Source organism: Ramlibacter henchirensis, assembly GCF_004682015.1.
Lineage (GTDB): Bacteria > Pseudomonadota > Gammaproteobacteria > Burkholderiales > Burkholderiaceae_C > Ramlibacter > Ramlibacter henchirensis.
This window is the reverse complement of sequence record NZ_SMLM01000001.1, coordinates 1109802-1161247: the sequence shown is the minus strand read 5'-3', so window position 1 is coordinate 1161247 and position 51446 is coordinate 1109802. Positions and strand designations below refer to the sequence as shown.

The window sequence follows — 51446 nt, the reverse complement described above, 5'->3', positions numbered from 1 at the left end:
GCCTCGGTGAGGACCCGTGGCGTGATCTGCCAGGACAGGCCCCACTTGTCCTTGCACCAGCCGCATGCGCTCTCCTGGCCGCCGTTCCCGACGATCGCGTTCCACAAGCGATCCGTCTCGGCCTGGTCGTCGGTCGCCACCTGGAACGAGAAGGCCTCGTTGTGCTTGAACGCGGGGCCGCCGTTCAGGCCGAGGCAAGGGATGCCCATCACGGTGAACTCGACGGTCAGGACGTCGCCTTGCTTGCCGGAGGGAAAGTCAGAGGGCGCGCGATGGACGGCTCCCACGGTGCTGTCCGGGAACGTCTTCGCATAGAACTGCGCGGCATCCAGGGCAGTGCCGTCGTACCAGAGACAGACCGTGTTCTTGCTGATCACATTCGTTCTCCCACAGTGAGGACTGCGCCATCGACGCGCTAGCGCGGCGCCGGCGTCCAGTCTTCCACCAGCGTGTTCACCAGGCGACCGACACCTTCGACTTCGCAGACCACTTCGTCGCCGGGCCGCACGTCGACCGATCCCTTGGGCGTGCCGGTCAGGATCACGTCGCCGGGGCTCAGGGTCATGATGCCGCTGAGGTACTCGATGAGCGAGGCCACGTCGTGGATCATGTCCGCCGTCGTGCCCTCCTGCACCCGCTTGCCGTTGACATGCGTCGTCAGCCGCAGCTTCTGCGGGTCGGGCACTTCGGAGGCGGGCACCAGCCAGGGGCCGAGCGCCGTGGCGCCGTCGCGGTTCTTCACGCGCAGGTTCGGGCGGTAGTACGGCTCCAGGAAATTGCGGATCGCGTAGTCGTTGCCGACCGTGTAGCCGCGTACGTACTGCAGCGCGTCGGCGCGCGGCACGTTGCGAGCCTCGCGGCCGATCACCACGACCAGCTCGCACTCGTAATGCATGAACTCGGCGTCGCGCGGCCGCCGCGTGAGTCCCCGGTGGCCGATGACCGCGTTCGCGGCCTTGAGGAAAACCACCGGCTCGCTGCGCTGGGCCTGCAGGAAGGTGGCCTGTTCCTTGGACGACTTGGCGGCGAGTTCGCTCGCATGGTCGGCATAGTTCAGCGCCAGCGTGAAGATGGTGCGCGGCTCCAACGGCGCGAGCCACTGCACGTCCTGCTCCGCCACGATGCGGCCGTCGGCCAGCCGCACGCCTGACTGGGCGGCCGGCGTGCAGCCATGCACGGCGCCGCCGTAGACGACTCGACCCTGTCTCATGCCGGACTCCCTTCGGCGCGGATCGGGTTCTCGACCCGGCCCACGCCTTCGATCTCCACCGCCACGCGATCGCCCGCCCTGGCCAGCGGAACGTTTTCCGGCACGCCGACCAGCAGGATGTCGCCCGCCTCCAGCGTCATGAACTCCGTCACCTCCGCCAACAGCCTCGGCACGGAGCGGATCAGGTTGCGCGTGGAGTTGGTGGCCTTCAACTCGCCGTTGACCCAGGCGCGGATCTCCAGCGCGCCGGGGTCGGCCACGCGGGATGCCGCCGCCTGCGGGCCGATCGGGCAAAAGGTGTCGCGGCACTTCTGCTTGATCGGAGGGCGCAGCACGGCGGTGTGCGGCACGGTCACGTCATTGACCGGCACATAGCCGGCCACGAAGCCCATGGCCTCGGCTTCGGACAGGCGCGACGCCGGCGCGCCGATGACGACGCCCACGGTCGCGCCGACCTGCACCTGCTCCACGCCCGCCGGCAGCACGATCGCATCGCCGTCGCGGTTGAAGGTGTTGGGCGGCTTGAGGTACAGCACCGGATGCTGCGGCGGCTTGAAGTGCGGCTCCTTGTGCATGGCCGGCTCCATCGCCTGCCACTCGCCGCGGAAGTTCAGCAAGGCGCCGACCACCGTTCGCGTTCTCATGCTTCACCTCCGTAACCGAACAAGGCCGACGGGTTGTCGACCAGGATGCGGCGCAGTTCGTCGTCGCTGCGCACGTAGCGATAGAGCAGCTCCAGCAGGTCCGCGTCGTTCGGCGGCTGCTTCTTCGAGACCGGGTGCGGCCAGTCCGAGCCCCAGACGCAGCGGTGCGGCGCCGCGTCGATCAGCGCTCGGGCGATGGGCACGACGTCCTCGTACGGGGCTCCCTGCGTGGACACCTTCTCGCCCAGCGACAGCATCACCCAGAAATTCCCGCGCCCCAGCAGCTCGGACAGCGTGCGGACGTTGGGGTCCCGCTCGGGACCGAGATCCGCGTTGGCGCGGCCCATGTGGTCGATCAGCACCGGGATGTCGGTGATCTGCTCGATCCAGGGCAGGCTCTCGAGGATGCCGCTCTGCTCGGGCTGGATCTTCATGTACCAGCCAAGTTCGCGGATGCGAGCGACGGCGCGCTCGAACGCGGGCTTGCTCAGCACGGCGCCCAGCGCCTGCCGGAACGAGAAGCGCGCGCCGCGCACGCCCGCGTCGTGGAGCTTGTGCAGGTAGGCGTCGTCGCGAGCCTCGAACACCAGCGCGTTGGCGCAACCCTTGTAGCCGGGCCCCAGCTCGGCCAGCGCATCGAGCACCACCGTGTGGTCCTCGCCATAGGTCGTGGTCTGCACGACGATGCCGCGCCGGAAGCCGAGTGCCGCGTGCACGCGCTTGAGCGCAGCCGGCGTGGCGGTGGGCATCTCGTAGGCGGCGCCCGGACGCACCGGATATTTCTCGCGCGGGCCAAGGATGTGGAACTGCGCGTCGATGGCGCCGGGGGGCGCGGGCCGTGAGGGCGTGCGCGGATTCGGGTCGAAGGGGAAGTAGTCGGCCATGGTGATTCGGCTATTCGATCCAGGCGGTGATCTCGCACTGCACGAGGATGCCCTCGGTCAGCTCCGTGGCTTGCAGCGACAGCCGCGCGGGACGGTCCTGCGCATCCGGGAACATCGCGAGCCACTGTTCGTTGAGCGGGCCGCGCTGCGAGCGGTCCTTCAGCCACACCGTCATGCGCACGATGTGGTCGGGCGTGCCGCCGGCGCCGGCGAGCACGTTGCGCACCTGCTGGAACATGAAGGCGCACTGCGCCTCCAGCCCCTCGGCGAGCTTCCCCGTGGCGGGGTCCATCCCATTGATCAGGCCGCTCATCAGCAGCGGACCGATCCGGGCCGCGGCCGGAATCGGGTTCTTGTGGCTGAAGCCCGCCACGTGCAGGCTCTGGCGCTTGGGCATGCTCACTCCGCGGTGATCCGGGCCGTCTTGATGATCGGGATCCAGATGTCCTCTTCCTTCTGCAGGTAGGCCGTGAACTGCTGCGGCGACAGCCACGCGACCTCGGCGCCCGCCTGGTAGAAGCGGTCCTGCACCGCCTTGGAGTCCAGGACGGTCTTGAGCGCGGCGCTGAGCTTCTCGATCACCGCCGGCGGCGTGCCGGCCGGCGCGAGCAGGCCGGTGAACGTCTGCCCTTCGACGCCCTTGATGCCCTGCTCTTCCAGCGTCGGCACGTCGGGCAGCCAGGGCACTCGCCTGGGCGCGATCACCGCCAGCGCCCGGGTGCGGCCGTCCTTGATGTACGGCTGCGCCACCGACACCTGGTCGAAGTTGAACTGCACCTGGCCGCCCAGCAGGTCGTTGGTGGCCGGCGCGTTGCCCTTGTAGTGCACCGTGGTCCATTGCACGCCGGTGGCCTTCTGCATCAGTTCGCTGAGCAGGTGGTTGGTGGTGCCGGCGCCGGGCGACGCCATCGTCACGGCGTTCGGCTTGGCCTTGATCAGCGCCAGCAGCTCCGGCACCGTCCGGGCCGGCACCGAAGGATGCACCTGGACCAGCAGCGGCGTCAGCGACACCCTGGAGATCGGGACGAAGTTCTTCTTCCAGTGGTACAGCTGCCGGTTGTAGATGGTGGGCGAGAACAGCAGCGGCCCGTTGGCGGCGAGGAACAGCGTGTGCCCGTCCGGGTCCGCCTTGGCGACCAGGTCGCCGGCGATCATGCCGCCCGCGCCGGCCTTGTTCTCCACCACGATCGGCTGCCCCAGGCTCTTCTGCAGGTCGGAGGCGATGATGCGCGCGGCGCCGTCGACGTTTCCACCTGGCGGGTACGGCACCACGATCCGCACCGGTTTGCTGGGCCAGGCCTGCTGGGCCAGGCCGGGGCCGGCGGACAGCAGCGCGGCGGCGCCGAGCGCGAGAAAGGCAAGCAGGTTGCGCATGGTCGATGTCTCCGTTTGATCTGCGGCGACTCTAGGCAACGCACGATACCCCCGCAATCGCGATCTGCCCGAAACTTCCACATGCCGGAAACATTCTCGAGCGGGCGTGGGGCCGTTTTCACTGATGTGTCCTAGCATGGGCGGACCGGCTCGCCGCGGCCCCTTTTCCGCATTCTGGACACCGCCCATGCGCATCCTCGCCTCCGACATGGACCCGCAGCAGACCTACAAGCTGCTGACGGGCATCATCGTTCCGCGCCCCATCGCCTGGGTGTGCACCCGGTCCGAAGCCGGCGTGCTGAACATCGCGCCGTTCAGCGCCTTCACCTTCGTCTCCAACAAGCCGCCGATGATCGGCGTCAACATCGGCCGCAAGGCGGGTGTCATGAAGGACACGGGCAACAACATCCTGTCCCGGCGCGAGTACGTGGTGCACATCGCCGACGAGGCCCTCCTGCACCCGCTGCACGAGAGCGCGGAGGAGCACCCGCCCGAGGTCAGCGAGGTCGAACTCCTCGGCCTCGACACCATCGCCAGCGACTTCATCGACGTGCCCCGGCTGGCGGCGCCGCCGGTGGCGATGGAATGCCGGCTGCACCAGTCCATCGCCTTCGGCGCGACCGGGTCCGAATTCATGGTGGGCGAGGTGCTCGCTTTCCACATCCGCGAAGGCCTGGCGCGCGACTTCAAGATCGACACCCTGGCCCTCAATCCCGTCTGCCGCCTCGGCGGGCCCAACTACGCGACGCTGGGCCGCATCGTGACGCTCCGCGCGGTGTCGCAGACGGGCAAGACGATCATCGAGGGCTGAGCCCGGATGCCCCGCGCTCCGGCGTCCCTGGACTCCGCGGACGGCGCGCAGAGCGTTCGCCGCGCCATGGCCATCCTGCGGCTCGTCGCGGCGGGGCAGGACCGCGGCGTGCGGCTCACCGACGTGGCGGCCATGTCCGGCCTCACCGCGCCCACGGTTCACCGGTTCCTGAAGGTGCTGATGGACGAGACGGCGGTCGAGCAGGACCCCACCACGCGGCGCTACCGCATCGGGCACGAGATCACCCTGCTCGGACTGGCGCGGCCGGGCGGCGTATCCATCCGCGCGATCGCAGAGCCGTATCTCGCGGCGCTGGCCGCAAACGTGGGCGACACCGTGTTCCTGAGCGTGCGTCATGGGGCGGACTCGGTGAGCATCGCGCGCCACCTCGGCTCGCATCCGATCCAGGTGCTCTCGATCGACGTCGGCGCGCGGCGGCCGCTGGGCGCGAGCGTCTCCGGCATCGTGCTGCTGGCCGGCATGCCGCCCGACGAGGCCAGGGCCCTGACCCAGCGCAACGAGAAGCGGCTCAAGGGCGCCGGACGCTCCGTCAAGGATGTCCTGGCCGCCGTCGATGCGTGCCGCGCGCAGGGCTACACGTATGCCCAGGCGGGCGTGATGCCCGGCACCAGTGCCATGGCGGTGCCCATCCTCGATCCCGCCGGCACCCTGGTCGCGGCGATCAGCATCGCGACGCTGGCCGAACGGCTGCCGCGAGACCGCGTCCGTGGCGTGCTGGCGAAGATGCAGGAACAGGTCCGGCTGGTGACCGTGCGGCTGGGCGAGATCGAAAGGGCCCGGCCCGCGCGCCGGTGATGCCTCGATCGGCCTGGCGGACGAGCCGGAACGCGTCGGCCTCGCGGCACTCCGCGTTGGCCCGCTTTGCTTTTGTGTCACGCAGTGATATGAATCTTGCGCGGGGAAAAGAGGCCAGGCAGTGTTGCCGCGGGGGCGAGACATGGATGAATTGCTCAGCGCCGTTGAACGGGCGCTTGCAGGGGTGGAGACGGCGCGCCGGAACCTGGAAGAGGCGCAGCGCGCGCTCGAGCGGGCCGAGGCGACTGAAAAGCGCCTGCGCAAGCTCATGCAGAAAAACGGGCGCAAGAAGGATGGAACTGGCCGCGGCCGCCCGGCGATGAAAAATCCGCCGGAGTACGATCGGCCGAGCTGAGGAGATGCCCCTGCGGGGGAAGGCCACTCCCGGCCGCCACGATGCTGACCTGCCGCCTCCTGCTCCCGGCGCTCGCGATCGGCCTTGCAGCGTGTTGCAGCGCGGCGGATGCGGCCGAGCGCATCACCGTAGGTTCCAAGCGCTTCACCGAGAGCTACATCCTCGGCGAGATCGTCGCGCGCACGGCGCGGCAAGCCGGAGCGCAGGCCGAGCACCGCCCCGGCCTCGGCAGCACCGCTGTCGTGCTGGAGGCCCTGAAACTGGGCTCGATCGACGTCTATCCCGAATACCTGGGCACCATCGAGAAGGAGATCCTCAAGCTGCCGAGCGGCAGCAGCCCGCAGACGCTGCAGCAGGAGTTGCGCAAGGCAGGGCTGGCGTTCGCAGTTCCCCTGGGTTTCTCAAATGGCTACGCGCTGGCGACGACGGCACGCCTCGCGCGTGAGCGCGGGCTGCGCAACATCGGCGATCTGCGCAGGCACCCCGACCTGCGCATCGCCGTCTCCCAGGAATTCCTGGGACGCGCGGACGGCTGGCCGGGGCTCGCCGGCCGCTATGGCCTGCCCCATCGGCCTGCCGGAATCGACCATGGCATCGCCTACGAGGCGCTGGCCGGGGGCCGCATCGACGTCACCGACATCTACACGACCGATGCCAAGATCGCCGAGCTTGGCCTGACGGTCCTGGAGGACGACGCCGGCTACTTTCCGCGATACGACGCCGTGCTGCTCTACCGGGTCGACCTGCCCGATCGTGCACCGCTGGCGTGGAAGGCGATCAGCGGGCTGGCAGGCAGCATCGATGCGAACCTCATGATCCGCATGAACGGCGACGCGGAACTGCGCGGCCGCACTTTTGCGGCCATCGCTGCGGATTTCGTGGAGAGCGGGTCGACGCGCCCCGTTGCGGGCGGAGAGAGCACGCGCGCCGGCGTCTGGGAGCGGCTGTTCAGCGACGACCTGGGCCGGCTCACGCGCGAACACGTGGGACTGGTCGCAGCGTCGGTTGCGATCGGCGTGTTGCTAGGCCTGCCACTCGGCGCCGCCGCCGCCGCACGCAAGCAGCTGAGCCAGCCCATCCTCGCCGCCGTGGGCATGCTGCAGACGATTCCGTCGCTGGCCTTGCTGGCCGCGCTGATCCCCCTGCTCGGGCGCATCGGCACGGCCCCGGCGATCGTCGCGCTGTCGCTCTACGCGCTGCTGCCGATCGTCCGCAACACGGCGCTCGGCCTGGATGAAGTGCCGGCGGGACTGAAACAGGCAGGCTTGGCCTTGGGGATGACCGCGTCCCAGCGGTGGCGGTACGTGGACCTCCCGCTGGCGTTCCCCGCCATCCTGGCCGGGATCAAGACCGCCGCCATCCTGACGGTCGGCACGGCGACCATCGCCGCCTTCATCGGCGCGGGCGGCTATGGTGAACGGATCGCGCAGGGACTGGCGCTCAACGACGGCGCGACGCTCCTGGCCGGAGCGATCCCCGCCGCGGCGCTGGCGTTGCTGACGCAGCTGGTGTTCGAGGTCCTGGAGCGCTGGATGGTGCGGCGCGGATGAAGACTATTCGGACCGCACGCCTGTGAGCTCGAGGACTTCGTCGACCACGAAAGCCGTGTGCCCGAGGCCGCCCCGGGTGCGCGCTTCGAATCGCACCACGCGGCCGAGCTCGGGCGAATACCACGCCACCGCGGAATAGCTGCCGGGCGGGTTGGTCCGTGCGCCCCCGCCGCGTGTCGTGAAGCCCTTGAACTGCACTTTCATCGCACGCAGCGCGCGGCCGGCAACCTGGACCATCTCCTCGCCCTGCCACGCCGAGCGCAGCTCCATCCCGAAAGGCCGGCCGTCCCCGACCGCCATATAGGTGCCGGACCAGTTCTGGTCCGGGGCCTTACCGCCCAGCACCCAGCCGCCCGGCGGCATGGCTTCCTCGAATTCGCCGGCGATGGCTGCGGTGAGCGTCACGACCCGGCCCTCGACGTCTTCCACGCGGGTGCCGCCGTTGATCACCACCAGGCCGGCCTCGCGCCGGTCCACGCGGTACACGACGCGGCGAACCAGGCCGGTGAGCCGGTCGCGCAGCTGGTACTCGAATACGGCGGGCGCCGCCTTCGACTCCGGATGTTGCGGATGTGGGGGCCTGATCGATGCGATCCGTGCCGGATCCTCGGGCGACTGCGGCGCGGGCGATGGCCCCGGGTCCGGTGTGATGGTGCCGGGCGCCATGCCGGCGCGGCGGGGCAGTTCCGCGATCCAGGTGGCTGGAAGTGCAAAGCCGATGTTCTGCGCGTCGGGGAACCCGCCGGTGGTGATGCCGACCAGTCGTCCGTAGGTGTCGAACAGGCCGCCACCGCTGGAGCCCGGCGAGATGGGCACGGAGATCTGCAACGCTTCGAGCGCACCACGCGAGTCGCGCCGGATGCCCGAGAGCAGCCCGTCGGAAAGGGTGAGCTCAAGGCCCCTCGGATTGCCGATCGCGTAGAGCTTGGCGCCGATGCGCAGGCGGCTCCAGTCTCCGATGTTGACCGCCGGTGCCACGACGCCGGGGGCGCGGAGTTCGCACAGGTCCCGCGTCGGATCCCGGTGGCGCACGGTGGCCGCGTGGACCTGCGAGCCATGGCTCACGACGATCTGTGTGGTCTTCGCCACGACGTGGCAGTTGGTGATGAGCGTGCCGGGCGCGGTGACGACCGCACTGCCCATGGCGGCCGAATCCGTCCGGCGGACCTCCACCATCCAGACGCTCGGCGAGATGCGTTCGTACAGCTCCTCGGCGCTGAGCGGCTGCTCTTGCGCGCGAGCGGTCGAGACGCACAGCAGCGCCGCGACGAGCGCGCTCCCAAGTCCAGGATTCCGGTCCGTTTTCACTGCAGCCGCCGCCTCCGGTTCGCTGCATGACTCTACCATTGGCACCGGCGACTGCTGGGCGTGAACGCTGCTTCGCTGCTTACCCTTATCGCCCTGGCGGCGTCCGAACCTTACATTCCTGCCACGCGCAAACCTCAGGAGATCCCATGGCGAAAGGCGACCAACGCAGCAACAAGATGGCGAAGAAACCGAAGAAGGACCACTCGCCTCCCAAGGAAGGCAGCGGCACTTCCGACCGTCCGACGCCCCCGACCACCACCGTCATGCCCAAGGGCAAGCTGAAGAACAAGCAGTGACCGGGGCAAGCAGAGGCTTACCGGCGAGGCCTCTTGCGCGCGACCGGTTTCTTCGGTTTGCCGGTCCAGAAGTCGAGGATTTGCCGCGCCGTCTCTGCCTGGGCGGCGGCTACCTGCCTCCTCGCGGCGCTGGTCGCGTGCCCGCGCGCGCTGCCCGCGGCAGCGTTGGCGGCGGTGAGCCACATGCTCATGAACGGGTTCTTCCGTGCCCAGGGATTGCTCATGTCGGTTCCGATTCCGGGCGAAGGGCCCGACACCAGCATGAGGCCGCGGCAAGCGCGATTGCCTAGGCGTGCGCGCCTGTTTGCGGGTGGCCGTCCTCCTACGTCGACGCTGATCCGGCATGCGCCTGACGAGCCGCTCGTGGCCGGCCGACAGGCGGCTGCCAGCATCAGCCTACAGACGGCTTGAACCGGCAGCGCTAGGTTGGCGGAGGGTGGCATCGCGCCGTGCATGCACGCCCGCGTCCCAGCACAGGAGATCCACCATGGCCCAAGACGCCATTGCCTTGCTCGAAGCCGACCACCAGCGCGTGGAGGGCCTTTTCCGGGAGTTCAAGTCGGCCGGCGGCGACCCTGCGGCCAAGCTGCACCTGGCGCAGATCATCTGCATGGAACTGACCTTGCACGCGATGGTCGAGGAGGAGATCTTCTACCCCGCGTTCGCCACCGCCGTCGGCGATGAGCAGCTCGTCGAACACGCGCGCAAGGAGCATCAGCGGGTCAAGGAGCTGATCGCCCGCGTGCCGCAAGCCGAAAACCTCGACGGCGCGATCGAAGCCATCTGGCGCAACGCGCTGGAGCACATCGAAGAGGAGCGCCGCGACATCTTCACGAAGGCGAAGGCCAGCGGCATGGAGCTGGCCACGCTGGGCGGCAGGATCCAGAGCCGCCGTGCCGAGGTGGCCACGACCGTTCAGGAAGCCTGAACTCGCGACGGCGCGCTGAACGATCGCTCAGGCGCCACTCGGGTTTCGAGGTCCCACCGGACCGGGCGGCAGCTCGTCGAACTGTGGAAGTTCGTCAGTGATCTCGTGCCACGGAGCCTTCGAAGCGACGTAGACATGGCAGATCGGGCGGTTCAGCGGGTCATCGTCGAGCACGCCGAGCGCAAGGCCGAGCACCCTGGGATTCTGGTCGAACCTGCTCACGAGGTTGGAGCCGCAAACCGAGCAGAAGCCCCTGTGGGTGCCCGGCGAGGATTCGAAGTAGCGGACCAGCTCTTCGCCCCGGGTCCAGCGGAACTCCGACGCCCTGACCTTGCCGCGCGCCCGAAAGGCCGAGCCGTGCGCCTTGCGGCACATGGCGCAGTGGCAGTACAGCAGGTCGATGACCTTGCCATCGATCTCGAACGCCACGCCCTGGCAGAGGCAACTCCCGCGAAGCACGGCTTTCTCCTTCAGACGCCTGGCGTAATGTAGATCGCAGGAATGCGATGCGCAGCCTGCGGCCGCGCTGGCTCGGGATGCAGCAGCACACCGGGTGCGAAGGAATAAATCAGCCGCCCCAAGCGTTCATACCCAAGGCCTGTTGCAACGTGCCAGGCGCGCGACTGGCTGCACAGATGAGCGATGCCAACGAAAGCACAGCAGAACTGGACAAGTGGCTGGCCGCCTTGAAAAAGCGCGACGAACTGCAGGACTTGCTTCAGGGACTTGAATCGCTCGTGCAGGACGGCAGCATCAAGCGCAGTTCCGTCGAGGAGGTCAGGCAGCTGCTTGTGGCTGCAGAAAAGGAAGTGGACCAGCTGCAGGCCTGCATCATGGCGCTCTAGAAAGCGGCCGGCCCGCGGGGCGCCTCCTCCGGCGCCGTCCCCCGCAGGACCCCGTTGATCTCGGCGCCGAAGATCAGTGTCGTTGCGCTGATGTACAGGAACACCAGCGTGGCGACCACGCCCGCGAAGCTGCCGTACAGCAACGCCAGCTTTCCAGCGGTGCGCAGCGTGTACGACAGCGTCGCGGCAGCCGCGACCCACAGCGCGGCCCCGACCAGCGCGCCCGGCATCACGGTGTAGAGCCGCTGGCGAATGTCGGGCAGCCAGCCGTACATGAATGCGTACAGCACGATCAGCACCAGGAACGCCGAGCCGTAGCGCACGCTGTTGTGGAGCCAGAGCGTGTCCTGCCCCACGCCTGCGTTCTCCTCCAGCAGCCGCCACACGTACGGCATGATGACCACCGAGCTGAATGCAGCCAGCACACCCGCGCCGGCGATGACCGTGAACAGCGTGACCTTGATGCGCGCTTTCCAGAAGGGAAGGCCCCGCTCGATGCCGTAGGCGCGGTTCAGCGCGGAGCGTATGGCCTGCATCCCCGACGAGGCCGTCCACAGCGTCGCCAGCACGCCGATGGCCAGGAGCGCCTGGCTGCGCCGGGCCAGCACCTGCTCGATCGCCGGCTGCATCGCGTCCCGCACCACCTGCGGTGCATAGCCCATGACGCGCTCGACCAGGGCCGCAGCTTCGCCGGGCTGCCCCACGAAACCGGCGGAAGCCGACACCAGGATCAACAGCGGAAACATGGCCAGCACCCAAGAGAACGCCAGGCTGCCGGCCTGGTTGGCGCTCTGGTGCATGACGTAGTTGCGGATGGCCAGCAGCATCACGCGCAGGCCTGGTGTGGACAGCGCGCAGGACCGGACGCGGCGCCAGGCTTCGCCAAGCCGGCTCATGGGCGCAATTTCCCTGTCGATGAGCGCGTCGACCGGTCAACCATCTGTCAGCGCCGCATCGATCCGCTCAGCGTCAGCACGTGCCGCGTGGTGATCGACTGCCCTCGGCCGCCGGGTCCTGCGCCCCGGCCGACATCTGCCAGCCCCGCGGTGGCGGCACAGCCCAACGCGGGCGTGAGTGCCCGCCGCTCGAGACAGGGACGTTGTTCTTTCACCTTGAGGCCTCCTTGAGAACGGCGCGGACGCGGACCGCACAGGATCCTCGTGGACGTTACAGCCGCGCCTTCATCATCTTGCCCCAGGTATTGCCGCCGGCCAGGTTGAATTGCGCGTTCCAGCAGAACATGCCGCGGATGCCCGGGTGCCGGCCCCTGACAGTTTCCCACTCCCGGATGCAGTCCTGCAGCGAGGGGCCATTGGCGTAGTTCGCGGCCAGTCCCAGCACCACCTTGTCCGCGCCCAGGTCGCGCACCCAGTCGTCGGTGCGGTTGCTGATGAAGCCGGCGGCGTTGAAGCCCGGCCAGCCATAGAACTGCGGAGCGGCCCAGCTCAGCACGCCGGCGTCGGCCATCGCCTTGAGCATGGCGCGGTCCTCGGGCGAGTTCGGCTCCGGCGGCGCCGTGATGGCGAACTGCGGCCCGTACAGCGCCTTCAGCTGCTGCGCGATCCAGATCATCTCGGCCGGCGAGGACCCGACCTTCGCCTCGAAGTTGTTGAAGTCGCAGCCGTCCAGGCCGCGGAACGCGTCGTACATGGCGCGGAAGGACTCGACGAAGTTGCGGCTCTTGTGCCGGTTGTCGAAGTTGAAGCCCGCCCGTTCGCCGCCGACGGTGAGGATCACCTTCTGCCCGCGGGCCCGGCAACGCTGGACCTGCGAGGCAGTGACTTCAGCATGATGGTCGAACCTGAACGAGCCGTCGCCCACGTTGATCCAGCTCCTGTCCACCGGCGGGCCGTTCGGCTTCGCGTGGAACAGGTAGGTCACGTTGAAGTCCATCGGGACGTCGCTGATCCCGTACGTCCGGGTGTCCCAGGCCGCGTAGTAGCAGGCCAGCACCTTGGCAGGAAGCGGCGATTGCGGATGGACCACTCGTGAAGGCACGGGGACCACGCATCCCAGAAGGGCTGACGGCAGGGTGGCCAGCAGCAGAGCCCGCCGCCCGAGAGCCGGCGATTCGAAGACTTCCATGCGCGGAATCTAACGGCTCCGCGCCGGAGAGGTCGGCGCGCTACTGCGCCTCGATCTTCGCGGCCTTCATCATCGCCTCGGTGTTCGCGATCTCGGCCTGCAGGTTCTGGGCGTACTCCTGCGCGGTGCTGGGCGCGACGATGGACCCGTTGGCTTCCAGCTTCGCGCGCACCTGCGGGTCGGCCAGGGCCTTGTTCAGCGCATCGCTGATGCGCTTGACGATCGGGGCCGGCGTGCCGGCCGGCACCGACAAGCCCCCAAAGGAGACCAGGTTGATCCCCGTCAAGCCGGCTTCAGCCGCCGTCGGCACGTTGGGCAGGCGCGGGTTGCGCCTGGGTCCCATCACCGCCAGCGCGTTCATCTTGCCGGCCTGGATGTGCGGCAGCGACACGGAGAAGATGGTCAGCGCGAAGTCGACCTGCTTGCCCATCACCGCGTTGGCCGATTCCGAGGCGCCCTTGTAGGGCACGTGCAGCGCTTCCATGCCGCTCGCATTGAGCATCAGCTCGGCGCCCATGTGGGCCGGCGAGCCGACGCCGCCGGACGCGAAGGCCAGCTTGCCGGGGTTCTTGCGGCCGCGCTCGACAAGTTCCCTCACCGAGGTGATGCCCGACTCCGAATTCACCACCAGCAGCACGTCGGACTGCGCGATGCGGCCCACGTGGACGAAGTCCTTCATCACGTCGAAGCCCGGCTTGCGGTACATCCGCATGCTCGTCGACATCGGGGCCGCCGAATACACCCAGGTGTAGCCGTCCGGCTGCGCCTTGGCGGCGATCTGCGCGCCCAGGTTGCCCGCCGCCCCGCCCTTGTTCTCGACCACCACCGGCTGCTTGAGGATGTCGTCCATCGCGTCGGCGACGATGCGCACCGTGGTATCGGGCGCGGTGCCGGCCAGGTAGGGAACGATCCACTTGATCGGGCGGTTCGGATAGTCCTGGGCCTGCGCGCCGGTGGAAAGGCCGAGGGCGGCGCCGGCCAGCAGGGCGGCGAATAAACGTCGTTGCATGTTTGTCTCCATTGTTCGTTGGGGTCAGCGCACCGCGGCGCCGAGCAGTTCGCGCGCGATGGTGTTGCGCTGGATCTCGCTGGTGCCGGTGAGCACCCGGTACATGCGCAGCAGCCGGAACAGGAATTCCACCCGGCTGCCCTGCACGATGCCTTCGCCGCCGTGGACCTGCACGGCGCGGTCGGCGATGCGGAATGCGGTCTCGGAACAGAACAGCTTGGCCATCGAAGCCTCGGCGCGGGCTTCGCCGCCGCCGTCCAGCGTGCGCGCCACGCTCAGCATGAGCGCGCGCGCCGCCGCGAGTTCCGTCGCCATGTCGGCGAGCATGTGCTGCACCGCCTGGAACGCGCCGATCGGCTGGCCGAACTGGCGCCGCCGCGCCGCATGCCCGAGCGAATCCTCCAGCGCCAGCCGCGCCAGGCCCAGCATCGCCGGGCAATGCAGTACGCGGTTGACCGTGATGCGGCCCAGCGCCAACGCCAGCCCGCGTCCGCGTTCGCCGATCTGGTTGGCCGCGGGGATGCGGCAGGCCTCCAGCACGATGTTGCCGGTGTGGGACTGGCCCGCCATGGTCTTGTAGCCCGCCTCGACGCGGAAGCCCGGCCGGTCGCGCTCGACGAAGAAAGCCGTGGTCTCGCGGGCCGCCGGGTCCTCGCTGGTCGAGGCGATCACGACCGCGAAATCGCAGAACGGCGAACCGGAGATGAATCGCTTGGTGCCGTCCAGCACCCACTCGGCGCCATCGCGGCGGGCGCGCGTCTGCAGGGCGCCCGCATCCGAGCCCGCTTCCGGTTCCGTGATCGCGAAACAGACGGCCTTCTCGGCCCGCGCCACCGGCAGGATGAAGCGCTCCATCTGGTCGGGCGTGGCCTGCCTGGCCAGCGCGCCGACGCGGGGCGGCCCAGTGAGCTCGCCCAGCACGTGAGCGGCAAAGGGCGATCCGCTCGCGTAGATCGCTTCCTTGATCAGCACGTGGTCCACGAGGTTGAAGCCGGCGCCGCCCAGCGGCTGGGGCAAGGTCACGCCGTAGAAGCCGAGTTCGCGCGAGCGCATCCAGACCTGCTGCAGCAGCGCCTTCGGGGCGCCGCTCTCGTGGGTGATGCCGTGCCCGACGGCGAGCGGGTGCAGTTCGCCGCGGATGAAGTCCTGCACCTTCGCGATGAACGCGGCGGCGGCTTCGGAGCCTTCGAAGCGGGCGGGCGGCGCGGTCGGGGTGATCGTCGCATCCATGGCGCGCCCCTCAGTTGACGCGGCGCTCGCGACCACGCCAGTAGTGCTCGCGCACGTCCTTGCGCGACAGCTTGCCGTTGCCGTTCTTGGGCAGGTGCGGCACGAAGTCCACCGAGCGCGGCCGCTTGAAGTCGGCCAGCCGGCCGCGGCAGAAGTCCATGATCTCGCCGCCGTCCGCGCGGGCGCCGTCGCGCAGCACGACCACCGCCTTCACGCTCTCGCCCCAACGCTCGTCGGGGACGCCGACGACGCAGACCTCGTACACCGCAGGGTGCTGCGCCAGCACGGACTCGACTTCGCTCGGGTACACGTTGAATCCGCCGGAGACCAGCATCTCCTTCTTGCGGTCGACGATGAAGATGTAGCCCTCGTCGTCCACGCGGGCCAGGTCGCCGGTGCGCAACCAGCCGTCCTCGCCCAGCACTTCGCGCGTCTGCGGCTCGGCCCGCCAGTAGCCTGCGAAAACATCGGGGCCGCGCACGCAGATCTCGCCGATGGCGTCCCCCGACACCGGCCGGCCCTGCTCGTCGAGCACCTGCACGTCGGACTCGCTCACCGGCCGGCCGCAGGCCGACAGCAGTTCGGGACGGCCCCCCTCGATGGCGCGGGCATGGTCGTCGATGGTGAGGGCGATCACGCCGCCGGTGGTCTCCCCGGCGCCGTAGCCTTGCGACAGCACGGGGCCGAAGGCGGCCCAGGCCTCCCGGATCCGCGCGGGCGACATCGGCGCGGCGCCGTAGCTCACCAGGCGCAGGCTGCTGAGATCGCGGGTGCGGATGCTCGGCTCGGCCAGGAGCGCGTAGATCATGGCCGGCACGAAGAAGGCCATGGTGACGCGGTGCCGCTCGATGGACTCCAGCACCTCGGCCGGCTTGAAGCCGTCCAGCAGCAGCAGGGTCGCGCCCTGGTAAAGCATCGGCTGCATGAACATGCCGCTGGCGTGCGTGATCGGCCCGCACAGCATCAGCACGTCGCCGGGGCCCGCGTGCATGCGGCCCATGGTCACCTTTCGAAGCGAGGCCATCCGGTTGCCGACGGTCTGCATGGCCGCCTTGAGCTTGCCGGTCGAGCCCGAGGTGTAGTGCAGCACCGCGAGTTCGTCGGGCCGCATGTCGACGTGGAAATGGTCGTCGCTGGCCTGCGCGAGCAGCGCTTCGTAGTCGAGCCAGCCCGGCGCCACTTCGTAAGCGATCCGATCGCGCAGCCCGGGCACCCGGGCGGCGGCCTCCTCGGCCATGGCGCGGTGCTCGGGGCCCGCCAGGATCGCGGCAGGCTCGGCATTGGCCAGCGCGTCGGCCAGTTCGGCCGGGGCCAGGCGCGAGTTGAGCGCCACCTTCACCAGGCCGGCCTTGTAGAGCGCGCACTCCAGTTCGATGATCTCGGGCCGGTTGGGCGACACCACGGCGACACGGTCGCCGCGGCTCAGCCCCAGGCCAAGCAGCGCGTGGGCGAGCCGGTTGGATCGCAGTTCGAGTTCGCGGTAGGTGACGGCGCGATCGCGAAAGAGGATGGCCGGGCGATCCGGCCAGAAGCGTGCGCTGCGGGCGATGTACATCCCGATGTTCATGGATTTGTCTCCTGGGGTCTGGGCTGAAGTCTATGAACGCAGGCCGCGCGAACCGATAATCCGGCCGCCGCCGCCGATAACCGCCGGTTATCGTGCGTGGCCCAACAGGACGCTTTGGGAATCCGAGGAGCCGGAATGGCCTTGCGGCTGGACGACATCGATTACTTCCTGGCGGTGGCGCAGCACGGGCAGCTGCGCCGGGCGGCCGACGCCCTGGGCCTGTCGCAGCCGGCGCTGACCAAGGCGTTGCAGCGGCTGGAAAAGGAGCTGGGATTCCCCCTCTTCGTGCGCAGCGCACGCGGGATGGCCCTCACGCCGGTCGCGCAGCAGTTCCGGGAGCGCACCCAGGCGCTTCGAAACAGCCTGGCCGAGGCGATCAAGGAAGCCGCCGACTTGCACCTGGGCGCGATGGGCGTCCTGCGCGTGGGCGTCTCCCCGCTCTACGCGGAACGGCTGTTCGTGCCGGCGGCGCTGCAGCTGCACCAGCAGCGGCCCGCGGCGCGCATGCGGGTGATGGTCAACCTGAACGACGCGCTGCTGGCCGCCCTGCGCCTGGGCGATCTGGACCTCACGCTCAGCGCGCTGCCGCGCGTGCCGCCCGACGACCTGGAGGCCACGCCCCTGATGCGCGACGACCTGTGCATGGTGGTGCGGGAGCACCACCCTTTGCTGGAGCGCAGGCGCCTGCGCCTGCAGGACCTGGAGCAGGCGCAATGGATGCTCCCCGGCGCCAGCGTGGCGGGACGCCGCAGCGTGGAAGGACGGCTGGCGCAAGCCGGACTGCCGCCGCCGCGGGTCGCCGTCGAGGTCAGCAACACGGCGGGTTCACTGACCCGCCTGCTGGCCCACAGCGACCTCGTCTCCATCATGAGCGAGACGACGCTGGCCAGCCCCATGGGGTCGGGCCTGGTGGCCCTGCCGATGGCGGATGCGCGCTTCACCCGTGCGATCGGCGCGCTCACCCGGCGCGACGCCGCCTTGCCGCCGCTGGCGCAGCGCTTCCTGCAGCTCCTGCGCGACAACGTGATCTCAGGGGCTTGAGTTCCGGCTCCTGTGCGAATCCAGCCACTGTCGAGCGACACGAAGCCCACGCCGCGCACCGGCCGCCATCGCCGCCGTGGTCGCCAGCATCGCCGTCAGGTGGACGCCCACGGCCGCAAGCGCCAGCGACAGCGATCCGGACGCGGTGATCTCCCGTCCCGGCATGCCGCCCGCACACAGCGGAACCAGCGCCGGCACGAGCAGCCACCCGGCGCCGTGGACCGTGCCGACGATGAACGACCAGAGTGCGAGCCCGGCCTGGCCCACGCGTGGGCGCGCGCTGCGGTGTCCGCCCGCTCGAAGGTGCCGCGCCAGTAGCGCCAGCAGCAGCGCCGCGGCCAGGCCCTGCAGCAGCAGCGGATCGAACTCGACTTCGGTCTGCACGGCGGCGGGCACTGCGGCCGCGACGACGGCCACGGCAGCGATGTGGCCCACGCCGATCGGCACGAGAGCGAACAGCGTCTGCATCGCGCCCTCGGCACGCCAGGCCGCAAGGGCCCAGCCCGTTGCGGGGTTCAGGCCATGAAGCGCGCCCGCCGCCGCCACGGCCCACCAGGCCCAGAGCGAATCCATGTCGGTCCCGTCGCAGCTCTGACGCTCAGGCTTCGCAGTGCGGGCAAGCCGCCGCCGGCATGGCCGCCTTCTCCGGCGCGGGCTCGAAGCGATGCTCGGGCTCGTACCGGTCGTGGTGCCGCACCCACTCCATCTTGTAGAAGGTGTCGCGCTCGTTGCGGCCCATCGGTGTCAGGTCCATCAGGACGTAGGTGCCCATCATGGCTTCCGCGCCGCGGCCGAAGGTGGAATAGGTGTGGAACACCTCGCCCGCGTCGTCCTTGAAGAACACGCTGATGCCGGGCGCTTCCTCCGCGGGGAAGTACCCCTTGCGGTAGTTGTATTCGACCTCGCCGCTGGCCAGCTCCTCCTGCGTGAAGCTGACGTCGAAGTCGAAGTTGAAGTCGCTGCCGTGCGAGGACACCCAGTCGAACTTCCAGCCCATGCGCTCGCGGAAGCGCAGGATGTCCGCGAGCGGCGCGCGCGACACGGCGACGAAGCTGATGTCGCGGTGCGCCAGGTGGATCGTCATGCCGTCGGTGTGGTCGGCCATGAACGAGCAGCTTGGGCAGCCCTGCTCCCAGCCCGGGCCGAACATGAAGTGCTGCACCAGCAGCTGGCGGCGGCCGCCGAACAGTTCGGCCAGCGTGCGCTTTCCGTCGGACGTGTCGAACACATAGTCCTTCGTGATCCGCCGCCACGGCAGCGCGCGGCGCTCGGTCGCGACCTGGTCGTGCAGGCGCGTCAGCTCCTTCTCGCGCGCCAGCAGCTTCTTGCGCTCCACGGTCCAGCGCGCGTCGGGGACGACGGGATGGGAGGCCGTGCCGGTCGGCAGGGTGAGTGTGGTCATGGTGTGCTCCTTCGTTGGCTCGCCGAGCCTGTTGAGAAACTTCGATCCATGCGGCGGCCCGACCCGGGTCGGGACCCGCGGGGGAATGAGGGATGCCTAGGCGCGCTGCGCCCGCGGGCGCCGGACGGCACGCACCTTGCCACTGGCGCCGCCTCCGCAGTACAGGAGGTCGGCGCCGTCCGATTCGAGGCCGCTCACGCCGGTACCGGGCGGCATCTCCAGTCGCGTGAGCACTTCGCCGCTTTCCGGATGGATGCGGCGCAGTTCGCTCTCGTCGGCCTCCCAGGTGCCGTGCCAGAGCTCACCGTCCACCCAGGTCACGCCGGTGACGAAGCGGTTGGTCTCGACGGTGCGCTGGACCGCGCCCGTGGCGGGGTCGATCCGGTGGATGCTGCGGCCGCGGTAGTCGCCCACCCACAGGCTGCCTTCCGCCCAGGTCAGCCCGGAGTTGCTGCCGCCGGCGGGCGCCGGGATCGACGCCATCACTTCGCCCGTGACGGGATCGATCTTGTCGATACGCGAACCGGCGATCTGCCACAGGTGCTTGCCGTCGAACGCGGTGCCGGCGTCGCAGGTGCACTCCAGCGTGCGCGTGACCTCGCCGCTGGAAGGATCGATGGCCAGGAGCCGCTCGCCCGTGGCGGCCCACACGCGCGTGCCGTCGTAGCTGACGCCGTGCACCGGCGTGGACGCGGCAAACGGGCCGAACTCGCGCACGATCTCGGCAGCGTGCGCCTCGGCCTGCGACGGCCGGCTGTGGGTGGTGGTGCTCATGGTGCTTTCCTTTCCTTCGGCGCCGGGGTCGACGCGATGAGAGGACTCTACGCACCGGGCAGCGAAGCGGGGAGTAACAAGACTGTCGTGAAACCGGCCAAGGGCGCAGCCACCCAGCGCCGCGCCCGCGCCTGGCCGACGCCGCGCACCTGGCCGGCGGCTTCCAGCTCGGCCACGGCGCGCTGCACCGTGCGCTGGCTGTCGCCCAGGGCCAGCGCCAGGGCGGATGTCGACCACGCGGTGCCGTCCGAGAGCAGCGCCACCAGCGAGGCCTGCTCGCCATCGATGGGTGGCGCCAGCACGACGACCTGCGAGGCGCCCCGGGGTTGCAGGACGAAGCCGCGCGGCGTCGCCTCGATGCCGGCCAGGTGCTTGACCAGCGCGCGCAGGCGGCCGATCTCCACGCGCAGCCGCGCGCGATGCGTCTCGTCGGGGCGGCGGGTGCGGAACGCGGTGGCGATCAGCGCGTCGCGCTCCACGTCCTGCGGCCATGCCTCGGCCAGCGAACGCGCGAGCGAAAAGAGGATGGGCCGGCGCGCCAACGGTTGCCACGCACCGGCGCCGGCGAGGCCGCGCCGGCAGGCATCCAGCACCAGTGCGCCCGAGGCGAGCAAGGCCTCGACCTCGTCCAGTCGCAGCGGCTGCTCGGCGCCGGACGCGATGCGCCGCGCAGCGGGCCGGTCCAGCGCCGCCCTCGCCTCGGCCACTTCGGCGATCAGCGACGGGATCCCCGATCGATACGCGGCCTGGTGCGCGCGCGCCAGGGCCGCCCTGGCGGGCGCGGAGCGCAGCGAGCGCAGCGCGAGCTCGGCGGAGGTGAGCTCGGCCACGGCGGCCAGTGCCGGCGGCAGGCCGCGCGGGTCGACGGTCTCCAGGGCCGCCAACGCATCCGCGAGCCGGCCGAGCAGCAGGAAGCGTCTGGCCGTGAGCAGCCGCGCGTGCAGTGCATTGGAGCGATCGCCGTGCTTCTCGAGCGTCACCGCTGCGGCGGCCAGCAGCCGGGGCGGGTCGCCGAGTTCGCGCATGGCGAGCGCGACTTCGGCCTCCGCCAGCACGCAGCGTGCGCGCGCAAGTTCCTCGCGCGGGCCGAACGCGCGTGCCGCGCGGCGCAGCAGATCGCGTGCGCGGGCAAGCTCGCCCAGCTGCGCCATCGCGATACCGCGCAGCGCGAGCGCCGGCGGATCCTCGCGCAGCGCCACGCCCTTCAGGGCACCGAGCGCGTCGCCGGCGGAGAGAGCGCGGGCGGAGGCTGCGATCAGGGCATCCATGCCCGCGAGACTACCGCGTCCGCGCAGGACGCCGTCCCTCGAGACGACCGTCAGGGTTTCGGGGCTGTCCCGCGCACGGCCCACGCTCGCGCGCGCAGCGCAATGGTTCCGTCGCTGGCCGCGGGCACCCGGGCCCGGAGCGCTTCACGCAGGCGCATCCGGCGCTCCTCGGGGAGCGAGGCGACGTAAGCCGGCGCAGGTCCCTGCGCGCCGAGGAAAGGCTGCCAGTAATCGTCGAAACTGGAGAACGGCGTGTCGATGTCCAGCGGCGCGATAAGCACATGGTCGAAACCAGCCTGCTCGAAGGCCGATTGGAGCGCGCCGCGCCGGCACAGGCCGAAGCGTGTTCCCTCATGGAGCTTTTCGGCACCGGGATCCAGTTGCACTGCGGCATCCCAGAAATGGCGAAGCATCTCCATGCCTTCGGCGTAGTCCCACACGTAGGCCGCCACGCTGCCGCCGGGCGACGCAACACGCGCCATCTCGGCAAGGGCACGAGGCAGGTCCGGCACGAAGTTCAGTACCAGGCCGGAAACCACCGCGTCCACCTCCGCGTCCTGCAGCGGAATTGACTCCGCATTGCCGGCCAGCAGGCGAACCGACCGTGGCAGGTGCTGCCTGGCCAACGAGAGGAAACCTTCGGAAGGTTCGACGCCGGTCAGCGTCGACGGATTCGCGTGCCGCAGGATCGCGGCGCACAGCGCCCCAGTGCCGCAGCCGACATCCAGCCAGCGTCTCCCTGACGGGATCGCCAGCCATGACAGGAACAGCGGCGCGATCCGGAAGCTCCACCGGCCGATGTAGCGGTCGTACGCGCCACCCTCCTGCCACGTGTCGGTGATCCTCGGTCCATCCGGTGCCTGGTTCATTCGGCCGCCCCTTCAAAGCGGCTCATGGTGCGGCCATGCCGGACCTGCCGAACGGGGTCATTCCCTAGAAGAGCAGCGGCGCGGGGAGCCTGAAGGCGCCGCGCCGCCCTCACCGGTACTCGGCCCGGGCCCAGTACTGCGGCGTCCACTCGGGCGGGCTGTTCTCGTTCCAGACCCGCGCCGAAACCCGCCTGGCGACCCACAGCTCGCCATGGCGCCGGACCACCTGGCCCGGCATGTAGCGCACGTGGGGGTCCCAGCGCGGCGCGCCGCGCATGGAGCGACCGCCATGGCCGCGGTAGTGGCCGTGCGGTTCGTCGTACACCTCGTAGGCCGGCGCATAAACGGCGGGGCGCGCGGGGACGTACACCGGCTGCGGGGGAACGTGCACCACGGGAGCCGGCGGCGCCGCCACGCCGACGGTGATGTGGACACCGGTGCCGGCATTCGCCGCGCCCGCCGCACCGAGCGTGCCGATCGCCAGAAGGATCGCCGCCAGCCTGGGTTTCATCGATCGATTCATGTTGGTCCTTTCCTCGATGGAACGCAGTCTCGATGCCCATCCTGAAGCGGCCATGAAGCCAAAGTGAAGGTACGTGAAGCAAGGGAAAAAAACGGTTGAGCGCCGGCGGGCTTCAACCCGAACAGAGGCCGCAGCGCCCGGCTGCGCCGGATGACAGCCGTCAGCGACCAGCAGCCCGCGACGGTCAGCGCCAGGATCGCGATCGGCTCCAGCACCGGCCCCAGCCGCAGGGGAGCGAGCCAGACGGCGGCCGCGATGATCAGCGTCTGGTGGAGCACGTACCACGGGTAGACCTGTTCGCTGGCCCAGGCCAGCCATGGCCAGGGGCGATTCAGCGCGTGGTGCGCCCAGCCCAGCACCGCCACGATCGTGGTCCAGAGGTACAGGTCGGCAGCCAGGCGCACGGCGATGCGGGGCGCGCCGAACGAGCGCGAGGCGAGGTACACCGCCAGCAGCGCCAGGGCGGCGGCCGCGAAACGCCAGCGCAGCCGGCGCAGTTCCGCCCACAGGCCGGCGTCGAGCCCGATCCACCAGCCGTAGAGGAACAGGGTGAAGTAGACGGCGTGCAGCCAGCCGTCGCCGACGAGGTCATGCGTCGGCGGGAAGTGCGGCCACAGAAGCAGCGACCACGCCATCAGCGGCAGCGCGGGCCACAGCAGACGCGCGCCGCGCAGGTGGACGAAGGCCGAGCGAACGCGCCGTCCCATGCGGCCGTCCAGCACGGGCAGCGCGAGTACCAGCACCGCCGTGTACAGCCAGAGGTAGGGCAGGAACCAGAGGTGGTTCCAGGTGACGCCCACGTGCGCGCCGTCGAACGCGCCGGCCGGCCACGGTCCGCCGCTCAGGTAGCGCAGCAGGAAAGCGCCGAAGCCGGGCTCGATGAGTCCGTTCGCCACGCCCTGCGCATAGGCCTGGTAGGGAACGATCACCGCCATCCCGAAGGCCAGCGGCAGCAGCAGCCGCCAGCTCCTGCGGCGCAGCAGCGCCCAGCGGCCGGCGCCGCGCCAGAGCACCGCGACGGCAACGCCGGAGACCAGGAACACCAGGTCCATCCGCCAGAGGTTGACGGCCCGCATCGGCACCTGCAGCCACTCGGCCGCATGAGGACTCTTCAGGTGCCAGGCCCAGCCGTCCACGTAGTACATGCCCACGTGGTAGAGCATCACCAGCGCAAAGGCCAGCGCGCGCAGCGCATCGATGTCGTGTCGTCTTTCCATGTCGGCTCCTCGCAAGCAGGCCGCGCATGTTCGGCGACGGTCCCGCCCCCGGCCAGCGCTTTGGGACCGCGCCTGCGCCTCCCGGGACGAACGGCGGCGGGAAGGGACGAACTTCGGAAGCCCTAGACTCCGCGGCCATGGCGGATGCGCTTCCAGGCTGGCTCACGTACTACCGGCGGCACGAACGCGCCGCCGACGTGGGCTTCTGGGTGGCGGTGCTCGCCATCCAGGTGGTGTTCAACAGCGTGGTCAGCTGGATGGACCTGCGCCGGTTCGCGCCAACGCATGCCTACTGGCACCCGCTGCTCTGGGAATTGACGAGCGTGGTCGTGGTGGGCGCGCTGGTCCCGGCCGTGGCCTGGTGGGAGCGCCGGCATACCGTGCGGCTGGACACGTTGCCCGCGTGCCTCGGCTGGCACTTGGCCGGCAGCGTCGCGTTCACCCTGCTGCACGTCGTCGGGATGATGGGCCTGCGATGGGCGGCGTATGCCGCCCTCGGGCTGCAGTACCGGATGGGCTCCTGGACGGACGTCCTGCTCTACGAGTTCCTGAAGGACGTGCGCAGCTATGCCGCGATCCTGGGGACCATCGTGGGCTGGCGCTTCCTGCTCTTGCGCACGCAGGGCGAGGCGCGCGTGCTCGACGCGCCCGAGCCGCCCGCGCATTCACCCGCTGCCAGCCCCACGCCGCCGGCGCGACCCGAACGATTCCTGGTGCGCAAGCTGCGCAAGGAGTTCCTGGTGGCCGCGGCCGACATCGACTGGCTGCAGGCCCAGGGCAACTACCTTGGGCTGCGCGTCAACGGGCACGACTACCTGCTGCGCTCCACCCTCGCCGACTTCCTCGCCCAACTGGACCCGGCGCGCTTCGCCCGCGTGCACCGCAGCTGGGCCGTCAACCTGGACCGGGTCGCCGAGATCGAGCCGCTGGAAGCGGGCGACGCGCGCCTGAAGATGAAGGACGGCAGCAGCGTGCCTTGCAGCCGCCGCTACCGGGAGGTGCTTGGCCGCTGACGGGGTTTCCCGTGCCGGGCTGCGTGCGGTGGGAAGATGATCGCACCCAACGAAGGAGCTCAACCGTGCAGTGCCCTGTTTGCAAAACCGTGAACCTCACGATGGCCGAACGAAGCGGGATCGAGATCGACTACTGCCCGCAGTGCCGCGGCGTCTGGCTTGACCGCGGCGAGCTGGACAAGATCATCGAACGAGCCTCGCCGCAGGCCATGGCCGCGCCGGCGCAGCACCAGCCTGCGCCGGCCTACCCGCCCGCACAGGCTCCCTACGGCGGTGGCGGGCACTACCGGAAGAAGAAGCGCGAAGGCTTCCTGGGCGAGCTGTTCGACTTCGACTGAGGCGCCCCGCGTCCCCGGCTTCGGGCTGGCAAGGACAATCGGCCGATGTCGAATGCACCCTTGCTGTCATGGCTGCTGACGGTCGTCGAGGCCGGCGCCACCCTCGCCTTCGCCCTCTCCGGCCTCCTGGAGGCCGCCCGCAAGCGCCTGGATGCGGTCGGCGTCTGCCTGGTCGCCGGACTCGCCGCGTTCGGCGGCGGCACGCTGCGCGACGTGCTGCTCGACCGGCGGCCTTTCTTCTGGGTGGCGCATTCCGAGTGGCTGTGGGCGTTGCTGGTGCTGTGCGCGGGCGCGATGGCCTTCCTGAGGGCGCGTCACTTCGCGCCCACCGAGCGGGCGATGCAGTGGCCGGATGCACTGGGCCTGGGCCTGTTCAGCGCCAGCGGCACCCAGCTCGCGCTGGCGCAGGACCTGCCCGGGATCGTCGCGGTCCTGATGGGAGTGATCACGGCGACCTTCGGCGGCGTGCTGCGGGACATCGTCTGCAACGAGATCCCCACGGCGCTGCGCGACCATCGCCCCTACGCCATCTGCGCGTTCGCGGGCGGCTGGCTGCTGGTCGTCCTGCAGCATGCCGGCGTGCCGGAAGGCCTGGGGCTGGTGCTCGGCGCCGCCTGTGCCGGCGGCCTGCGCGTCCTGGCGCTCGTGACCGGGTACACGCTTCCGCGATGGTCACCGGGTGGCGATGCGGCTTGAACGCACGCGGCACAAACCCTTACCGAAGTAGCAGGCGCCGCGATGGCCCGGCGCGCACCATGCGTACGAAGGTTTCGCATGAAAGCACCAACGCCACGCCATCGACCGATACTTCCTCCGCAGTCCCAAAGGGCCAGGTGCCTCGAGGCGGCGGCGTGGTGAGCGATACCGAACTGCGCACCGTGAGCAGGCTCAGGGCGGCCGACGTCCTGCAGATCAACAACGATGTGCGCCTGTTCCGCGTGCTTTCGGTGGAGAAGCTGACGGGCCAGTTCGCCGGGCGCTGCAAGGTCCTGCTTCGATCGCTGGACGACAGCGGCGACGTGACATTGATGCGGGCGCCCGGTGACCTGATCCTGGTGGTCCCGCGGCTTCTCGGGCCCGTGCTGCTGAGGCCGGCGCCATGACCACTCTTGCACCTGTGAACGCCATGACGGACGACGCTTCCCTGGAGATGCTTTGCGGCGAGGTGGCGACCGTCCGCGCCGAGGAAGGGGTGGCGCTTCGGCGCGCGATGAGCCTTCGCGCGGTGGGCTCCGCCGGCGATGTCCGGGATGCGATGAGGCATGTGGACACACTGCACAGCCGGCTGGCGAGCCTGGAACTGCAGCTGCGCAAGCTGCGGCAAGCCTGAATCGCACCCTGGCGCGTGCCGGCCCAGGGTGGGTTCACATCAAGCCAGCGCCGCGGAATCGGTCGACAGCGCCTCGGCGCACTTGAAGGGCAGCCGGACCTGGCCGTCGCCGCCGGCCGTGGGCTGCACGGTCAACCAGCGCGTGAGGGGCGTCACGTCGCCGAAGATGGTCGCGTAGGCGCAGTCGGAGGCGTCGCGGCCGGACGCCAGGCGCACCAGCCCCATCGGGACGGCCGTCCCGGACGGATCGAAGATGTACCAGCGCGTGCCGAGGTACACCTCGACGTAGGCGTGGAAATCGGTGGGGCCGAGTTCAGGGTCGGCGCCGTAATCCAGGCCCGTGGCAAACCGCGCGGGCACGTTCAGCGCCCGGCACAGGGCGCTCATCAGGTGGGCGAAATCCCGGCACACGCCCTCGCCGCCGGCCAGCGTTTCGGCCGCGGTGGTCGTGCCGCCCGAGCTCCCGGAAACGAACCTGATGTTGCGCTGGACCCATTCGCAGATCATCTGGACGCGCGTGTAGCCCTGGCGCACGCTGCCGAACTGCTCGCGCGCGAACGCGTTGAGCGTGTCGGACTCGCAGTAGCGGCTCGGGTACAGGTAAGGCAACACGGCGCCGGGCAGGTTGCAGATCCAGTTTTCCGGCACCCCCGAGGGATCGGCCCTCACGTGATCGAGATCCACGGCGCAGTGGTAGCGAACGACCAGCTTGCCCGTGTCCGCGCGCAGGCGCAGCAGCCGTGACGAGCTGGCCGGGTCGACGTATTCCTGCCAGGCCATCGGCGGGGAGATCTCGAGGTGCTCGGACACCACGCGCTGCGAGGCGGTGCGCGCGGCATGCACGTTGAGCACGAAGTCCGCACCGGGCTGGTTCACCTGGTAGGCGAGCTCGACCGAATACGACATGCGGATCGGCGGGGAGACGTTCATTGGACTTTCGCTCGCACTTGCCCGCGCAGCTCTCGCCACCGCGCCATCAGGGGCGGGTCCGCCGGATGGCTTGCGCCAGGTCGCGAAGCAGTCCGGCGGCGGCTTCGTCGCCGGCGCCGACCGGCCAGGTTTCGACGAGTCGCGCGCAACGGTCGGTGACCTCCCGCTCGATCTCCGCGGCGATCAGGTTCACCTGCTCGTTGCCGTAGGGCGGCGGACCTTCGACGGGTTGATGGGTGCCGCCGGCGCTCTCCTGCTGGGCCGCCCGGGCACGCGCCTCGTCGTCGCTGTGCCGTTGCCACTGCTCGTTGGCGTGGTCAGCCTTACGTCGATTGCGATTCATCGTGAGCGTGTGCTGCCATTGGAGAAAAGGGTGGATCTGGAGTGTGCGCGTTCTCGACGCTTGCACGCTCCGCAGCACAAAGAGTTGCCAAATGCTTCCGGCGGACTGCGGCCCACTGCCGGGCTGGCGGCCGGCAATCGCGCGTGAAAGATTTCACTGCCCAGCTCCACTGAAGGGTTTGCGCTTCTATCCTCCACCGGCGCCTTGCAGCGCATCAGGAGAGGAGGCCCAGCATGCGAAGCACGAAGCAGCACCCCGCATCCGCCGGCATGTCCGCGCGGCTGCATTTGCGCGCACGTGATCCGATCGCGACACGATGTCCGCCGCGCCTGCTGGCCGCCTGCCTGGGAGCGCTCCTGCTCGCCGCGTGCGGTGGTGGAGGCGGCGGAGAGATTGCCGGCGCCGAAACGCCCGTCGCCGCCGCGCCCATCGTGGCGGACCCCGTGTCCGTTGCGCCCGCAGCTGCTGCAGCGCCCGCCGCACCCGCCGCGGCCAGTTCGCTGCTGAAGGGCGTGTCGCGCGTGATCGTGGCGGGCGACAGCCTCGCCGACGTGGGCACCTTCGGCTTCAAGTTCACGGTGCAGGACGCCGGCAACCCGGCCGGTTTCCCCGTGTTGCCGGAGCTGGTCGCGGCCGCGTATGGACTGGCCGCCGCCTGCAGCTACTACATGGACAACGGCGCGGGCGGCATCGTGCCGCGGGGCGATCCGACCTGCACGAATTTCGCCGTCGGCGGCGCTCGCATCGTGCTCGGCGACGGCCCGAAGAGCATCGTCGGCCAGCTGCGCGAAGCCGCGGCGGCCATCGGCAGTTTCGCCCCCGGCGACCTGGTGCTGGTGGACGGCGGCGGCAACGATGCGTCCGACCTGGCGGCGGCCTACCTGGGCGCGGTGACCAGTCGCACCGGCCTGCTCGCTTTCCTGGCGTTCCTGGGGCGCGAGGTGAGCGTGCGCGACCTGCTGTCGACCGTGCGCGGTGACGACAGCCTGGCCCGCAGCGCCTTCCTGTACATGGAAGACGCCGCCGATGAACTCGCCGAGGCGATCGCGTCGCACGCCCTGGAACGCGGCGCCACACGCGTCGCCGTGCTGAACATCCCCGACGTCACGCTCACCCCGAAGTTCACCGCGGCCTTCGAGAAGCTGGTGCAGGAAGAGGGCCCGGAGGAAGCCGCGAAGATCCGGGCCGCCGTGCAGCAGGCCGTCGCCGCGTTCAATGCGCGGCTGCAAAGCCGGCTCGGACCCGATCCACGGGTGTTGCTCGTGGACGTTCGCGCGGCCGTGGACGAGCAGATCGCGCGAGCGGCCGAATTCGGCCTGAGCGATGCCGTCCGCGCGGCCTGCCCGGTCACGGGCCTGAGTTCCAGGGGGCTGCCGGAGTGGAACCTGCAGACCTGCACGTCGGCCGTGCTCGACGCCGCGTTGCCTGGCGCAGGGGCGGGCTGGTGGGCGACCTGGGCGTTCTCGGATGGCTTCCATCCCACGCCCGCGGGCCACCGCCTGCTGGCCGCCACCGTCAACCAGTCGCTGGCGGCTGCGAACTGGCCTTGAGGGCTTTCGCCGTCCTCTGCGCGCTGCCGCTGCTCGCGTCGTCGCTCGCGCTGGCGCAGTCAGAGCCGCCGACGCTGGTGCTGCCGATCCAGTGCCGCGTCGGCGTCGATTGCGAGATCCAGAACTACGTCGACCGCGATCCCGGCCCGGGGGTCAAGGACTACCAGTGCGGCACGAGGAGCTACCAGGGCCACACCGGCGTCGACTTCCGCCTGCCGAACCTGGCCAAAAAGAACGAAGGCGTGGCCGTGCTGGCGGCTGCGGCCGGCCGGGTGCTGCGCGTGCGCGACGGCCTCGCCGATGTGTCGGTCCGCGCCACCGGCACGGCCGCGCTCGAGGGGCGCGACTGCGGCAACGGCGTCCTCATCGCCCATGAAGGCGGTTTCGAGACCCAGTACTGTCATCTGGCGAATGGCAGCATCGCGGTGAAGCCCGGCGTCTCCGTGAAAGCCGGCGATGTCATCGGCCGCGTCGGGCTGTCCGGCCGCACGGAGTACCCGCACCTGCACTTCAGCGTGCGCCAGGGCCGGCGGGTCGTCGATCCCTTCGCGTACGGCGCGCCGGAGGGCGAGTGCCAGGGAGGCCGCAGCCTCTGGCGGCCCGAGCTGACGCAGATGCTCGGCTACAAGCACCGCTCGGTGCTCAACGCCGGCTTCAGTTCGCAGCGGCCCAGCATGACGGCCATCGACGAGGGCCTGGGCGCACCTGCCCGAGACGACGCCACCCTGTTCGCGTACGCGAGGGGGATCGGCCTCAAGGCCGGCGACGTGCAGACCGTCACGCTGAAAGGGCCGGACGGCGCGGTGCTCGCGTCGAACACCGCAAAGCCTTTGCGCAACGACCAGGCGCAAAGCATGATCTTCGCCGGCGTGCGACGTCCGTCCGGTGGCTGGACCAAGGGGCGGTATGTCGGCGAGTACGTGGTGCGCCAGCGCGAGCAGACGGTGCTGGAGCAGCGCTTCGAGTTCAGCCTCTAGGCCGGCGCCGTGGCCACTCGCTCGACCACCGACTCGGCCACCTGCAGCGCTTGCTTGCCGATGCTTCGCAGCAAGCCGCCCGTCTGCCGCAGGTCGTATCCCACGAAGTACACGCCCGCGAACGGCCCTGTTCCTGCGATTTCGGCGGGCAGGCCCTTGTCGCGCACGGGCACCTGCGCCTGCGGGAAGAGCCTGGCCACGTCCGCGCGGTAGCCGGTCGCCAGGATCACGGCGTCGAAGGCTTCCTCGCGGCCGTCGGCGAAGCGCACGCCGTCGCGCGTCATGGCCGCAATGCCGGGACGCACGTCGATCTCGCCCTTGCGTATCGACGCCACGGTCCCGACGTCGATCACCGGCGTGCGTCCGTGCTCCCGCAACTGCCGAAGCGGCGACATCGCAGGCACCTCGATCCCGTAAGGCCGCAGGTCCGGCACGGCGAGACGGCGGACCGTCGTTGAGATTCGATCCGCGACGCTGTCCGGCAGGTAAGAGAGTGCGATGGCCGTCAGCTGCGTGGGCCGGCCCAGGACGTCGCGCGGCACGATGTTCACCGGTGACCGCACCGACAGGGCGGCGCGCGCGCCATGCTGGACCAGGTCCAGCGCGATCTCCGCTCCCGTGTTGCCCATGCCGACGACGAGCACCCGCTGGCCCGCGAAAGGTTGCGCGTCGCGGTAGCTCGCGCTGTGCAGCAGCCGGCCGCCGTAGTCCTCTTCACCGGGCAGGGTCGGGCGGTTCGGGAAGCGGTTGGCCCCGGTCGCGAGCACCACGCAGCCGGTGAGGAATGACAAGCCGCTTGCGCAACGGGTGAGCCAGCGAGCGCCGTCGCGGGTGATGGCCTCGACCTCTTCGCCGAACCGAGGCCGGAGGCCGAAGGCCCGCGCATACGCCTCCAGGTACTCGACGAACTGGGAGCGCGAAACGTAGCGCGGGTAGTGCTTCGGGAAAGGAAAGTGGGGCAACGCCGAGTACTGCTTGACCGTATGCAGGTGAAGGCGCTCGTAGTGGTTGCGCCAGGAGGTGCCCAGCGCCTCGCCCCGCTCGACGATTTCGGCCCGCACGCCGCGATGCGCGAGCGACCCCGCAACGGCCAGGCCGGCCGGGCCGGCGCCGATCACCAGCACCTGGGCGTCGATCGGCTCGCGTGAAGATGGGGACACGGTGCCTCCGGACTTCTGGTCGAGGCAGTCGATTCTGCCCGTGAGCGCGCCCCGGATGCCTCATCCGTTGCGCAACATGCTCCTGCACCGCATGCGATTCACTCCGCCGCAGCCGCATTCAGCTCCATCGATCCTGCATCCCGTCGCAGGCCGCTGGCCGCCCATGTTCCGGCGACGCACAGTGGCGCATCCACTACTCACCCGAGCCCGATCATGGTCACGCCGGTCCTCATGCTCCTGATCCTCACCCTGCCCCACCTGGCCTCCCGCGCCCTCGCGCGCTGGCGCAGCCAGGTTGTTCCCGCCGCGGCGGGGGCCTGGGGCGCAGGCCTGCTGTTCCTGTTCACGGCCAGCGGCCATTTCACGCAGACCGCGCCCATGGCGCAGATGCTGCCGCCCTGGGTCCCGGCACGCGAAGCGCTCGTGTACGCCACGGGTGTGCTGGAGATCGTCATCGCCCTCGGACTCTTCACCACGCGCTGGCGGCGAACTGCCGCTTGGGCCGCCCTTGCCGCGCTCGTGGCCTTCTTCCCCGCGAACATCCATGCGGCGCTCGAGCACGTGCCGATGGGAGGACATGCGTGGGGCCCCGCGTACCTGCTGATCCGCGGCCCCCTGCAGCTGTTCATCGTCGGGTGGATCTGGGCGATGGTCGCGCGGCGTCCGCGAGCCTAGGGGACGCGACCGCACAGTTGCTTACCGCACAGCTACAGCGGTGTTACAGCCCATCCATAGAATTCGCCGCCATCGATGCCGTTGATCCACCTCGCCCCCAGCCGCCGCGCCGCCAGCGCCCTCCTTCTCGTTGCCTGCGGTGCATCGCTGGGCGGCTGCGCCGTCGTGACGGCAGTGGACACGGCGGCTTCCCTGGCCATCTCGGCCGGCGGCCTGGCGGCTGACGCGGCGATCGGCACCGTCAGGCTGACGGGCAAGGCCGTCGGTGCTGCAGCCGACCTGGCGCTTCCCGACAGCGAAGACAAGTAGACAGCTCAACGGGCGCTCGCGCGAGGTAGTCGGCTCGCGGTTGCAGCCGGCTTGCATTCGCAGTCGCCCGGCATAGCATGAACCTCCTGCGGTGTCGCCCTGCGACCCGAAAGGAGCCTTCCATGCTGTCACGATCCGTCGTCCGTCCGCTCACCGTGTTCCTGATCGTGCTCGCGGCCGCGCTGGCCGGTTGCCAGACGACCGGGAGGTCCCCGAACAGCGGCACGTCGGCGGGCAGCACGAGCGCCGATCCTGGCGGCGGCGCCGGCGGGGGCGGAGGCGGCGGCTACTGAGCCTGCGTCGCGCCGGTCTGCGGCGCGCTCCCGGCCACTTCGACCGGCCGGTCCAGCACGTACACCGTGCCGTGCAGCAGCGCCACGTGCGCGTCGTCCCGCGCCCGCGTGATCTTCACCTGGTAGCTGCCGATCTTGCGTGAGCGCGAGACCTCGGTCGCCTGCGCGATCAGCCACTCGCCTTCCTCGACGGCGGTCGAGATGCTCATCCCGCTGTCCACCAGCGTGGCCATCTGGCCATGGGAGTTGCAGGCCAATCCCAGCGCCATGTCGCCGAACGCGAAGATGGCGCCGCCGTGGCAGCGATTGTTGAAGTTCATGTGCTCGCGCCGCACCTGCATGCGCAGCGTCACGTTGCCGGCGGACGCCGACACGAGCTCGATGCCTAGCGACTGGCCGAAGTTGTCGGCCGCCAGGCACCCGGTCACCACCGTCCGTGCCTTGTTCTCGCCGACGGACGCATGGCGCAGCCCGCGCTGTGGGCGATCGTCCAGCCAGTTCAGGAGCGCGTCCATGCCTTCGCCGGAAGTCGCGCACACTTTCCGGACCACGGGCGTCCAGCTCGCGTTGCGGCGCAGGCCCAGCATGGATTGCAGTTCGGACTCGGTCCTTCGCGCATCGGGGAGGTCCGCCTTGGTGACAACGAAGACGTCGGCGATTTCCAGCACACCGGCCTTGATCGCCTGCACTTCGTCGCCCAGGCCGGGCGGGCAGACGACCACGCGCGTGTCGGCATAACGGGTGATCTCCACCTCGGACTGGCCCGCGCCCACCGTCTCCACCAGCACGACGTCGAAGCCCGCCGCGTCGAACAGGTCGATCACGTCGGCGGCGGCGGTCGCCAAGCCGCCCAGGTGCCCGCGCGAAGCCAGCGAACGGATGAACACGCCTTCGTCGGCCTGGTGCTCGCCCATGCGGATGCGGTCGCCCAGCACCGCGCCGCCGGTGTAGGGGCTCGACGGATCGACGGCCACCACGGCCACGGTGCGGCCGCGCTCGCGCAGGCCCTTGATCAAGGCGGAGACCAGCGTCGACTTGCCGCCGCCGGGCGGGCCGGTGACGCCGATCACATGCGCCCTGCCCTGGTGGGCGGCGATGGCGCGGCGCACGTCGATCGCGCGCTCGTCGCCGGCTTCCAGGCAGCTGATCGCCTGCGCCACCGTGCGGCGGTCGCCGCGCAGGATTCTCCGGGTGAGGCTCTCGTCCAAGGCGGTCACACCATCGCCAGCACGTGCCCGAAACCCAGTTCCTCGCGCAGCGTGCGGCAGATCTCGCCGTGGGTCGCACCCGCTTCGGCGGCCGACACCACATGGGCGAACACGTTCAGCTGGGGGTCGTTGGCCGACCGCGCCAGCTCACCGAGGGCCTTCTGCACGTCGGCGTTGGAGCGGCTGCGCTTGAACTGCGCAAGGCGCTCCAGGTAGGCCTTCATGCGCTGCGGGTCGGGGTACTCCAGCGCCGGATAGTCGGCCGGGTCTTCCTCGACCTGGTAGGCGTTGACGCCCACGAGCGTCTGCTCGCCGCTGTCGATCTTCTTCTGGAAGGCGAGCGCCGAGTCGCCGATCATCTGCTGCACGATGCCCTTCTCCACCGCCTGGTACATGCCGCCGGCTTCGTCGATCATGCGGATGAGGGATTCGATCTTCTTCTCCATCTCGTCGGTGAGCGCCTCGACGAAGAAAGAGCCGCCGAGCGGATCGATCACATCGGTGAGATGCGCCTCTTCGCGCAGCACGTTCTGCGTGGCGACAGCGATGCGGGCGGCGTCGGCCGTCGGCGTGGAGAACACCTCGTCGTAGCTGTCCGTGTGCAGCGACTGCAGCCCGCCGAAGATGCCCGCCATCGCCTGCGCCGTGACGCGCGCGATGTTGTTCAGCGGCTGCTGGCGCGTGAGGTCCACGCCCGACGTCTGCCCGTGGAACTTGAAGCGCCAGGAGCGCGGGTCTTTCGCGCCGAAACGCTCCTTGCACAGGCGCGCCCAGATGCGGCGGCCGGCGCGGAACTTCGCCACTTCCTCGAAGAAGCTGATGGAGATGTCGAAGAAGAAGGTGAAGCGGGGCAGGAACTCGTCCGGGTCCATGCGGCGGGCGATGCAGTCCTCCGCGTACTGGATCGCCGAGCAGAGCGTGAAGGCCATGGCCTCCGCCGGCGTGGCGCCCGCCTGCTGCATGTGCTGGCCGACGACGGAGAGCGGATTCCAGCCGCGCACCTGCTCGTTGCAGAACGCGATGTGGTCCACGATCACCCGCCGCGCGCCCTGCAGCGCGAGCCGGAAAAACATGTGGTTGGCCACGAAGTGCGAGATGCAGTCGCTCTGGTTGGAGGTGCCGGTGATGCGGCTCCACGGCACGCCGCGGCGCCTGGCCACGGCGAGCTCGAAGGCCAGCAGGGTGAACGGCGTGGGATCGTTCATCGCGGTGGAGATGTCGCCGATGGGCACGCCGTCGAGCGCCGCCTCCATGTCGCCCACGTGGTTGATCACGGTGCCGCAGGTGCCCAGCAGCTCGGGCGGCACTTCGTCGGCGTCATAGCCGCGGAAGACGGAGTTGCAGGGCAGCAGCGACAGGGCCGATGCGCCCAGCCGCAGGACTTCCTTGACGCGCAGGTTGTAGTCCTCGGGCACGCCCAGGCCGACCAGCTGGCGCTGCGACCAGCTGCGGCCGCGGTACATCGACGGGTAGATGCCGCGCGTGTACGGGTACTGCCCGGGATAGCCCAGGTGCTGCTCGCAGGCCTGGCCGTTCCAGTCGCGCGGCGTGTAGAGCGGCTTGATCGGAATGCCGGAACGGTTGAAGGTCGTCGCATCACCGGGAACGGCCGCGGCGAATTCGGCCGACCAGCGCTCGTGGCCCTCTTCCGGCAGCTCGCCGGGCGTGGGCTTCAGGATGGCGTTCATGCGGAAGCTCCTTGCATCTGGCGGCGCTTCGCGGTGAGCGCCCGGACCTCGGCCACCACGTCGTCGAGCGACGTGCCGGGATGGAACACGCGGGCGACGCCGCTTTCGAGCAGCACGGCCTCGTCGCGATGGGGCACGATGCCGCCCACGATGACCTGGACGTCCCCCATGCCGGCATCGCGCAGCGCGGACATCAGCCTGGGCACGATCAGGTGGTCGGTGGCCAGCGAGGAGATGCCGATCACGTCGGCGTCCTCTTCCATCGCGAGCTTCACCACGGTGGGGATCTCCTGCCACGGCGGCGTGTAGATCACCTCCATGCCCGCATCGCGCAGGCAGGCGGCGATCACGCGGCTGCCGCGGTCGTGCCCGTCGAACCCGATCTTCGTCACGATCACCCTAGGCGGACGTGCGGCCATCCTGCGTCTCCTTCACCAGTCCCACGAATTTCCTCGCCAGGACGCGCGGGGAGTCGCGTCCCTGGGGGTCGAACCAGAACGGGGCCCAGTTGAGCGCCCCGATGAGCATCAGCCGCAGCGCGCGGCGGTCGGTGCCGGGCGGCAGCGGCAGGCGCGCCATCACGTCCCGGAACGCGCGTTCGTAGTTCTCGCGCAAGGCGCGCAGGCGGTCGGCGATGCGCGGAATGTCGTCCGGCAGCACGCGGATGAGGACCTGCGCGTAGTCGCTGTCGCGCAGCACGGTTTCCAGGTGGGCCCGGCACAGCGCCTCCAGCCGCAGCCAGGGATCGGACTCGCGCTCGACCGCTTCTTGGCCGGCCTTCTCCAGCTCTTCGACGCCCGCACGGTAGACCGCGAGAAGCAACTCGTCCTTGGACGGGAAGTGGTAGTAGAGGGAGCCCGACAGCATGTGGGCCGCGACCGCAATGTCGCGCATGGACGTCGCCGCATAGCCGCGCTGCGCGAACAGGCGCGCCGCCGCATCGAGCAGCTCGGGCATGCGGTTGTCCGCGCGCGGGGCGCGCAAGGCTTTCTGGGCGGCGGGCATGAATAGCAAACGTTCGTTTGGTTTAGTCTGCGCAAGAACGCCTGCGGAGTCAACACGCGCGGTTGCCAACGCGCCGCTTCGGGCGCACGATGCCGATGCACTGCACCAGCGCGGCGAGCATCCGAGATGTTTTTCCTGTGGCCTCAATACCTGTGGTTGATGCTCGGGCTCGCGCTGCTGCCGGTGCTCTACATCTGGCTGCTGCGCCGCCGGGCACGACTGGCCGTGCGCTACAGCAGCGTCAAGGTCGTCCGCGAAGCAGCAGGCTCGCAGTGGCGCCGGCACGTGCCGCCCGCCCTGCTGCTGCTGGCGTGCGCCGGACTGCTGCTCGCGTCGGCGCGGCCGGTGGCGCGGGTGGCGCTTCCCTGGGCGCGCACCACGATCATCCTGACCATGGACGTGTCGCTCAGCATGCGCGTTACCGACGTGAAGCCCACCCGGCTGGCTGCCGCGCAGGATGCGGCCAAGCTCTTCCTGCACGACCTGCCGGCGGACATCGAGGTCGGCCTGGTCACCTTCGCAGGCAGCACCCAGGTCGCGCAGCGGGCGACGCTGGACCGCAAGTCGCTGGTGGCGGCGATCGACGGCTTCCAGATGCAGATGGGCACCGCCGTCGGCAACGCGATCGTGATGAGCCTGACGGAGCTGTTCCCCGACCACGGCCTGGACCTCGAGGAACTGGCGGCCGGCGGCAGGCTGCACGGGCGCAGCCTCGACGAGAAGGACAAGCCGCCACCCAGGAACATCAAGCCGGTTCCGCCGGGCTCGTACCGCTCCGCCGCGATCATCCTGTTGAGCGATGGCCGCCGCACGACCGGCATCGACACGCTGCTGGCGGCGAAGATGGCGGCCGACCGCGGCGTGCGCATCTACGTGGTGGGGCTGGGCACGGTGGACGGCGAGGCCGCTTCCGCCGAGGGCATGCCGATCTACCTGCGGCTGGACGAGCCCACCCTGCGCGAGGTGGCGCGGATGACGGGCGGCGAGTACTTCTACGCGGGCACCGCCGAGAAACTTCGCAGCGTCTACGAGAACCTCGGCTCGCGCGTGGAGATCGTCACCCGCGAGAACGAACTCACCGCGCTGCTCGCGCTCGCATCGGCGGTGGTGATGTTCGCCGCGGGAACGCTGTCGGTGCTCTGGTTCCGGCGCATCGCCTGAACGACTTGAATCGCGGTAGCGTTCCCCCGGCGGGAACGCGCGGGCCTCGTGCTGCGTCATACGTCGGCACGGAAGGTCCCCATCCGATGAGTTCACCCCAACCGCTCCCCCCGCGCCCCGATGCGTCCACCGAACCGGAGTTGCTGTCGCGTGCGGCCGCCGGCGACGCCATGGCCTTCGAGCTCATCATGCGGCGCCACAACCGCCTGCTGTACCGCACGGCGCGCAGCATCCTGCGCGACGACGCGGAAAGCGAGGATGCGGTGCAGGACGCCTGGCTGAAGGCGTGGCGGGCGCTGCCCACGTTCCGCGGCGAATCGCGCCTGTCGACCTGGCTCGTGCGGATCGCGATGAACCAGGCCCTGTCCCGCGTGCGCCGGCGCAGCGGCGTGGTGGTGCCGCTCGGCGCGCCCGGTGTTCCGTCCGAGGAGGAGACGTCGATGCAGCCGGACACCCCCATGCACGATCCCGAGCTCACCGCCCAGCGCGCCGAGCTGACGCGCATCATCGAGCGCCACATCGACCGGCTGCCGGAGCAGTTCCGCTCCGTGTTCATGCTGCGGGCGCTCGAGGAGATGAGCGTCGAGGAAGTCGCGCAGGCCCTCGGCATCCAGGAGGCCACCGTGCGCACCCGTTTCTTCCGCGCGCGCGCCCAGCTCAGGGAAGCGCTCGCCCGCGACGTCGACTTCGCCATGGACGACGCGTTCTCTTTCGACGGACCCCGTTGCGACCGGATCGTGGCCGGCGTGATGCGGGCCATCCTCACCGACCCCACCCAAGGAGATGCCTGAATGGAAGCAGGATTGATGTTCCGCACCGCTGTCGTGTTGCTCGCGCTCACCGGCGCCGGAGGGCTGCTGATGGCCGGCCTGCGCTTCTCCGGGCGGCCGCGTCCACCCCACTGGATGGCCATGGGCCATGGCCTGCTGGCGGGAAGCGGGTTGACGCTGATCCTGTACGCCGGGATCGTCTCGGGCTTCCCCGGCGGCGCAGCCCTGGGGCTCGCACTCCTGGTCGTGGCGGCCCTGGGCGGCCTGATGCTGAACCTGCGCTACCACGCCAATGGGCTGGCACTGCCCGTGTGGATGGTCCTCGTCCACGCGGCGATCGCGGTCATCGGCCTGGTCGTGCTGGCCGTCGCGGTATGGAAATAGGTTGGCGACGGCAACGCAGGTCCGCCACCGATGGCGGCAGGCCGGTGGCGGTGATCACCGGCGCGTCCGCGGGCATCGGCCGCGCGAGCGCCATCGCGTTCGGCCGCATGGGGTGGCGGGTGGCCCTGCTGGCCCGCGGGCAGCCGGGCCTCGAAGGCGCTTCGCGTGACGTACAGGCCGCGGGCGGCGAGGCGCTCGTCGTCCCGTGCGACGTGGCCGATGCCGAGCCGGTGAAGGCGGCGGCCGATCGCGTGATGCGCGAATGGGGACAGCTCGATGTCTGGGTCAACAACGCGATGCTGTCCGTGTTCGGCCCGTCGTGGGAGGTGCCCGCGGCGGAGTGGGAGCGGGTCACGCGCGTGACCTACCTCGGCGCCGTGAACGGGACGCTGGCGGCGCTGAAGCACATGCGCCCGCGCAACCGCGGCACGATCGTGCAGGTCGGTTCCGCATTGGCGTACCGCTCGATCCCGCTGCAGGCGCCCTACTGCGGCGCCAAGTCGGCGCTGCGCGCGTTCACCGATTCGCTTCGCAGCGAGCTGCTGCACACCGGCAGCCAGGTGCGGCTGTCGATGGTCCACCTGCCGGGCGTGAACACGCCGCAGTTCAACTGGACGCGGACCCACATGCCGACGCGGCACCGGCCGGTCGGTCCGGTCTACCACCCCGAGGCGGCCGCCCGCGCGATCGTCAAGGCAGCGCTCGACGCGCCGCGTGAACTCTGGGTCGGCGCGCCCGTGCTCGAGGCGCTGCTCGGCACCATGCTGGGGCCGGGGCTGCTCGACCGGCTGCTGGCCCGCACCGCCTTCGGGCCGCAGCAGGCCAAGGGCTCGACGGACACGAGGTTCGACATCCTGGACGCCCCGGCTGCGGCCGATGCCGGCGTGGAAGGTCCTTTCCCGGACGGCGCGCGGCGCCGTGCGCACGCGCTGAATCCCGCAGCCGTGCGCGGCGCGATCGGCTTGGCGGTGCTGGGCGCCTTCTTCACCGCTGCTTTCGCCGGCCGACGGAACAGGTGAAGCCCGATGATCCGACGCGTCGCGTACCGCAAGGCCCTGTGGGCGGGCGCCGCAGGCGCAGCGGCGTGGGAAGCGGCGGCCCGTCCGCTGATCCTGCTGGGATGGCCCGTCGCGGACATCGTGCACCTGCTGGGAACGGTGGCGCTGCCGGATGCAGGGCCGCTCGGCTGGTGGCTGGCCGGCATGGCGGTCCACCTGATCGTGGGGGCGTTGTGGGCGGCGTTCTATGCCTACTTCTTCTGGTCCCTGCTGCCGGTGCGTCCCGCGCTGCAGGGGCTGGCGTTCTCGTTCATCCCGATGCCGCTGGCGATGTTCGCCATGCGCCCGCAGCTCGAGCTGATGAACCCGCTCGTGCAGCAAGGCGTCATGCCCTTTTCCGGCTTGTTCGGCACCGAGGGCGGCTGGGCGGGACTGCTGGCCATCGCAGCCGGGCACCTGGTCTGGGGCGCGACGCTGGGCGCGCTGTACACGCGGCCGGTGGGCCGCAGCACCGGCAGTTCCCCGCCGCCGATCGCAAGGTCCGGGCGGCCGGCGCCTGAAGGATCAGCCGCCGCGCGCGACCTGCGCTTCCTCTTCGCCACCGGCATCGAATGCAGCTACCCCACGCTGGAAGGCGGCCGCTGGCGGCTCGACCTGATGGAAGCAACCGGCCACTACCGCCACTGGCGCACCGACCTCGAACTGGTGCGCAGCCTCGGCGTGCAGGCGCTGCGCTACGGCCCGCCGCTGCACCGCGTGTTCGAGGGGCCCGGCCGCTTCGACTGGTCCTTCACCGACGACGTGGTGGCGCAGATGCAGCGGCTGGGCATCGAGCCGATCATGGACCTGTGCCACTTCGGCCTGCCGGACTGGCTGGAGAACTTCCAGAACCCCGAGGTGCCGGATGCGCTGGCCGAATACGCCCGGGCCTTCGCGGCACGGTATCCCGCGGTGCGCCTCTACACGCCGGTGAACGAGATGTACGTGTGCGCGCGGCTCAGCGCGCTGGAAGGTGCCTGGAACGAGCAGCGCCGCGACGAGGTGTCCTTCGTCCGGGCGGTGCGCCACCAGGCGCGTGCCAGCGTGCTGATGATGCAGGCGATCGCCCGCGAGCGGCCCGGCGCGATCTTCGTCAACAGCGAGAGCAGCGAGTTCTACCAGGCCTGCTGTCCCGATGGACGCATCCAGGACATCGCCACGTTCGAGAACGAGCGGCGCTTCCTCCCGCTGGACCTGCTGTACGCGCGGCCGCTGGGCGAGCAGATGCGCGAACACGTGCGGCGCTGCGGCATGCCGGACGCCGAATACACCTGGTTCATGAACCAGGACGTGCGCCGGCGGGCCATCCTGGGCGTGGACTATTACGACTGGAACGAGAAGGTGATCGACCACGCGGGCTCGCCGAGGTCGCTGGGCGAGCTGTTCGGCTGGACCGTGATCGCCGGCCAGTACCACGCGCGCTACCGCCGGCCGCTGATGCACACCGAAACCAACCACATGGACGCGCGCGAGGGACCGCGATGGCTCTGGCGCCAGTGGCACAACGTGCAGATGCTGCGCGCTTCGGGCGTGCCCGTGGTGGGCTTCACCTGGTATTCGCTGATCGACCAGGTGGACTGGGACGTGGCCCTGCGCAGCCCGCGCGGGATCGTGAGTCCCGTGGGCCTGTTCGACCTCAACCGCGATCCGCGCATCACGGGGCAGGCGTACCGCCACCTCGTGAAGATGTATTCGAAGGAGCTGGAGGGCGACCCGCGCATCGAGGACGTACTCCACGCCAGCGGAACCGCCGTTCGCGAAGAGCAGGAGGCGGTCCATGCTTGAGATGCTCCGCGCCCACGGGCTCGACGCGGGCCCGACGCAGCGGCCGCTGGCCGCCGGCGCGATCGCGGGCTTGATCGCGGACCTTCCGGCGATCGGCGTGCTGTTCGCGTTCGGAAGCCTGGACCGGCTTGCCGACGCCGCTGGTGCTGCGATGCCGGCCACCCTCCTGCTGCACGCCGCCGTGATGGCCCTCGGGGGCGCCGGCTACGGCCTGCTGTTCCAGCGGGCCGCCAACGATCCCGCGGGCGGCTGGCTGTTCGGCATGGCCTACGGCTACCTGCTCTGGCAGGCGGTTGCGGTGCCGCTGCTGCAATGGATCCCCGGCGATCCGCTCCTCACCGGCCCCCCCGCGCTGGGCCTGCTGCTTGGACAGCTCGCCTGGGGATTGGTGCTCGGCGCCGTCTTCGGCTGGGTCCACCGGCCGCTGCGCAGCGGGTTGGAGGAGAGGACGCCCGCCGCGGCTCGAAAGGGTGGATGGCGGTAACGCGCTAATCCGCTTCGCCCAGCGCCTGCTCGTCCGTCGTCGCCAGCGGTTCCTGCGCCCCCGGGCCCGTGCTGCCCGTCCGGGCGCTGAGCACCATCTCGCCCATCCAGTGCACCAGCAGCGCCGTGTAGGCCTGCTGCCACTTCTTCTCGGTGAGCGCATGGTCGGCGTCCGGGATCACGCGGTAGGTCAACGAACGTGCGCGCGTGAAGGCGGCCTTGTAGTTCTGGATCGTCTGGTGCGGCACCACCGGGTCGTGCTCGGATTCGACGATCAGCGCATCGCCTTCGAACGCCGAGCAGGCACGCAGCGCGCGGTTCTCTTCCGCGGCGACGCGGCTGCGCCGGTACGCGGCCAGGTCTTCGCGCTTGAGCTGACGCTTGGGCACGTGCCAATCCTCGTCGCGGTACAGCGCCGGGACCCGCAGCGCGAGCCAGCGCACCTGTCGCATCGCAGTCACCAGCGCGGCGAGGTAGCCGCCATAGCTGCTGCCGACGATGGCGATGGCGCGCGGGTCGACGACGGGATGGCCGACCAGCACGTCGTACGCGGCCAGCACGTCCTGCAGGTTCTCCTCGCGGCTGACGGTGTTGTACTCGTCCTGGTGCCGCACGTGGCCGCGCAGGTCGAACGTGAGGCACACGCAGCCCAGCGCGGCGATCTCGTGGGCGCGGGCGATGTACTGGTCCTGGCTGCCGTCCCAGCCGTGCACCAGCAGCACGCCGGGCACCATGGTGTCCGGCGCGACCAGGGTGCCGTCGATGTGCTTGCCGTCGACGGCGATGTCGATCGTGTTAGCTCGGGTGGACATCGGGATCGACCACGGTGTACTTCGTCAGCGGCCCGGCCTTGGGGTCCTCGCCGCGGTAATGGACGATGGCGTGCGGCGGCGGCTCCGGGCTGTCGCCGAAGATCTCGACGCCCATCGCTCGCACGCGCTTGCGCGCCGGCTCGCGGCGGAACACGTCCAGTGCGGCGAGCTCGGGGCCGGTGGCGCCGCCCACCCGCCACGACTGTTCCAGCACGCCCGAGCGCCAGCGTCCGCGCGTGCAATGCCCCAGCGCCACGTCGTAGTTGCGGCGCGATGCGAAGAAGCCGGGGAAGCACGCATGCGCCGCTTCGTCGTAACGCCGCGCCTGGGCGATGGCGTGGTCGAACTCCGGCGCGGGGCCCTGCCCCAGCAGCGCATCGAAGCCGCCGCGGACCACCGTCAGGTCGGATCCGCCGAACACCTCCTGGCCCGTGTTGCTGCGCGTCAGGCGCTGCACGCCCCAGTAGCTGGCGACGAGGTCGTCCAGTTGCACCTGTCCCACGCTGAAGGTGCGCACGTCCGCGAGCTGCTCCTCCAGCACCACGCCGTGCACTTCGATCTCGTCCGCATCCAGCTGCTGCAGGACCGACTGCAGTTCGGACGCATCGCGCGCGACAGACTGGCCGGCGCCGCCCTTTCCGCGCACCGGCTTGACCCGCACCGGCCCCTTCTGCAGCAGGCGCAGGCCGGCACGATGGGCATCGTCGCGGCTGAATGCGGAGTGGCCGTCCAGCAGCACGTCGCCCAGCCGCGCGGCGAAGTCCGGGTTCCAGCCGCGCGGACTGGCCGCCGTGGGATCGACCAGCGAATGGCTGATCGCCTTGGTCGCCATGAACGGCTGCGGCACGACGCCGCCGAACAGGTCGGAAGGGCCGCGGATGCCCAGGCGCGCCGCCTGCTGGCTGGTGATGGTGTCGCTCGGCACGAAATAGACGCTGCCCTCGTAGGAGCGTCCCGGCTCGTAGACGCCGGCGTCCTCGTAGCCCTTGAGGCGCGCGATGGCGCGGACGAAGCCCGCGAGCGTGACGCGGTCGTGCGTGCACCCCGGCTCGCTTCCGTCGGGCGCGAGCGCGACGACCGTGCCGCGAACGGCCGCGTCGGCACTCAACACGGCGCTGCTGATGGCGGCAGACAAGGGCCCTCCTTCCGCTTCGGCGCGGCCGGACCGGCGCGCCGCCCGACCCACTCTAATGGCCGCTTCCGGGCGGCATGTCGGACGAAGGCGCGAGATGCGGCGCGCGGAGCGGCGCTCGCGTGGCTCAGCGTCGCGAGCGCATCACGGTGGTGCCGGCCCTCAGCGGAATTGCGCCGCGCGACCCTCGAGCGCGGACCGCACGGCCTCGACCTGGTTCGGGCTGCCGATCAACGCCTGCTGCTCGCGCGATTCGGCCAGCAGCACCGCGCCGGCCCGCACGGCTGAGGCAGCATTGAGCAGCCGCTTCGCGGCACGCTGCGCATCGGGACTGCCGGCGGCGATCTGGCGCGCGGTGGCCCGCGCCTGTTCGAGCGGGTCGTCGCACACGCGCGTGGCCAGGCCGATCTGCACCGCCTCCGGTCCTTCGACCACGCGGCCGGTGAAGGTGAGTTCGCGGGCGACGTCGGTGCGGAGAAGCTCGGCCATGAAGACGCAGCCGGCCATGTCGGGCACCAGGCCCCACCGGATCTCCATCACCGACATGCGCGTGTCCGGCCGCACGTAGCGCACGTCGGCGCCCAGCGCGATCTGCAGGCCGCCGCCGAAGGCGAGGCCATGCACGGCGGCGATCACCGGCACCGGCAGCTCGCGCCAGCCCCAGGCCACCTGCTGCCAGGCGTTGGCCAGGCCGTGGGTGCGTGCCATCAGGTCGTCGAAGCCTTTCCCGCCTTTCGCGATGCCTTCGAAGCTGCCTTTGTCCAGGCCGGCGCAGAAAGCGCGGCCCTCGCCGTGCAGCACCACGGCGCGCACCGACGCGTCGCCGCGCAGGCGCTCGATCGCATCGCGGATCGCTTCGAACATCGCGGGGTCGAGCGAGTTCATCTTGCCGGGACGGGCGAGCGCGACTTCGGCCACGCCGTCGGCGCCGACGCTGACGCGCACACGCGTTTCGGTCTGCTGCATCGATACGCTCCCGGGTCAGGCCGCGAGGATCACGCCCTCGCCGCCCGCATACAGGCTTTCGACCAGCGCTGCGCGGCGCTGAAGCACCGCCCGCTGGTTGATGTAGCCCTTGTCGGTGATCTCGCCGGCATCGGCGCTCGGCGGCTCGGTGAGGACCAGCGCGCGCGTGGGGCACGACGAGGACCCAGCGCCTTCGTCACGCAGCTTGCGCAGCGCGGCGCCGATCTTCGTCGCCAGCTCCTGCGGCGGCAGGCCCGCGGCCGCGGGCGACGGAAACACCAGCACGCCGATCTCGTGGCGGTCGTGGCCGGTGACCACCACGTCCTGCGCGAAGGGCGCCAATGCCGACACGACCTTGACGCGCAGCGTGCCGACCGAGACCCAGGTGCCGGTGGTGAGCTTGAAGTCCTCGGCCACTCGGCCGTTGAAGACCACGCCGCGCTCCGGATGCGCTTCGTCCGCGAGGAAGCCGGCATCGCCGATGCAGTAGTAGCCCTCGGCATCGAAGGCTTGCGCGGTGAGGTGCGGGGCGTCGCGGTAGCCGGGGAAGATGCTCACGCCACGCACTCGCAGTTCCAGCTTCTCGCCGTTGGGCACGAACTTCATCTCCAGCCCGGGCAGCACGCCGCCGATGACGCCGGCGCGATCGAGCTGCCAGTGTGCGCTGGTGATCGCGGGTGAAGTCTCGGTCGAGCCCCAGGACGTCGTGAGCCAGACATCCTCGCCGCGCACCTTGCGCGCCAGGGCCTGCAGCCTTTCCCAGGTGGCCTGCGGCAGCGCGGCGCCGGCGTAGAAGAGGACGCGCAGCCGCGCGAACACCTTGCGGGCCAGCTGCGCGTCGGCTTCCAGCAGCGGGAGCGCGACGTCGAACCCGCGCGGGACGTTGAACCAGATGGTCGGCTGCACCTCGGCGAGGTTCGCCAGCGTCTTCTCGATCAGCCCGGGCGCGGGCCGTCCTTCGTCGATGACCATCGTGCCGCCGTTGCGCAGCACCATGTGCAGGTTGTGGTTGGCGCCGAAGGTGTGGCTCCACGGGAGCCAGTCGACCAGCACCGGCTTTTCCTTCTCGAGGAAGCGCCAGGCCTGCGCGATCATCTGCTGGTTGGCGCAGAGCATGCGGTGCGTGTTGATCACCACCTTGGGATGGCCGGTGGAACCGGACGTCAGCAGGTACTTGGCCTGCATGTCCGGCGTGATGGCCTGGTACGCCTTGCGCACGCCGGGACCTTCCTTTTGCTCCAGCAGCGCATCGAACGGCAGCGCGCCGCGATGCGTCTCTGCACCGCGGCCGAACACGACGGGGCACTGCAGTCCGCTGGACGCGACGGCGGGGCCGTACACCGCCGCATCGGAGGCGTAGACCAGGGCCGGCCCGAGCGTGTGGAGGATGCCGTGGACCTTGCTGTAGTCCCTGGTCAGCCGGCAGTAGGCGCTCGACACCGTGCAGACGGGAATGCCGACGTGCATCGCGGCCAGCGCGAGCAGCAGGTGCTCGAGCGCGTTGTCCGAGAGCACCACGACCGGCGCGTTGGCCGGCAGCTTCATGTCCAGCAGCGCCTGCGCGATGCGGCCGATGCGCTCGCGCGTCTGAATCCAGCTCAGTCGCTGCCAGCCGCCGTCGGGCTGGCGCTCCACGAACGCGAGCGCGTCGGGCGTGGTCGAGGCCCAGTGTTCGATCCACTCGCCGATGCAGCGCGCATAGGGCTTGAGCGCCTCGGGCGAGCGCAGCACGAAGCAGCCGTCGTCCAGCGGCACGCGCACCGCCCGCGGCGGGGCCATGAGCGAAGGGTCAGCTAGCCATTCCAGCGGCATGTGTTCCTTTCCGGTACAGCGGGCAGGCACTGTACCGGCGCGACACGCCGCACCGGGCTAGGGAAACTCAGGCTTCGACGCGCGCGCCGGGCCAGACGCGCTCGGGCGCGCCATTGCGCTCACGCGGCGCGGGACGCACGGGCGGCGCGGCTTCGTAAGGTTCGGCGGTGGCTGACAAGGGCTCGAGGCTCTCCGCGTCGAGCTCGAGGCGGATCACCTTGACCACCGGGCCGGCCGGCAGTTCGCGCGGGATGCGGCTGCGGTCCACGTAGACATTGCCGAGGCCCGCGCCGTCCTTGCCCTTGAAGACGGGCAGCCATTCGACGATGGTCCGCGGCTTCAGCCGGAACTTGAGCCCGGGCGCGGCGCGCACCAGGGTCGCGACAGCCACGCTCGGGTCCATGTCGGTCCAGCCGTCCTCGTTCGGCGTGACCTGGACCACCTGGCCGTCCAGCACGGCACGGATGAGATCGGCATTGGGGACGTTGGTGTTCACGATGCACTCGCATGAATGAGGAAACGCTCCATTGTGGGCAATCCGCGGCGAAGGGGCCTGCTGAGCTCGTCGCGCACTATCCTGTGCAGGTGGAAATCCGCGTGGAATTCGATCCCGCCGGGCCGGCCGATCCCGCCGTGGTGTGGTTCGGCCGCAGGCGCCTGCCCGTGCATGCGGTGCTGGACCGCTGGTATGGGCCCGGCATGCGCTGGTGGAAGGTGGCCACGGATGACGGCCCCTACATCCTGCGCCGGTCCGAGCACGACCGGCAGTGGGAACTCGCGGCCGTGCCGCGCGGCTGAACTGCGCGTCAGGCCGGTTCCGGCAGCGCTGCGGCGCGCCGCGCGTCCCACCAGCGGCTGAAGAAGTGGTGCGCCACGGCGTTGGCCAGCGGCTCGGCGACCGCGTACGCGCTGGCCGCGACGAAGCTTCCGGTGAGCGTCCAGCCGACGCCGATGGCGACGACCAGGTGCGAGCCCGCGAGGGAACTCGACAACAGGATTGCGCGGCGGCGAGGCGCGATCCTCGCGCGCGCCACGGCCCTTTCCAGGTTGTGCGCCACGAGCGTGTTCACGGCCGGCTCGATGAAAGCCAGCAGCCCGCCCAGAACGAAGCCGCCGGTGAACAGCCAGCCCAGCGCGACCGCGATCGCGAGGTGGATCACGGCGAAGGAGGCGGTCTTGGCGACGGAAGAGTCGAGGCGGCGCAAACGCATGCATCCATGGTAGGGACGGATGCGGATGAGCGGGATTGGACTTGCCGATGGCGGCGATTGCCAACTCCGGCACGAAAAGCAGGAAGGGAGCGTCTGCAAGAACGGTCGAGCTGCGCGATCATGTCGGCCTCGGAGGGAAGAGGAAGAGATGACGCCACGCAAGGATGAGCTGCGGTGCCCGTTCTGCCGCACCGTGCTGGCCCCGCACGTCACGGTCTGCCACCGCTGCAAGGCCCAGCGCCGCACCCGCCGCGGCATGTCGCCACGAGGCTTCCGGATGTTCTTCGCGATCTGGATGGCGCTCGCGCTGCCGCTGATGGGCGCCGCGTGCTTCGTCGGTTTCGCGCCCTGGGGACCGGCCGGCTCGCCCCCGCCTTATGCGCTGGCGCTGATCGGCGCCAAGCCCTCAGCGGATGAAGTGGTGCGCTGCCGCGTCGAGGTGGTGGAGCCCGATGGCCGCAAGACGGTGAAGCTGCTGGATGCGCAGTGCCGCGAACCGGTTGCTGCTGCGCCTGCCGAGGGCGAGCCGTCGCCGACGCAGCAGCGCCTTGCGACCGCGTTGCATACGGCCTTGTCGCTGCTGACGGGACTGACGCTCAGCGTGCTGTTGCTGCCACTCGTGCGGCTTTTGTTCCTGCGCAAGAGCACGCCCAGCTGGGTGCGGCGCGTGACGATCTAGTCACGCGGGATCAGTGGCGATGGTGGTGGCGGTGATGGTGACGGTGCCCGCCGAATCGCCCGAAGATGCCAAGGCTGATCGACGGGTAGACGGCCGGGCCGTAATAGACGGGCGGCGGCGCCACGTACACAGGCGCCGGGGCCACGACCACCGGAGCCGGCGCCACGCCGGGTGAGCTGCTGTAGACGACTGGCGCGCTGGGATAGCTCGTATAAGCCGGCTGCGCCGGATAGACCGCGCAGCCGCCCAGCAGGCCTGCTGCAGCCAGAGCGGCGGCCGTGATAGCGATGCGCCGAATGTTCATGCGTTGATCCTGCGCGTTCACTGGAGCGCGACGATTGCGCCCAGGCAAACATCGCTACAGGATGTAAGAAGCGGGGGCCTGCGTGCGTTCAGTGGCTCAGATATGCAACGCGTGCCCCAGCGCCCGCAGCGCCGATTCCTGCACCGCCTCTCCCAGCGTCGGATGCGCGTGGATGATCCCCGCGACATCCTCCAGCCGCGCGCCCATTTCGATCGCATAGCAAAACGCGGTCGACAACTCCGACACACCCTGCCCCACTGCCTGCCAGCCGAGCACCTGGTGCGTGTCCTTGCGGGCGACGACGCGAACGAAGCCTTCGCTGCCTTCGACGCTCAGCGCGCGGCCATTCGCGGCGAACGGGAATGAGGCGACCTGCACGTCCATCCCGCGCGCCTCGGCTTCATCGGGCGACAGGCCTGCGACCACGAGTTCGGGATCGGTGAAGCACACGGCCGGGACCGCCATCGGCGCGAAACGACGGCGTCGTCCGGCGACGATCTCCGCGACCATCTCGCCCTGCGCCATCGCCCGGTGCGCGAGCATCGGCTCGCCGGTGAGATCGCCGATCGCCCAGACATTGCGCATCGAAGTGCGGCACTGCTCGTCGGTCCGAACAGCGCGGCCGGCCATGTCCAGCTGCAGCGATTCGAGCCCGAATCCCGCAGTCCGCGGCACGCGCCCGACCGCCACCAGCACCTTGTCGGCGGGCAGCACGTACTCGTCGGCCTGGCTGCTGCGCACGCGCAAGCCGTTGCCGGTGTCGGTCAGGCCCTCGGCCTTGCAGTTCAGGTGCAGCGTGATGCCCAGGCGGCGCAGCGACGCGAGCACCGGTTGCGTGAGTTCCTCGTCGTAGCCCGGCAGGATGCGGCCGGTGGCTTCGACCACCGCGACATCCACGCCCAGCTTGCGCCAGGCGAAGCCCAGTTCCAGGCCGATGTAGCCGGCGCCAACCACGACGAGATGCTGCGGCTTCTCCGTCAGCGCGAGCGCTTCGGTCGAGGTGATCACCGGCCCGCCGACGGGCAGGTTGGGCAGGTCCACGGCCACGGAGCCGGTCGCGAGCAGCAGGTGTTCGCAGGCGATGCGCAGCGGCTCGCCTTCGTGCGGGGCGACGTCGACCGTCTTGCCGTCGACGATCGTCGCCCGGCCCTTCACGACCTGCACGCCGGCCTTGCGCAGCAGCGCGCCGACGCCGCCGGTGAGCTTGCCCACCACGCCGTCCTTCCAGCGCTGCGCCTGCCCGAGGTCGACTGCGGGCTCCTGCACGCGGATGCCCAGCGGGTTCGACGACGTGAAGCGGCAAGCCCGCTCGAACTCTCCGGCCAGGTGGATCAGCGCCTTCGAGGGGATGCAGCCCACGTTGAGGCAGGTGCCGCCGAGGGCCTCGCCCTCCACCAGCACCGTGGGGATGCCCAGCTGGCCCGCGCGGATCGCCGCGACGTAGCCGCCGGGGCCGCCGCCGATCACCAGCAGCGTCTTGTTCAGCGTCTTCATCGGCCGCTCACTCCACGAACAGCATCGCGGGCGTTTCCAGCAGCGCGCGGATGGCCTGGATGAATTTCGCCGCGTCCATGCCGTCGACGACGCGGTGGTCAAACGAGGACGAGAGGTTCATCAGCAGCCGCTTGACGACCGCGTCGCCCTCGAACACCGGCCGCGCGACGATGCGGTTGACGCCGATGATGGCCACTTCGGGATGGTTGATCACGGGCGTGGTCACGATGCCGCCCAACGGTCCGAGGCTGCTGATGGTGATCGTGGAACCCTGCAGCTCGTCCCGCGCTGCCTTGCCCGAGCGCGCGGCTTCCGCCAGCCTCGCGACCTGCTTCGCAAAGGCCCACAGGTCCATGGCTTCGGCATGCCGCAGCACCGGAACCATCAAGCCGGAATCGGTCTGCGTGGCGATGCCCAGGTGCACGGGCTCATGCCGCGTGACCACGCCCGCGTCGTCGTCGAAGCGCGCGTTCATCTGCGGGAAGTCCTCCAGCGCCAGCACCACCGCGCGCGCGATGAAGGGCAGCACGGTGAGCTTGCCGCGCGTGGCGCCGTGGCGGTCATTGAGCCTGGCGCGCAGTGTTTCGAGCT

At 70.1% G+C, this 51446-nt stretch carries 64 protein-coding genes (2 of these 64 cut by a window edge); 26 read left to right on the top strand and 38 right to left on the bottom strand.

The annotated features are described in order from the left end of the window. The 6 genes in view from EZ313_RS05775 to EZ313_RS05750 are tightly spaced (at most 38 nt apart) and all read right to left on the bottom strand, a layout consistent with a single transcriptional unit that may run on beyond the window. Positions 1 to 377, bottom strand: the 5' portion of a protein-coding gene (locus EZ313_RS05775; protein ID WP_135262239.1) for a VOC family protein. 103 nt of this gene lie to the left of the window's left edge; 377 of the gene's 480 nt are visible here — the first part of the coding sequence; the start codon lies at positions 375 to 377; its stop codon lies beyond the left edge, outside the window. A gap of 38 nt (positions 378 to 415) precedes the next feature. Beyond that, the gene (locus tag EZ313_RS05770; RefSeq protein WP_135262238.1) at positions 416 to 1210 is read right to left on the bottom strand and encodes a fumarylacetoacetate hydrolase family protein; all 795 of its coding nucleotides are present in this window, start codon (positions 1208 to 1210) and stop codon (positions 416 to 418) included. Further along, complete coding sequence (locus EZ313_RS05765; protein WP_135262237.1) at positions 1207 to 1854, bottom strand: fumarylacetoacetate hydrolase family protein; 648 nt, start codon at positions 1852 to 1854, stop codon at positions 1207 to 1209. Before EZ313_RS05765 ends, EZ313_RS05770 begins: the two co-directional genes overlap by 4 nt. Further along, positions 1851 to 2738: an amidohydrolase family protein gene (locus EZ313_RS05760; RefSeq protein WP_135262236.1), complete on the bottom strand. Its 888-nt coding sequence runs from the start codon at positions 2736 to 2738 to the stop codon at positions 1851 to 1853. Before EZ313_RS05760 ends, EZ313_RS05765 begins: the two co-directional genes overlap by 4 nt. A gap of 10 nt (positions 2739 to 2748) precedes the next feature. After that, the gene (locus EZ313_RS05755; RefSeq protein WP_135262235.1) at positions 2749 to 3135 is read right to left on the bottom strand and encodes a RidA family protein; all 387 of its coding nucleotides are present in this window, start codon (positions 3133 to 3135) and stop codon (positions 2749 to 2751) included. A gap of 2 nt (positions 3136 to 3137) precedes the next feature. Further along, positions 3138 to 4112, bottom strand: coding sequence for a Bug family tripartite tricarboxylate transporter substrate binding protein (locus tag EZ313_RS05750; protein WP_135262234.1), 975 nt, complete (start codon positions 4110 to 4112; stop codon positions 3138 to 3140). A 187-nt stretch (positions 4113 to 4299) separates the two neighbouring features. Between EZ313_RS05750 and EZ313_RS05745 the strand changes: the two genes are divergently transcribed. The 4 genes from EZ313_RS05745 (at position 4300) to EZ313_RS05730 (ending at position 7644) form a co-directional block, all read left to right on the top strand. After that, positions 4300 to 4923: a flavin reductase family protein gene (locus EZ313_RS05745; RefSeq protein WP_135262233.1), complete on the top strand. Its 624-nt coding sequence runs from the start codon at positions 4300 to 4302 to the stop codon at positions 4921 to 4923. A 6-nt stretch (positions 4924 to 4929) separates the two neighbouring features. After that, a complete protein-coding gene (locus EZ313_RS05740; RefSeq protein WP_135262232.1) occupies positions 4930 to 5739 on the top strand; it encodes an IclR family transcriptional regulator in 810 nt (269 codons plus the stop codon). Positions 5740 to 5881: 142 nt separating this feature from the next. Beyond that, positions 5882 to 6094, top strand: a complete 213-nt coding sequence (locus EZ313_RS05735) for a hypothetical protein (protein ID WP_135262231.1) — start codon at positions 5882 to 5884, stop codon at positions 6092 to 6094. A 41-nt stretch (positions 6095 to 6135) separates the two neighbouring features. After that, a complete protein-coding gene (locus EZ313_RS05730) occupies positions 6136 to 7644 on the top strand; it encodes a glycine betaine ABC transporter substrate-binding protein (protein ID WP_135262230.1) in 1509 nt (502 codons plus the stop codon). Positions 7645 to 7647: 3 nt separating this feature from the next. On the opposite strand, the gene EZ313_RS05725 is transcribed toward EZ313_RS05730, so the two are convergent. Then, on the bottom strand, positions 7648 to 8952 hold the full coding sequence (locus EZ313_RS05725) for a S1C family serine protease (protein WP_167772524.1): 1305 nt from the start codon (positions 8950 to 8952) through the stop codon (positions 7648 to 7650). A gap of 146 nt (positions 8953 to 9098) precedes the next feature. Here EZ313_RS05725 and EZ313_RS23235 point away from each other — a divergent pair, with 146 nt between their 5' ends. Continuing rightward, the gene (locus tag EZ313_RS23235) at positions 9099 to 9248 is read left to right on the top strand and encodes a hypothetical protein (protein ID WP_167772523.1); all 150 of its coding nucleotides are present in this window, start codon (positions 9099 to 9101) and stop codon (positions 9246 to 9248) included. 17 nt (positions 9249 to 9265) lie between these two features. On the opposite strand, the gene EZ313_RS05720 is transcribed toward EZ313_RS23235, so the two are convergent. Beyond that, positions 9266 to 9472, bottom strand: a complete 207-nt coding sequence (locus EZ313_RS05720) for a hypothetical protein (RefSeq protein WP_135262228.1) — start codon at positions 9470 to 9472, stop codon at positions 9266 to 9268. A 263-nt stretch (positions 9473 to 9735) separates the two neighbouring features. On the opposite strand from EZ313_RS05720, the gene EZ313_RS05715 reads away from it, so the two are divergent. Beyond that, positions 9736 to 10176: a hemerythrin domain-containing protein gene (locus tag EZ313_RS05715; protein ID WP_167772522.1), complete on the top strand. Its 441-nt coding sequence runs from the start codon at positions 9736 to 9738 to the stop codon at positions 10174 to 10176. Between the two features lie 27 nt (positions 10177 to 10203). Here EZ313_RS05715 and EZ313_RS05710 read toward each other — a convergent pair whose 3' ends face one another. Further along, on the bottom strand, positions 10204 to 10635 hold the full coding sequence (locus tag EZ313_RS05710; RefSeq protein WP_135262226.1) for a GFA family protein: 432 nt from the start codon (positions 10633 to 10635) through the stop codon (positions 10204 to 10206). A gap of 176 nt (positions 10636 to 10811) precedes the next feature. On the opposite strand from EZ313_RS05710, the gene EZ313_RS05705 reads away from it, so the two are divergent. Beyond that, positions 10812 to 11021 (top strand): hypothetical protein, encoded by a 210-nt coding sequence (locus tag EZ313_RS05705; RefSeq protein WP_135262225.1) that lies wholly within the window; start codon positions 10812 to 10814, stop codon positions 11019 to 11021. Here EZ313_RS05705 and EZ313_RS05700 read toward each other — a convergent pair. From EZ313_RS05700 to EZ313_RS05680, 6 genes are read right to left on the bottom strand one after another with little or no spacing between them, the layout of a single operon-like run. Next, positions 11018 to 11917, bottom strand: coding sequence for a YihY/virulence factor BrkB family protein (locus EZ313_RS05700; RefSeq protein WP_135262224.1), 900 nt, complete (start codon positions 11915 to 11917; stop codon positions 11018 to 11020). The genes EZ313_RS05705 and EZ313_RS05700 overlap by 4 nt on opposite strands. Before the next feature lie 47 nt (positions 11918 to 11964). After that, the gene (locus tag EZ313_RS23230) at positions 11965 to 12132 is read right to left on the bottom strand and encodes a hypothetical protein (protein ID WP_167772521.1); all 168 of its coding nucleotides are present in this window, start codon (positions 12130 to 12132) and stop codon (positions 11965 to 11967) included. A gap of 56 nt (positions 12133 to 12188) precedes the next feature. Continuing rightward, entirely contained in the window at positions 12189 to 13106 is a 918-nt protein-coding gene (locus EZ313_RS05695) for a glycoside hydrolase family 18 protein (protein ID WP_135262223.1), read from the bottom strand. A 40-nt stretch (positions 13107 to 13146) separates the two neighbouring features. Further along, positions 13147 to 14115: a Bug family tripartite tricarboxylate transporter substrate binding protein gene (locus EZ313_RS05690; RefSeq protein ID WP_240788537.1), complete on the bottom strand. Its 969-nt coding sequence runs from the start codon at positions 14113 to 14115 to the stop codon at positions 13147 to 13149. Between the two features lie 24 nt (positions 14116 to 14139). Then, positions 14140 to 15345, bottom strand: a complete 1206-nt coding sequence (locus tag EZ313_RS05685; RefSeq protein WP_135262221.1) for an acyl-CoA dehydrogenase family protein — start codon at positions 15343 to 15345, stop codon at positions 14140 to 14142. Positions 15346 to 15355: 10 nt separating this feature from the next. Further along, entirely contained in the window at positions 15356 to 16912 is a 1557-nt protein-coding gene (locus EZ313_RS05680; RefSeq protein ID WP_135262220.1) for an AMP-binding protein, read from the bottom strand. Between the two features lie 135 nt (positions 16913 to 17047). On the opposite strand from EZ313_RS05680, the gene EZ313_RS05675 reads away from it, so the two are divergent. After that, positions 17048 to 17953, top strand: a complete 906-nt coding sequence (locus EZ313_RS05675) for a LysR family transcriptional regulator (protein WP_135262219.1) — start codon at positions 17048 to 17050, stop codon at positions 17951 to 17953. Here the strand turns inward: EZ313_RS05675 and EZ313_RS05670 are convergent. The 7 genes from EZ313_RS05670 to EZ313_RS05640 form a co-directional block, all read right to left on the bottom strand. Then, a complete protein-coding gene (locus EZ313_RS05670; RefSeq protein WP_135262218.1) occupies positions 17942 to 18526 on the bottom strand; it encodes a hypothetical protein in 585 nt (194 codons plus the stop codon). The genes EZ313_RS05675 and EZ313_RS05670 overlap by 12 nt on opposite strands. A 25-nt stretch (positions 18527 to 18551) precedes the next feature. Beyond that, positions 18552 to 19355: a DUF899 domain-containing protein gene (locus EZ313_RS05665; protein ID WP_135262217.1), complete on the bottom strand. Its 804-nt coding sequence runs from the start codon at positions 19353 to 19355 to the stop codon at positions 18552 to 18554. A gap of 96 nt (positions 19356 to 19451) precedes the next feature. After that, entirely contained in the window at positions 19452 to 20129 is a 678-nt protein-coding gene (locus EZ313_RS05660; protein ID WP_135262216.1) for a Vgb family protein, read from the bottom strand. 47 nt (positions 20130 to 20176) lie between these two features. Beyond that, positions 20177 to 21397, bottom strand: a complete 1221-nt coding sequence (locus EZ313_RS05655) for a helix-turn-helix domain-containing protein (protein WP_135262215.1) — start codon at positions 21395 to 21397, stop codon at positions 20177 to 20179. 50 nt (positions 21398 to 21447) lie between these two features. Then, complete coding sequence (locus tag EZ313_RS05650; protein ID WP_135262214.1) at positions 21448 to 22266, bottom strand: class I SAM-dependent methyltransferase; 819 nt, start codon at positions 22264 to 22266, stop codon at positions 21448 to 21450. Positions 22267 to 22375: 109 nt separating this feature from the next. Further along, on the bottom strand, positions 22376 to 22777 hold the full coding sequence (locus EZ313_RS05645; RefSeq protein WP_135262213.1) for a hypothetical protein: 402 nt from the start codon (positions 22775 to 22777) through the stop codon (positions 22376 to 22378). Between the two features lie 8 nt (positions 22778 to 22785). After that, positions 22786 to 24006 (bottom strand): acyltransferase family protein, encoded by a 1221-nt coding sequence (locus tag EZ313_RS05640; RefSeq protein WP_135262212.1) that lies wholly within the window; start codon positions 24004 to 24006, stop codon positions 22786 to 22788. Between the two features lie 137 nt (positions 24007 to 24143). Here EZ313_RS05640 and EZ313_RS05635 point away from each other — a divergent pair, with 137 nt between their 5' ends. The 5 genes from EZ313_RS05635 to EZ313_RS05615 all read left to right on the top strand — a co-directional run bounded on the left by EZ313_RS05635 (position 24144) and on the right by EZ313_RS05615 (position 26687). Next, the gene (locus EZ313_RS05635; protein ID WP_135262211.1) at positions 24144 to 25019 is read left to right on the top strand and encodes a LytTR family DNA-binding domain-containing protein; all 876 of its coding nucleotides are present in this window, start codon (positions 24144 to 24146) and stop codon (positions 25017 to 25019) included. A 65-nt stretch (positions 25020 to 25084) separates the two neighbouring features. Beyond that, complete coding sequence (locus EZ313_RS05630; RefSeq protein WP_135262210.1) at positions 25085 to 25357, top strand: TFIIB-type zinc ribbon-containing protein; 273 nt, start codon at positions 25085 to 25087, stop codon at positions 25355 to 25357. Between the two features lie 45 nt (positions 25358 to 25402). Continuing rightward, positions 25403 to 26053 carry a trimeric intracellular cation channel family protein gene (locus EZ313_RS05625; protein WP_135262209.1) on the top strand — a complete coding sequence of 217 codons (651 nt, stop codon included), beginning with the start codon at positions 25403 to 25405 and terminating at the stop codon, positions 26051 to 26053. Positions 26054 to 26211: 158 nt separating this feature from the next. Beyond that, the gene (locus EZ313_RS05620; RefSeq protein ID WP_135262208.1) at positions 26212 to 26460 is read left to right on the top strand and encodes a hypothetical protein; all 249 of its coding nucleotides are present in this window, start codon (positions 26212 to 26214) and stop codon (positions 26458 to 26460) included. Then, complete coding sequence (locus EZ313_RS05615) at positions 26457 to 26687, top strand: hypothetical protein (RefSeq protein ID WP_135262207.1); 231 nt, start codon at positions 26457 to 26459, stop codon at positions 26685 to 26687. Before EZ313_RS05620 ends, EZ313_RS05615 begins: the two co-directional genes overlap by 4 nt. A gap of 39 nt (positions 26688 to 26726) precedes the next feature. Here EZ313_RS05615 and EZ313_RS05610 read toward each other — a convergent pair whose 3' ends face one another. Together EZ313_RS05610 and EZ313_RS05605 are read right to left on the bottom strand one after the other, a co-directional pair. Continuing rightward, positions 26727 to 27617, bottom strand: coding sequence for a transglutaminase-like domain-containing protein (locus EZ313_RS05610; protein ID WP_135262206.1), 891 nt, complete (start codon positions 27615 to 27617; stop codon positions 26727 to 26729). Positions 27618 to 27663: 46 nt separating this feature from the next. Next, positions 27664 to 27960, bottom strand: coding sequence for a hypothetical protein (locus EZ313_RS05605; protein WP_135262205.1), 297 nt, complete (start codon positions 27958 to 27960; stop codon positions 27664 to 27666). A gap of 233 nt (positions 27961 to 28193) precedes the next feature. Here EZ313_RS05605 and EZ313_RS05600 point away from each other — a divergent pair, with 233 nt between their 5' ends. Together EZ313_RS05600 and EZ313_RS05595 are read left to right on the top strand one after the other, a co-directional pair. Continuing rightward, positions 28194 to 29510 (top strand): SGNH/GDSL hydrolase family protein, encoded by a 1317-nt coding sequence (locus tag EZ313_RS05600; RefSeq protein WP_135262204.1) that lies wholly within the window; start codon positions 28194 to 28196, stop codon positions 29508 to 29510. After that, a complete protein-coding gene (locus EZ313_RS05595) occupies positions 29507 to 30487 on the top strand; it encodes a M23 family metallopeptidase (RefSeq protein ID WP_135262203.1) in 981 nt (326 codons plus the stop codon). The genes EZ313_RS05600 and EZ313_RS05595 overlap by 4 nt, the downstream gene beginning before the upstream one ends. On the opposite strand, the gene EZ313_RS05590 is transcribed toward EZ313_RS05595, so the two are convergent. Then, entirely contained in the window at positions 30484 to 31647 is a 1164-nt protein-coding gene (locus EZ313_RS05590) for a flavin-containing monooxygenase (protein WP_205960341.1), read from the bottom strand. The genes EZ313_RS05595 and EZ313_RS05590 overlap by 4 nt on opposite strands. Before the next feature lie 213 nt (positions 31648 to 31860). On the opposite strand from EZ313_RS05590, the gene EZ313_RS05585 reads away from it, so the two are divergent. From EZ313_RS05585 to EZ313_RS23225, 3 genes are all read left to right on the top strand, one after another. Next, positions 31861 to 32322 (top strand): DoxX family protein, encoded by a 462-nt coding sequence (locus EZ313_RS05585; RefSeq protein WP_135262202.1) that lies wholly within the window; start codon positions 31861 to 31863, stop codon positions 32320 to 32322. Positions 32323 to 32397: 75 nt separating this feature from the next. After that, positions 32398 to 32631, top strand: coding sequence for a hypothetical protein (locus tag EZ313_RS05580; protein ID WP_135262201.1), 234 nt, complete (start codon positions 32398 to 32400; stop codon positions 32629 to 32631). 122 nt (positions 32632 to 32753) lie between these two features. Next, entirely contained in the window at positions 32754 to 32924 is a 171-nt protein-coding gene (locus EZ313_RS23225; protein WP_167772520.1) for a hypothetical protein, read from the top strand. On the opposite strand, the gene meaB is transcribed toward EZ313_RS23225, so the two are convergent. Genes meaB through EZ313_RS05560 form a run of 4 tightly spaced genes read right to left on the bottom strand, consistent with a single transcriptional unit; the run spans position 32918 to position 36825 of the window. Next, positions 32918 to 34132, bottom strand: a complete 1215-nt coding sequence (gene meaB, locus EZ313_RS23220; RefSeq protein WP_167772519.1) for a methylmalonyl Co-A mutase-associated GTPase MeaB — start codon at positions 34130 to 34132, stop codon at positions 32918 to 32920. The two genes, EZ313_RS23225 and meaB, sit on opposite strands and share 7 nt — an antisense overlap. Before the next feature lie 5 nt (positions 34133 to 34137). Beyond that, positions 34138 to 35820: an acyl-CoA mutase large subunit family protein gene (locus EZ313_RS05570; protein WP_135262200.1), complete on the bottom strand. Its 1683-nt coding sequence runs from the start codon at positions 35818 to 35820 to the stop codon at positions 34138 to 34140. Then, positions 35817 to 36239, bottom strand: coding sequence for a cobalamin B12-binding domain-containing protein (locus EZ313_RS05565; protein WP_135262199.1), 423 nt, complete (start codon positions 36237 to 36239; stop codon positions 35817 to 35819). Before EZ313_RS05565 ends, EZ313_RS05570 begins: the two co-directional genes overlap by 4 nt. After that, entirely contained in the window at positions 36220 to 36825 is a 606-nt protein-coding gene (locus EZ313_RS05560) for a TetR/AcrR family transcriptional regulator (protein WP_135262198.1), read from the bottom strand. Before EZ313_RS05560 ends, EZ313_RS05565 begins: the two co-directional genes overlap by 20 nt. 126 nt (positions 36826 to 36951) lie before the next feature. Here EZ313_RS05560 and EZ313_RS05555 point away from each other — a divergent pair, with 126 nt between their 5' ends. The 6 genes from EZ313_RS05555 to EZ313_RS05530 all read left to right on the top strand — a co-directional run bounded on the left by EZ313_RS05555 (position 36952) and on the right by EZ313_RS05530 (position 42446). Continuing rightward, positions 36952 to 37986 carry a VWA domain-containing protein gene (locus tag EZ313_RS05555; protein ID WP_135262197.1) on the top strand — a complete coding sequence of 345 codons (1035 nt, stop codon included), beginning with the start codon at positions 36952 to 36954 and terminating at the stop codon, positions 37984 to 37986. Positions 37987 to 38072: 86 nt separating this feature from the next. Next, the gene (locus tag EZ313_RS05550; RefSeq protein ID WP_135262196.1) at positions 38073 to 38777 is read left to right on the top strand and encodes an RNA polymerase sigma factor; all 705 of its coding nucleotides are present in this window, start codon (positions 38073 to 38075) and stop codon (positions 38775 to 38777) included. Next, a complete protein-coding gene (locus EZ313_RS05545) occupies positions 38778 to 39140 on the top strand; it encodes a hypothetical protein (protein ID WP_135262195.1) in 363 nt (120 codons plus the stop codon). It abuts the gene before it with no gap. Positions 39141 to 39184: 44 nt separating this feature from the next. After that, positions 39185 to 40159 (top strand): SDR family oxidoreductase, encoded by a 975-nt coding sequence (locus tag EZ313_RS05540; RefSeq protein ID WP_240788536.1) that lies wholly within the window; start codon positions 39185 to 39187, stop codon positions 40157 to 40159. A gap of 6 nt (positions 40160 to 40165) precedes the next feature. Further along, positions 40166 to 41962: a family 1 glycosylhydrolase gene (locus tag EZ313_RS23435; protein ID WP_205960339.1), complete on the top strand. Its 1797-nt coding sequence runs from the start codon at positions 40166 to 40168 to the stop codon at positions 41960 to 41962. Beyond that, positions 41955 to 42446, top strand: a complete 492-nt coding sequence (locus EZ313_RS05530) for a hypothetical protein (protein ID WP_135262193.1) — start codon at positions 41955 to 41957, stop codon at positions 42444 to 42446. The genes EZ313_RS23435 and EZ313_RS05530 overlap by 8 nt, the downstream gene beginning before the upstream one ends. A 4-nt stretch (positions 42447 to 42450) precedes the next feature. On the opposite strand, the gene EZ313_RS05525 is transcribed toward EZ313_RS05530, so the two are convergent. From EZ313_RS05525 to EZ313_RS05505, 5 genes are all read right to left on the bottom strand, one after another. After that, positions 42451 to 43257: an alpha/beta hydrolase family protein gene (locus EZ313_RS05525; RefSeq protein ID WP_135262192.1), complete on the bottom strand. Its 807-nt coding sequence runs from the start codon at positions 43255 to 43257 to the stop codon at positions 42451 to 42453. Continuing rightward, on the bottom strand, positions 43241 to 44392 hold the full coding sequence (locus EZ313_RS05520; protein ID WP_205960338.1) for a DUF3182 family protein: 1152 nt from the start codon (positions 44390 to 44392) through the stop codon (positions 43241 to 43243). Before EZ313_RS05520 ends, EZ313_RS05525 begins: the two co-directional genes overlap by 17 nt. Positions 44393 to 44551: 159 nt before the next feature. Further along, positions 44552 to 45355: a crotonase/enoyl-CoA hydratase family protein gene (locus EZ313_RS05515; protein ID WP_135262191.1), complete on the bottom strand. Its 804-nt coding sequence runs from the start codon at positions 45353 to 45355 to the stop codon at positions 44552 to 44554. Positions 45356 to 45370: 15 nt separating this feature from the next. Beyond that, on the bottom strand, positions 45371 to 47134 hold the full coding sequence (locus EZ313_RS05510; protein ID WP_240788535.1) for a feruloyl-CoA synthase: 1764 nt from the start codon (positions 47132 to 47134) through the stop codon (positions 45371 to 45373). A 100-nt stretch (positions 47135 to 47234) separates the two neighbouring features. Further along, positions 47235 to 47663 (bottom strand): hypothetical protein, encoded by a 429-nt coding sequence (locus EZ313_RS05505; RefSeq protein WP_135262189.1) that lies wholly within the window; start codon positions 47661 to 47663, stop codon positions 47235 to 47237. Between the two features lie 101 nt (positions 47664 to 47764). Here EZ313_RS05505 and EZ313_RS05500 point away from each other — a divergent pair, with 101 nt between their 5' ends. Then, positions 47765 to 47965, top strand: a complete 201-nt coding sequence (locus EZ313_RS05500; RefSeq protein ID WP_135262188.1) for a hypothetical protein — start codon at positions 47765 to 47767, stop codon at positions 47963 to 47965. An 8-nt stretch (positions 47966 to 47973) separates the two neighbouring features. On the opposite strand, the gene EZ313_RS23215 is transcribed toward EZ313_RS05500, so the two are convergent. Then, positions 47974 to 48378 (bottom strand): DUF2061 domain-containing protein, encoded by a 405-nt coding sequence (locus tag EZ313_RS23215; protein ID WP_167772518.1) that lies wholly within the window; start codon positions 48376 to 48378, stop codon positions 47974 to 47976. A 148-nt stretch (positions 48379 to 48526) separates the two neighbouring features. Between EZ313_RS23215 and EZ313_RS05490 the strand changes: the two genes are divergently transcribed. Continuing rightward, positions 48527 to 49057: a hypothetical protein gene (locus EZ313_RS05490; RefSeq protein ID WP_167772517.1), complete on the top strand. Its 531-nt coding sequence runs from the start codon at positions 48527 to 48529 to the stop codon at positions 49055 to 49057. Between the two features lie 10 nt (positions 49058 to 49067). On the opposite strand, the gene EZ313_RS05485 is transcribed toward EZ313_RS05490, so the two are convergent. The 3 genes from EZ313_RS05485 to EZ313_RS05475 all read right to left on the bottom strand — a co-directional run. Beyond that, entirely contained in the window at positions 49068 to 49361 is a 294-nt protein-coding gene (locus EZ313_RS05485) for a hypothetical protein (RefSeq protein ID WP_135262185.1), read from the bottom strand. Positions 49362 to 49457: 96 nt separating this feature from the next. Further along, positions 49458 to 50855, bottom strand: coding sequence for a dihydrolipoyl dehydrogenase (lpdA, locus tag EZ313_RS05480; RefSeq protein WP_135262184.1), 1398 nt, complete (start codon positions 50853 to 50855; stop codon positions 49458 to 49460). Between the two features lie 7 nt (positions 50856 to 50862). Continuing rightward, on the bottom strand, positions 50863 to 51446 hold the final stretch of the coding sequence (locus tag EZ313_RS05475) for a dihydrolipoamide acetyltransferase family protein (protein ID WP_135262183.1). Its footprint extends 805 nt past the window's final position; 584 of the gene's 1389 nt are visible here — the last part of the coding sequence; its start codon lies beyond the right edge, outside the window — the gene reads right to left on this strand; its stop codon occupies positions 50863 to 50865.

Excerpts from the sequence above, each read along its gene's own strand:
- EZ313_RS05555 (WP_135262197.1), top strand. The coding sequence starts at position 36,952 with ATGTTTTTCCTGTGGCCTCAATACCTGTGGTTGATGCTCGGGCTCGCG.
- EZ313_RS05640 (WP_135262212.1), bottom strand. The coding sequence starts at position 24,006 with ATGGAAAGACGACACGACATCGATGCGCTGCGCGCGCTGGCCTTTGCG.
- EZ313_RS05635 (WP_135262211.1), top strand. The coding sequence starts at position 24,144 with ATGGCGGATGCGCTTCCAGGCTGGCTCACGTACTACCGGCGGCACGAA.
- EZ313_RS23435 (WP_205960339.1), top strand. The coding sequence starts at position 40,166 with ATGATCCGACGCGTCGCGTACCGCAAGGCCCTGTGGGCGGGCGCCGCA.
- EZ313_RS05695 (WP_135262223.1), bottom strand. The coding sequence starts at position 13,106 with ATGGAAGTCTTCGAATCGCCGGCTCTCGGGCGGCGGGCTCTGCTGCTG.
- EZ313_RS05605 (WP_135262205.1), bottom strand. The coding sequence starts at position 27,960 with ATGAATCGCAATCGACGTAAGGCTGACCACGCCAACGAGCAGTGGCAA.
- EZ313_RS05690 (WP_240788537.1), bottom strand. The coding sequence starts at position 14,115 with ATGCAACGACGTTTATTCGCCGCCCTGCTGGCCGGCGCCGCCCTCGGC.
- EZ313_RS05645 (WP_135262213.1), bottom strand. The coding sequence starts at position 22,777 with ATGAAACCCAGGCTGGCGGCGATCCTTCTGGCGATCGGCACGCTCGGT.
- EZ313_RS05525 (WP_135262192.1), bottom strand. The coding sequence starts at position 43,257 with ATGTCCACCCGAGCTAACACGATCGACATCGCCGTCGACGGCAAGCAC.
- EZ313_RS05745 (WP_135262233.1), top strand. The coding sequence starts at position 4,300 with ATGCGCATCCTCGCCTCCGACATGGACCCGCAGCAGACCTACAAGCTG.
- EZ313_RS05655 (WP_135262215.1), bottom strand. The coding sequence starts at position 21,397 with ATGGATGCCCTGATCGCAGCCTCCGCCCGCGCTCTCTCCGCCGGCGAC.
- EZ313_RS05560 (WP_135262198.1), bottom strand. The coding sequence starts at position 36,825 with ATGCCCGCCGCCCAGAAAGCCTTGCGCGCCCCGCGCGCGGACAACCGC.
- EZ313_RS05740 (WP_135262232.1), top strand. The coding sequence starts at position 4,930 with ATGCCCCGCGCTCCGGCGTCCCTGGACTCCGCGGACGGCGCGCAGAGC.
- EZ313_RS05490 (WP_167772517.1), top strand. The coding sequence starts at position 48,527 with ATGACGCCACGCAAGGATGAGCTGCGGTGCCCGTTCTGCCGCACCGTG.
- EZ313_RS05700 (WP_135262224.1), bottom strand. The coding sequence starts at position 11,917 with ATGAGCCGGCTTGGCGAAGCCTGGCGCCGCGTCCGGTCCTGCGCGCTG.
- EZ313_RS05750 (WP_135262234.1), bottom strand. The coding sequence starts at position 4,112 with ATGCGCAACCTGCTTGCCTTTCTCGCGCTCGGCGCCGCCGCGCTGCTG.
- EZ313_RS23225 (WP_167772520.1), top strand. The coding sequence starts at position 32,754 with ATGCTGTCACGATCCGTCGTCCGTCCGCTCACCGTGTTCCTGATCGTG.
- EZ313_RS05705 (WP_135262225.1), top strand. The coding sequence starts at position 10,812 with ATGAGCGATGCCAACGAAAGCACAGCAGAACTGGACAAGTGGCTGGCC.
- EZ313_RS05730 (WP_135262230.1), top strand. The coding sequence starts at position 6,136 with ATGCTGACCTGCCGCCTCCTGCTCCCGGCGCTCGCGATCGGCCTTGCA.
- EZ313_RS05565 (WP_135262199.1), bottom strand. The coding sequence starts at position 36,239 with ATGGCCGCACGTCCGCCTAGGGTGATCGTGACGAAGATCGGGTTCGAC.
- lpdA (WP_135262184.1), bottom strand. The coding sequence starts at position 50,855 with ATGAAGACGCTGAACAAGACGCTGCTGGTGATCGGCGGCGGCCCCGGC.
- EZ313_RS05685 (WP_135262221.1), bottom strand. The coding sequence starts at position 15,345 with ATGGATGCGACGATCACCCCGACCGCGCCGCCCGCCCGCTTCGAAGGC.
- EZ313_RS05650 (WP_135262214.1), bottom strand. The coding sequence starts at position 22,266 with ATGAACCAGGCACCGGATGGACCGAGGATCACCGACACGTGGCAGGAG.
- EZ313_RS05665 (WP_135262217.1), bottom strand. The coding sequence starts at position 19,355 with ATGACCACACTCACCCTGCCGACCGGCACGGCCTCCCATCCCGTCGTC.
- EZ313_RS05680 (WP_135262220.1), bottom strand. The coding sequence starts at position 16,912 with ATGAACATCGGGATGTACATCGCCCGCAGCGCACGCTTCTGGCCGGAT.
- EZ313_RS05530 (WP_135262193.1), top strand. The coding sequence starts at position 41,955 with ATGCTTGAGATGCTCCGCGCCCACGGGCTCGACGCGGGCCCGACGCAG.
- EZ313_RS05550 (WP_135262196.1), top strand. The coding sequence starts at position 38,073 with ATGAGTTCACCCCAACCGCTCCCCCCGCGCCCCGATGCGTCCACCGAA.
- EZ313_RS05545 (WP_135262195.1), top strand. The coding sequence starts at position 38,778 with ATGGAAGCAGGATTGATGTTCCGCACCGCTGTCGTGTTGCTCGCGCTC.
- EZ313_RS05755 (WP_135262235.1), bottom strand. The coding sequence starts at position 3,135 with ATGCCCAAGCGCCAGAGCCTGCACGTGGCGGGCTTCAGCCACAAGAAC.
- EZ313_RS05765 (WP_135262237.1), bottom strand. The coding sequence starts at position 1,854 with ATGAGAACGCGAACGGTGGTCGGCGCCTTGCTGAACTTCCGCGGCGAG.
- EZ313_RS05715 (WP_167772522.1), top strand. The coding sequence starts at position 9,736 with ATGGCCCAAGACGCCATTGCCTTGCTCGAAGCCGACCACCAGCGCGTG.
- EZ313_RS05770 (WP_135262238.1), bottom strand. The coding sequence starts at position 1,210 with ATGAGACAGGGTCGAGTCGTCTACGGCGGCGCCGTGCATGGCTGCACG.
- EZ313_RS05585 (WP_135262202.1), top strand. The coding sequence starts at position 31,861 with ATGGTCACGCCGGTCCTCATGCTCCTGATCCTCACCCTGCCCCACCTG.
- EZ313_RS05670 (WP_135262218.1), bottom strand. The coding sequence starts at position 18,526 with ATGGATTCGCTCTGGGCCTGGTGGGCCGTGGCGGCGGCGGGCGCGCTT.
- EZ313_RS05760 (WP_135262236.1), bottom strand. The coding sequence starts at position 2,738 with ATGGCCGACTACTTCCCCTTCGACCCGAATCCGCGCACGCCCTCACGG.
- EZ313_RS05625 (WP_135262209.1), top strand. The coding sequence starts at position 25,403 with ATGTCGAATGCACCCTTGCTGTCATGGCTGCTGACGGTCGTCGAGGCC.
- EZ313_RS05515 (WP_135262191.1), bottom strand. The coding sequence starts at position 45,355 with ATGCAGCAGACCGAAACGCGTGTGCGCGTCAGCGTCGGCGCCGACGGC.
- EZ313_RS05675 (WP_135262219.1), top strand. The coding sequence starts at position 17,048 with ATGGCCTTGCGGCTGGACGACATCGATTACTTCCTGGCGGTGGCGCAG.
- EZ313_RS05720 (WP_135262228.1), bottom strand. The coding sequence starts at position 9,472 with ATGAGCAATCCCTGGGCACGGAAGAACCCGTTCATGAGCATGTGGCTC.
- EZ313_RS05615 (WP_135262207.1), top strand. The coding sequence starts at position 26,457 with ATGACCACTCTTGCACCTGTGAACGCCATGACGGACGACGCTTCCCTG.
- EZ313_RS05485 (WP_135262185.1), bottom strand. The coding sequence starts at position 49,361 with ATGAACATTCGGCGCATCGCTATCACGGCCGCCGCTCTGGCTGCAGCA.
- EZ313_RS05660 (WP_135262216.1), bottom strand. The coding sequence starts at position 20,129 with ATGAGCACCACCACCCACAGCCGGCCGTCGCAGGCCGAGGCGCACGCT.
- EZ313_RS05570 (WP_135262200.1), bottom strand. The coding sequence starts at position 35,820 with ATGAACGCCATCCTGAAGCCCACGCCCGGCGAGCTGCCGGAAGAGGGC.
- EZ313_RS05735 (WP_135262231.1), top strand. The coding sequence starts at position 5,882 with ATGGATGAATTGCTCAGCGCCGTTGAACGGGCGCTTGCAGGGGTGGAG.
- EZ313_RS23235 (WP_167772523.1), top strand. The coding sequence starts at position 9,099 with ATGGCGAAAGGCGACCAACGCAGCAACAAGATGGCGAAGAAACCGAAG.
- EZ313_RS05610 (WP_135262206.1), bottom strand. The coding sequence starts at position 27,617 with ATGAACGTCTCCCCGCCGATCCGCATGTCGTATTCGGTCGAGCTCGCC.
- EZ313_RS23215 (WP_167772518.1), bottom strand. The coding sequence starts at position 48,378 with ATGCGTTTGCGCCGCCTCGACTCTTCCGTCGCCAAGACCGCCTCCTTC.
- EZ313_RS05510 (WP_240788535.1), bottom strand. The coding sequence starts at position 47,134 with ATGGCCCCGCCGCGGGCGGTGCGCGTGCCGCTGGACGACGGCTGCTTC.
- EZ313_RS05600 (WP_135262204.1), top strand. The coding sequence starts at position 28,194 with ATGCGAAGCACGAAGCAGCACCCCGCATCCGCCGGCATGTCCGCGCGG.
- EZ313_RS05580 (WP_135262201.1), top strand. The coding sequence starts at position 32,398 with ATGCCGTTGATCCACCTCGCCCCCAGCCGCCGCGCCGCCAGCGCCCTC.